The organism is Georgenia sp. TF02-10 (genome assembly GCF_022759505.1).
Lineage (GTDB): Bacteria > Actinomycetota > Actinomycetes > Actinomycetales > Actinomycetaceae > TF02-10.
Window position 1 is genome coordinate 684468 of record NZ_CP094289.1, and the last position, 57671, is coordinate 742138.

49 protein-coding genes and 1 tRNA gene (2 of these 50 cut by a window edge) are annotated in these 57671 nt (G+C 75.9%); 26 read left to right on the forward strand and 24 right to left on the reverse strand.

What is annotated here, in order from left to right:
- Positions 1-57 carry the 5' portion of a hypothetical protein gene (locus MF406_RS03080; RefSeq protein WP_242896546.1) on the reverse strand. Its footprint begins 126 nt before the window's first position, so 57 of the gene's 183 nt are visible here — the first part of the coding sequence; its start codon is at positions 55-57; its stop codon lies beyond the left edge, outside the window.
- A gap of 10 nt (positions 58-67) precedes the next feature.
- Between MF406_RS03080 and MF406_RS03085 the strand changes: the two genes are divergently transcribed.
- Together MF406_RS03085 and ispF are read left to right on the forward strand one after the other, a co-directional pair.
- Positions 68-1705: a DEAD/DEAH box helicase gene (locus MF406_RS03085; RefSeq protein ID WP_242896547.1), complete on the forward strand. Its 1638-nt coding sequence runs from the start codon at positions 68-70 to the stop codon at positions 1703-1705.
- Between the two features lie 155 nt (positions 1706-1860).
- Positions 1861-2373, forward strand: a complete 513-nt coding sequence (ispF, locus tag MF406_RS03090) for a 2-C-methyl-D-erythritol 2,4-cyclodiphosphate synthase (protein ID WP_242896548.1) — start codon at positions 1861-1863, stop codon at positions 2371-2373.
- A 520-nt stretch (positions 2374-2893) separates the two neighbouring features.
- Here ispF and MF406_RS03095 read toward each other — a convergent pair.
- Both MF406_RS03095 and MF406_RS03100 read right to left on the reverse strand, forming a co-directional pair.
- Positions 2894-3571, reverse strand: coding sequence for an STAS domain-containing protein (locus tag MF406_RS03095; RefSeq protein ID WP_242896549.1), 678 nt, complete (start codon positions 3569-3571; stop codon positions 2894-2896).
- Between the two features lie 365 nt (positions 3572-3936).
- Positions 3937-5298, reverse strand: a complete 1362-nt coding sequence (locus tag MF406_RS03100) for an MFS transporter (protein ID WP_242897669.1) — start codon at positions 5296-5298, stop codon at positions 3937-3939.
- 268 nt (positions 5299-5566) lie between these two features.
- Between MF406_RS03100 and cysS the strand changes: the two genes are divergently transcribed.
- Genes cysS through MF406_RS03115 form a run of 3 tightly spaced genes read left to right on the forward strand, consistent with a single transcriptional unit; the run spans position 5567 to position 9568 of the window.
- A complete protein-coding gene (gene cysS / locus MF406_RS03105; RefSeq protein WP_242896550.1) occupies positions 5567-7003 on the forward strand; it encodes a cysteine--tRNA ligase in 1437 nt (478 codons plus the stop codon).
- Positions 7003-8109 carry a 23S rRNA (guanosine(2251)-2'-O)-methyltransferase RlmB gene (rlmB, locus tag MF406_RS03110; RefSeq protein ID WP_242896551.1) on the forward strand — a complete coding sequence of 369 codons (1107 nt, stop codon included), beginning with the start codon at positions 7003-7005 and terminating at the stop codon, positions 8107-8109. Before cysS ends, rlmB begins: the two co-directional genes overlap by 1 nt.
- 16 nt (positions 8110-8125) lie before the next feature.
- A complete protein-coding gene (locus MF406_RS03115; RefSeq protein ID WP_242896552.1) occupies positions 8126-9568 on the forward strand; it encodes a hypothetical protein in 1443 nt (480 codons plus the stop codon).
- Positions 9569-9662: 94 nt separating this feature from the next.
- Here MF406_RS03115 and MF406_RS03120 read toward each other — a convergent pair whose 3' ends face one another.
- The 5 genes from MF406_RS03120 to MF406_RS03145 form a co-directional block, all read right to left on the reverse strand.
- Positions 9663-10904 carry a DUF4032 domain-containing protein gene (locus MF406_RS03120; RefSeq protein ID WP_242896553.1) on the reverse strand — a complete coding sequence of 414 codons (1242 nt, stop codon included), beginning with the start codon at positions 10902-10904 and terminating at the stop codon, positions 9663-9665.
- A gap of 250 nt (positions 10905-11154) precedes the next feature.
- The gene (locus tag MF406_RS03125; protein ID WP_242896554.1) at positions 11155-12279 is read right to left on the reverse strand and encodes an ABC transporter ATP-binding protein; all 1125 of its coding nucleotides are present in this window, start codon (positions 12277-12279) and stop codon (positions 11155-11157) included.
- 254 nt (positions 12280-12533) lie between these two features.
- Complete coding sequence (locus MF406_RS18660; RefSeq protein WP_256463929.1) at positions 12534-15350, reverse strand: HNH endonuclease signature motif containing protein; 2817 nt, start codon at positions 15348-15350, stop codon at positions 12534-12536.
- Positions 15351-15923: 573 nt separating this feature from the next.
- A complete protein-coding gene (gene otsB / locus MF406_RS03140) occupies positions 15924-16916 on the reverse strand; it encodes a trehalose-phosphatase (RefSeq protein WP_242896555.1) in 993 nt (330 codons plus the stop codon).
- Positions 16916-18346, reverse strand: coding sequence for a trehalose-6-phosphate synthase (locus MF406_RS03145; RefSeq protein ID WP_242896556.1), 1431 nt, complete (start codon positions 18344-18346; stop codon positions 16916-16918). The genes otsB and MF406_RS03145 overlap by 1 nt, the downstream gene beginning before the upstream one ends.
- A gap of 257 nt (positions 18347-18603) precedes the next feature.
- Here MF406_RS03145 and MF406_RS03150 point away from each other — a divergent pair, with 257 nt between their 5' ends.
- The 4 genes from MF406_RS03150 (at position 18604) to MF406_RS03165 (ending at position 22735) form a co-directional block, all read left to right on the forward strand.
- Entirely contained in the window at positions 18604-20847 is a 2244-nt protein-coding gene (locus MF406_RS03150) for a serine/threonine-protein kinase (RefSeq protein ID WP_242896557.1), read from the forward strand.
- Positions 20848-20940: 93 nt separating this feature from the next.
- Complete coding sequence (locus tag MF406_RS03155) at positions 20941-21423, forward strand: hypothetical protein (protein WP_242896558.1); 483 nt, start codon at positions 20941-20943, stop codon at positions 21421-21423.
- A gap of 92 nt (positions 21424-21515) precedes the next feature.
- A complete protein-coding gene (locus tag MF406_RS03160) occupies positions 21516-22292 on the forward strand; it encodes a thioredoxin domain-containing protein (RefSeq protein WP_242896559.1) in 777 nt (258 codons plus the stop codon).
- Between the two features lie 370 nt (positions 22293-22662).
- Positions 22663-22735 (forward strand) — tRNA-Thr (locus tag MF406_RS03165).
- 57 nt (positions 22736-22792) lie between these two features.
- On the opposite strand, the gene MF406_RS03170 is transcribed toward MF406_RS03165, so the two are convergent.
- Together MF406_RS03170 and MF406_RS03175 are read right to left on the reverse strand one after the other, a co-directional pair.
- Positions 22793-23038 carry a hypothetical protein gene (locus MF406_RS03170; RefSeq protein WP_242896560.1) on the reverse strand — a complete coding sequence of 82 codons (246 nt, stop codon included), beginning with the start codon at positions 23036-23038 and terminating at the stop codon, positions 22793-22795.
- Between the two features lie 232 nt (positions 23039-23270).
- Positions 23271-23948, reverse strand: a complete 678-nt coding sequence (locus MF406_RS03175; protein ID WP_242896561.1) for a uracil-DNA glycosylase — start codon at positions 23946-23948, stop codon at positions 23271-23273.
- A 290-nt stretch (positions 23949-24238) separates the two neighbouring features.
- Between MF406_RS03175 and MF406_RS03180 the strand changes: the two genes are divergently transcribed.
- From MF406_RS03180 to MF406_RS03200, 5 genes are all read left to right on the forward strand, one after another.
- The gene (locus MF406_RS03180; protein ID WP_242896562.1) at positions 24239-24529 is read left to right on the forward strand and encodes a DUF3263 domain-containing protein; all 291 of its coding nucleotides are present in this window, start codon (positions 24239-24241) and stop codon (positions 24527-24529) included.
- 165 nt (positions 24530-24694) lie between these two features.
- Entirely contained in the window at positions 24695-25315 is a 621-nt protein-coding gene (locus tag MF406_RS03185) for a LytR C-terminal domain-containing protein (RefSeq protein ID WP_242896563.1), read from the forward strand.
- A 3-nt stretch (positions 25316-25318) separates the two neighbouring features.
- Complete coding sequence (locus MF406_RS03190; protein WP_242896564.1) at positions 25319-26800, forward strand: NAD(P)/FAD-dependent oxidoreductase; 1482 nt, start codon at positions 25319-25321, stop codon at positions 26798-26800.
- Positions 26801-26970: 170 nt separating this feature from the next.
- A complete protein-coding gene (locus MF406_RS03195) occupies positions 26971-27156 on the forward strand; it encodes a transcriptional regulator (RefSeq protein ID WP_256463931.1) in 186 nt (61 codons plus the stop codon).
- 38 nt (positions 27157-27194) lie between these two features.
- Positions 27195-27485: a hypothetical protein gene (locus MF406_RS03200; protein ID WP_242896566.1), complete on the forward strand. Its 291-nt coding sequence runs from the start codon at positions 27195-27197 to the stop codon at positions 27483-27485.
- Positions 27486-27771: 286 nt separating this feature from the next.
- On the opposite strand, the gene MF406_RS03205 is transcribed toward MF406_RS03200, so the two are convergent.
- Positions 27772-30045: an LPXTG cell wall anchor domain-containing protein gene (locus MF406_RS03205; protein WP_242896567.1), complete on the reverse strand. Its 2274-nt coding sequence runs from the start codon at positions 30043-30045 to the stop codon at positions 27772-27774.
- Positions 30046-30124: 79 nt separating this feature from the next.
- Positions 30125-30472, reverse strand: a complete 348-nt coding sequence (locus MF406_RS03210; protein WP_242896568.1) for a hypothetical protein — start codon at positions 30470-30472, stop codon at positions 30125-30127.
- Here MF406_RS03210 and MF406_RS03215 point away from each other — a divergent pair.
- A complete protein-coding gene (locus MF406_RS03215) occupies positions 30467-31402 on the forward strand; it encodes a hypothetical protein (RefSeq protein WP_242896569.1) in 936 nt (311 codons plus the stop codon). The two genes, MF406_RS03210 and MF406_RS03215, sit on opposite strands and share 6 nt — an antisense overlap.
- Positions 31403-31607: 205 nt before the next feature.
- Here MF406_RS03215 and MF406_RS03220 read toward each other — a convergent pair whose 3' ends face one another.
- Together MF406_RS03220 and MF406_RS03225 are read right to left on the reverse strand one after the other, a co-directional pair.
- Positions 31608-32429, reverse strand: coding sequence for an SGNH/GDSL hydrolase family protein (locus MF406_RS03220; protein ID WP_242896570.1), 822 nt, complete (start codon positions 32427-32429; stop codon positions 31608-31610).
- A gap of 162 nt (positions 32430-32591) precedes the next feature.
- The gene (locus MF406_RS03225; RefSeq protein WP_242896571.1) at positions 32592-34076 is read right to left on the reverse strand and encodes a glycoside hydrolase family 15 protein; all 1485 of its coding nucleotides are present in this window, start codon (positions 34074-34076) and stop codon (positions 32592-32594) included.
- Positions 34077-34341: 265 nt separating this feature from the next.
- On the opposite strand from MF406_RS03225, the gene groL reads away from it, so the two are divergent.
- From groL to MF406_RS03260, 7 genes are all read left to right on the forward strand, one after another.
- Complete coding sequence (gene groL, locus MF406_RS03230; RefSeq protein WP_242896572.1) at positions 34342-35973, forward strand: chaperonin GroEL; 1632 nt, start codon at positions 34342-34344, stop codon at positions 35971-35973.
- Between the two features lie 355 nt (positions 35974-36328).
- Positions 36329-37327, forward strand: coding sequence for a glutamate ABC transporter substrate-binding protein (locus tag MF406_RS03235; protein WP_242896573.1), 999 nt, complete (start codon positions 36329-36331; stop codon positions 37325-37327).
- A 34-nt stretch (positions 37328-37361) separates the two neighbouring features.
- A complete protein-coding gene (locus tag MF406_RS03240; RefSeq protein ID WP_242896574.1) occupies positions 37362-38009 on the forward strand; it encodes an amino acid ABC transporter permease in 648 nt (215 codons plus the stop codon).
- The gene (locus MF406_RS03245) at positions 38006-38914 is read left to right on the forward strand and encodes an amino acid ABC transporter permease (RefSeq protein WP_242896575.1); all 909 of its coding nucleotides are present in this window, start codon (positions 38006-38008) and stop codon (positions 38912-38914) included. The genes MF406_RS03240 and MF406_RS03245 overlap by 4 nt, the downstream gene beginning before the upstream one ends.
- Positions 38915-39141: 227 nt before the next feature.
- The gene (locus MF406_RS03250; protein ID WP_242896576.1) at positions 39142-39315 is read left to right on the forward strand and encodes a hypothetical protein; all 174 of its coding nucleotides are present in this window, start codon (positions 39142-39144) and stop codon (positions 39313-39315) included.
- 280 nt (positions 39316-39595) lie between these two features.
- Positions 39596-40045: a hypothetical protein gene (locus MF406_RS03255; protein WP_242896577.1), complete on the forward strand. Its 450-nt coding sequence runs from the start codon at positions 39596-39598 to the stop codon at positions 40043-40045.
- An 81-nt stretch (positions 40046-40126) separates the two neighbouring features.
- Entirely contained in the window at positions 40127-40813 is a 687-nt protein-coding gene (locus MF406_RS03260; protein WP_242896578.1) for a DUF6766 family protein, read from the forward strand.
- A gap of 96 nt (positions 40814-40909) precedes the next feature.
- Here MF406_RS03260 and MF406_RS03265 read toward each other — a convergent pair whose 3' ends face one another.
- The 4 genes from MF406_RS03265 to MF406_RS18995 all read right to left on the reverse strand — a co-directional run bounded on the left by MF406_RS03265 (position 40910) and on the right by MF406_RS18995 (position 45608).
- Complete coding sequence (locus MF406_RS03265) at positions 40910-42388, reverse strand: gluconokinase (RefSeq protein ID WP_242896579.1); 1479 nt, start codon at positions 42386-42388, stop codon at positions 40910-40912.
- 208 nt (positions 42389-42596) lie between these two features.
- On the reverse strand, positions 42597-43529 hold the full coding sequence (locus MF406_RS03270; protein ID WP_242896580.1) for a DUF4031 domain-containing protein: 933 nt from the start codon (positions 43527-43529) through the stop codon (positions 42597-42599).
- A gap of 233 nt (positions 43530-43762) precedes the next feature.
- A complete protein-coding gene (locus tag MF406_RS03275) occupies positions 43763-44053 on the reverse strand; it encodes a WXG100 family type VII secretion target (protein WP_242896581.1) in 291 nt (96 codons plus the stop codon).
- A gap of 115 nt (positions 44054-44168) precedes the next feature.
- A complete protein-coding gene (locus tag MF406_RS18995) occupies positions 44169-45608 on the reverse strand; it encodes a hypothetical protein (protein WP_371744584.1) in 1440 nt (479 codons plus the stop codon).
- A 331-nt stretch (positions 45609-45939) separates the two neighbouring features.
- Between MF406_RS18995 and MF406_RS03285 the strand changes: the two genes are divergently transcribed.
- The 4 genes from MF406_RS03285 to MF406_RS03300 are packed head-to-tail and all read left to right on the forward strand — an operon-like array spanning position 45940 to position 51489.
- Positions 45940-48210 (forward strand): HAD-IB family hydrolase, encoded by a 2271-nt coding sequence (locus MF406_RS03285; protein ID WP_242896582.1) that lies wholly within the window; start codon positions 45940-45942, stop codon positions 48208-48210.
- Positions 48207-49031 carry an SDR family oxidoreductase gene (locus MF406_RS03290; protein WP_242896583.1) on the forward strand — a complete coding sequence of 275 codons (825 nt, stop codon included), beginning with the start codon at positions 48207-48209 and terminating at the stop codon, positions 49029-49031. Before MF406_RS03285 ends, MF406_RS03290 begins: the two co-directional genes overlap by 4 nt.
- Positions 49028-49810 (forward strand): 1-acyl-sn-glycerol-3-phosphate acyltransferase, encoded by a 783-nt coding sequence (locus tag MF406_RS03295; RefSeq protein ID WP_242896584.1) that lies wholly within the window; start codon positions 49028-49030, stop codon positions 49808-49810. The genes MF406_RS03290 and MF406_RS03295 overlap by 4 nt, the downstream gene beginning before the upstream one ends.
- Positions 49807-51489 carry an FAD-binding oxidoreductase gene (locus MF406_RS03300; protein WP_242896585.1) on the forward strand — a complete coding sequence of 561 codons (1683 nt, stop codon included), beginning with the start codon at positions 49807-49809 and terminating at the stop codon, positions 51487-51489. Before MF406_RS03295 ends, MF406_RS03300 begins: the two co-directional genes overlap by 4 nt.
- 566 nt (positions 51490-52055) lie before the next feature.
- On the opposite strand, the gene MF406_RS03305 is transcribed toward MF406_RS03300, so the two are convergent.
- From MF406_RS03305 to pstS, 6 genes are all read right to left on the reverse strand, one after another.
- A complete protein-coding gene (locus MF406_RS03305; protein ID WP_242896586.1) occupies positions 52056-53120 on the reverse strand; it encodes an aquaporin in 1065 nt (354 codons plus the stop codon).
- A gap of 155 nt (positions 53121-53275) precedes the next feature.
- Positions 53276-55129 carry an ATP-binding protein gene (locus MF406_RS03310; RefSeq protein ID WP_242896587.1) on the reverse strand — a complete coding sequence of 618 codons (1854 nt, stop codon included), beginning with the start codon at positions 55127-55129 and terminating at the stop codon, positions 53276-53278.
- Complete coding sequence (locus tag MF406_RS03315) at positions 55129-55890, reverse strand: response regulator transcription factor (protein ID WP_242896588.1); 762 nt, start codon at positions 55888-55890, stop codon at positions 55129-55131. The genes MF406_RS03310 and MF406_RS03315 overlap by 1 nt, the downstream gene beginning before the upstream one ends.
- 117 nt (positions 55891-56007) lie before the next feature.
- Positions 56008-56388: a type II toxin-antitoxin system VapC family toxin gene (locus MF406_RS03320; protein WP_242896589.1), complete on the reverse strand. Its 381-nt coding sequence runs from the start codon at positions 56386-56388 to the stop codon at positions 56008-56010.
- Positions 56385-56648, reverse strand: a complete 264-nt coding sequence (locus MF406_RS03325; RefSeq protein WP_242896590.1) for an AbrB/MazE/SpoVT family DNA-binding domain-containing protein — start codon at positions 56646-56648, stop codon at positions 56385-56387. The genes MF406_RS03320 and MF406_RS03325 overlap by 4 nt, the downstream gene beginning before the upstream one ends.
- A gap of 143 nt (positions 56649-56791) precedes the next feature.
- Positions 56792-57671 carry the 3' portion of a phosphate ABC transporter substrate-binding protein PstS gene (gene pstS, locus MF406_RS03330; protein WP_242896591.1) on the reverse strand. Its footprint extends 269 nt past the window's final position, so only the last 880 of its 1149 coding nucleotides appear in the window; the start codon falls outside the window, past its right edge; the stop codon is at positions 56792-56794.

Sequence of the window (57671 nt, forward strand, 5' to 3'; positions counted from 1 at the left end):
GGCGGAGATGCCTGCGGTGACCTCCAGCCGAGAGAAGTAGACCTTGCCCACCACCATGCCTTCCACCATGCCCACCGCGCCCGCGGCCGCGACCCCCGGCGACTCGTTCGTCGCGCTCGGCGTGCCCGGGCTCCTCGCCCGCACGCTGACCGCGCGCGGCATCACCGCGCCGTTCCCGATCCAGACGGCGACCCTGCCCGACACCCTCGCCAGCCGGGACGTCCTCGGCCGCGGCCGGACCGGCTCGGGCAAGACCCTCGCCTTCGCGCTGCCCCTGGTCGCCCGCCTCGCCGCCCTCGTGCCGTCCGGAGAGACGCTCCCCGGCCGCACCGTCCCGGGCCACCCCCGCGGCCTCGTGCTCGCGCCGACCCGCGAGCTGGCCAACCAGATCGCGGAGACGATCCTCCCCCTCGCCGGCGCCGCCGGCCTGCGGGTGACCACCATCTTCGGCGGCGTCAAGCAGACCCGGCAGGTCCAGGAGATCCAGCGCGGCGCCGACATCGTCGTCGCCTGCCCCGGCCGCCTCGAGGACCTGATGCAGCAGCGGCTCGTGCACCTCGACGCCGTCGCGGTCACCGTCCTGGACGAGGCCGACCACATGGCCGACCTGGGCTTCCTGCCCGGGGTGACCCGGATCCTGCGGGCCACCCCGGCCGGGACGCAGCGGCTGCTGTTCTCCGCCACGCTGGACAACGGCGTCGACAAGCTCGTCAAGCAGTTCCTGCGCGCGCCGCTGCACCACAGCGTCGACCCGGCCGCCGCGCCCGTCGCCGCGATGACCCACCACGTCTTCGAGGCCGCGGGTACCCCCGAGAAGACCGAGCTGGTCCGCACCCTCGCCTCCGGCAGCGGCCGCCGGATGCTGTTCACCCGCACCAAGCACCAGGCCAAGAAGCTCGCCCGCCAGCTCACCGCCGGCGGCATCCCCGCCGTGGAGCTGCACGGCAACCTCTCCCAGAACGCCCGCGAGCGCAGCCTGGACGCCTTCTCCACCGGCGAAGTGTCGGTCATGGTCGCCACCGACATCGCCGCCCGCGGCATCCACGTCGACGACGTCGACCTGGTCGTCCACGTCGACCCGCCCGCCGAGCACAAGGCCTACCTGCACCGCTCCGGCCGCACCGCCCGGGCCGGGCACGGCGGCGACGTGGTGACCATCGTGCTGCCCGAGCAGCGCGCGGACTTCCGCAGCCTCGCCCGGGCCGCGAAGATCCACGCCACCCCGGTGACCGTCGCGCCGACCGACCCGCAGGTGCGCGCGCTGGTCGGCGAGGTCGCCCCGGCCGTCGCGCCGGACCGTGCCCCGGTGGCCGCCTCCCGCAAGGCCGCGCCGCAGCCGCAGGCTGCTGCCGGGCGGCGCCGCGGCACGCCGTCCGGTGCTGGTGCTGCCCGCGGCGCCGGCCGGACCGGCGGAGACGGTGCCCGGACCGCCGCTGGCGGGACCCGTGGTGCTGGCCGGGGCACCGGCCAGCACCGCGGCGAGGCCGGGGCCGGCGCACCGGCCGGGCGTTCCCGACGTCGGCGGGGCGGCGCGGGTGCTCCGCGTGCGACCGACGGGTCCCGCTCGGGCGGCTCGCGGTCCTCGGGCGGCTCGCGCCCGGTCTACACTTCGGCCACCGGCGCGCCGGCGTTCGCCGGCACGATGCAGGACTTCGGGGAGCAGCGCGGGCGCCGGCGGGCGACCGCCAGCGGTCGCGCCTCCTGAGGCCCGCCTCGCCCACATCGGTGGCCCGGCGGTGGCAGCTGCCGCTGCCAGGCCACCGATCGCTCTTCCCACGGCCGCCGGCCACGGGCAGTGCTCGCCACCACGGGCGGTGCTGGGCACCAGGGGCGGTGCTGGCCACGCCGTACGGTGACGTCATGCTCTTGCCCCGGACCGGGATCGGGACCGACGTCCATGCCTTCGCCGACCCAGCTACCGACCGCCCCATGCGGCTGGCCTGCCTGGACTGGCCAGGGGAGACCGGTCTGGTGGGGCACTCCGACGCCGACGTCGCGGCCCACGCCGCCTGCGACGCGCTGCTGTCCGCCGCCGGGCTTGGCGACCTGGGGACGAACTTCGGCACTGCCGAGCCGCGCTGGGCGGGCGCCGGCGGCGCAGAGCTGCTGGTCGAGACGGTCCGCCGGGTGCGCGCGGCCGGCTTCGACGTAGGCAACGTCGCGGTCCAGGTCATCGGGGTGCGGCCGCGGATCGGGGCGCGCCGGGCCGAGGCCGAGGCCGCGATGACGGCCGCCGTGGGGGCCCCGGTCAGCCTCTCCGCCACCACCACCGACGGCCTCGGCTTTACCGGCCGGGCCGAGGGCGTCGCCGCCGTGGCGACTGCGCTCCTCGCTCCGGCGCCCGGTGGACGAACCGCGCCGGCACGAGCTTGAGCATCACCTGAGCTTCCGCCTCGCGCACGAGGTGCGCTTCGCCCGATCGTCCATGCGGCGCGAGGAGCCGTTGCCACGGCGGGCGGCCGGTACCGCAGCACGTGTACCTGGACGACCACAAAGTCCCTTCCAGACAGAGCCAGCCCGGATCGTCTTCCGCGGAATCCCGCCACTCCTGCCCAGCCGCTCGGGGTGCTGCAGGGGCCTTTGTGGTCGTTCGCGAACAGCTCCGCCGGTCTCTCGTTCGACGGAACCCGTCGTGCAGGCGGTCAGACCGAGCGCAACCCGGCTCAGACCGAGCACAACCAGGTTCGGCGACCGGGGCCGTCGACCCGGCGCCTGCGCGGCCGCGGGGTTGCCGGAACGACCGTAAAGTGCTCTCCGGACAGAGCCGGGCCAGGTCGTTTTCAGCGGAGTTCCGCCACTTCGACCCGACCGGTCCCGGGCCTGCGGCGGACTTTACGGTCGCCCGCGAACAGTCTCCGTCGGTCTCGCCCGGCGGAGCGGGGCGCGCAGCGGGTCAGACCGAGCGCAGCCCCGGGTCGACGACCGGGACCGTCGGTCCTGGCTCGGCCGGCGTGGCCGCGGACCCCGACGCGGCCAGGTCAAGGTCCTCGTACCGAACAGGCGGCCCGTCGACCCCGGCGTCGCTGCTGCCCACGGCGCCGTCGACGGGTACCTCGATGACTATCGAGCCGTCGCCATCGGTGCCGCCGATCGCGTCGCCGGGCGCCAGGCTGCCATCCCCGTCCCCAGGAGCCTCGGTCAAGACCCCGTCGCTCGGGGCCACCGTGACGAGTCCCTCGGCGCGGGCCACGGCGACGACCGGGCCGCCGTCGGCACGGGCGACGTCGACCGCCGGCTCGCCGTCGAGCCCGGGATCGACCTCGACGACCTCCACCACGTCACCGATCTTGGTGACGTCGAGCAGGAAGGTCACCACGTCCGGGGGCTGGATGAGACGCGGCGGCGTCCCCATGCGGTAGGCCAGGCGGGCGATCAGGGCGACCGCCGAGGAGTCCATGAAGGTGACGTGCCGGACGTCGAGGTCGACCGGCACGGAACGCCGGATGACCTCGTCGCAGGCCTCGCCCAGCTCGCCCTGGATGGCGACGTCGACCTCACCCGCGAGGACGATGCGGCTGCGGGTGGGGGCGAGCAGGACGGAGACCGAGCCGAGCGGCTCTGCAGTGTCCATGGAGCGTCCGTTCGGCCGGAGTAGCGCGGGAAGCGCCCGCGGGCCCGCGAGCAGCGACAGATTACACCGTAAGGCACTGCGTCTTACACCGTAAGTTCGCGGCGTCCCGGGCGGCGGTCTCACCCGCCTCGGCGACCGCCGGAAGGGCCCGGCAAAGCCGGTCAAAACGGACGGGGCGGGGAGCGTCAGCCGCTCCTCAGCCCCGTCAGCCGACGCCCGCGCGCCCCCACCCGGATCCGTCTGCATGCTCCACCGCCGCGCTCGGCGCTGACGGATCTCGGCCCGGACCGGTCGGTGCGCCGCCGCGGTGACGGCGTGCCGAGCCCCTCGGTGCGTGGACGTGGCGAGCCTGCGGGGCCGCGCGGTCAGTGCGCCGCCGCGGTGACGACTGCCGAGTCTCGCCGCAGCCCGGACCGCACCGGCAGGAGCAGCAGCAGCCCGACCAGCAGGACCGCGACGATGCCGAGGATCCCCCAGTACTGGACCTCCTCGAGCCCAGCGGCACCGGTCACCGCCAGGCCCAGCGTCATCGCCAGGGAGAAGGACGCCGGCGCCAGGAAGCTGACCGCCCGGCCGGTGGTGGCGTACAGCCCGAACACCTCGCCCTCCTGCCCCTCCGGGATGAGCCGGGCGAGGAACGTGCGCGAGGCGGACTGGGCCGGCCCGACGAAGATGCACAGCGCCAGGCCCACCGACCAGAACACCGCGCGGCCGCCGTCGTGCAGGACGAAGACCAGGGTGCCGGCGAGGACCATCGCCGCGAGGGAGCCGACGATGAGCCGCTTCGGGCCGAGACGGTCGTCCAGCGTCCCGAACGCGATGGTGGCCACGCCGGCGACGAGGTTGGCGGCCACCCCGAAGACGATGACGTCGCCGGGGGAGAACCCGAAGGTGCCGGCGGCGATGACCCCGCCGAAGGTGAACACCCCGGCCAGGCCGTCCCGGAAGACGGCGGAGGAGAGCAGGAAGTAGACGATGTGGTGGTCGCGGCGCCAGAGCGCCCGGATCGAGCCGAGGAGCAGGCGGTAGGACGCCAGCAGGCCCACCCGCGGGCGTCGGCCGGCCGCCGGCGCGTCCCGGGCCGTGAGGAGGACCGGCAGGGAGAACACCAGCGTCCACACCGCGCAGACGAGCATCGTCACGCGCACGTCCAGCCCGTCCTCGTCGGTGATGCCGAAGACGCCGACGTCGGGGGCGATCAGGCCCAGGTAGACCAGCAGGAGCAGCACGATCCCGCCGATGTACCCCAGCCCCCAGCCGAGGCCGGAGACCCGGCCGACCGTCGCCGGGGTGGAGACCTCCCCGAGCATCGCGTTGTAGTTCACCGACGCCAGCTCGAAGAAGACGTTGCCGGCGGCCAGCAGCACCAGGCCCAGCCACAGGTGGCCCGGGTCGGGGGTGACGAAGAACATCGCGGCGGAGACGACGACGACGGCGCCCGTGTTGATCGCCAGCCACCGGCTCCGGCGCCCGGACCTGTCGGCCCGCTGCCCGGACACCGGCGCCAGCAGCGCGATGACCACCCCGGCCGCGGCCAGCGCCCAGCCCAGGGTGGCGTCGGCGCCGGGGCCGAAGGCGTCGGAGGTCAGGTAGACCGTGAAGACGAAGGTGGTGATGACCGCGTTGAACGCGGCGCCGCCCCAGTCCCACAGGCCCCAGGCCAGGACCGGCCACGCGCCGGGGCGGTGCGGGGCCTTGCCGACGGCGGCCGCCTCGGTGGCGTCCACGACGTCGGCCGGCGGGGTGCCCTCGTTGGCGCCGGCCGCGGTGCCGGCCGGCGCGGTGCCCTCGGTGGCCGGCGCAGTGCCCTCGGTGGCGCCGGCTCGCCCGGCGGCTGCTGCGCCCTCGGCGGTCCCGCCCCCGGCGGTTCCCCCGGCCGGTGGCGCGGTGTCGTCTGTCACGCTCGCACCGTAGCGGCAGGGACCCCGGTGCGGGCGGTCGGCGGGGGAGCGCCGGCCCACGCGGGCGTCGGCCCGCGCCGGTAGCCTGAGCCGGGTGAGCCTGCGACTGTACGACTCCGCCGCCAGGTCGGTGCGCCCCTTCCAGCCCCGCACCCCGGGCCAGGTGGGCATCTACCTCTGCGGCGCCACCGTGCAGGGCGCCCCGCACGTGGGGCACATGCGCTCCGCGATCGCCTTCGACGTCCTGGTCCGCTGGCTGCGCCGCACCGGGCACGAGGTGACCCTCATCCGCAACGTCACCGACATCGACGACAAGATCCTCGCCCGCTCGGCCGAGGCCGGCGTGCCGTGGTGGGCCTGGGCGTACCGCTTCGAGCAGGAGTTCACCACCGCCTACGACGCGCTCGGCGTCGCCCGCCCCACCTACGAGCCGCGCGCCACCGGCCACGTGCCGGACATGGTCGAGCTCATGGTGGACCTGGTCGAGCGCGGGCACGCCTACCGCGGCCAGCCCGGCAACGTCTACTTCGACGTCCGCTCCCAGCCGGACTACGGCTCGCTGACCCGGCAGGCGCTGGAGAACCTGTCGGTGGCCGAGGACGACGACGGCGAGCCGGACAAGCGCGACCCACGGGACTTCGCGCTGTGGAAGGCCCCGCGGCCGGGGGAGCCGCCGACGGCGTCCTGGGACACCCCCTTCGGCCGCGGCCGGCCGGGGTGGCACCTGGAGTGCTCGGCGATGGCCCGGCGCTACCTCGGCGCGACCTTCGACATCCACGGCGGCGGCATCGACCTGCGCTTCCCCCACCACGAGAACGAGCAGGCGCAGTCCCACGCGGCCGGGGACGGCTTCGCCCGGTACTGGGTGCACAACGCCTGGGTCACCGTGGACGGGGAGAAGATGAGCAAGTCCCTGGGCAACTCCCTGCTGGTCGCCAACGTCCTCGCCAGCACCCCGGCACCGGTGCTGCGCCTCGCCCTGGGCACCGTGCACTACCGCTCCACCGTGGAGTTCTCCGACGCCACCCTCGCCGAGGCGACCGGCTCCTGGGAGCGGTTCACCGGGTTCGTCACCCGCGCCGTGGAGGTCGTCGGGGAGGTGCCGACGGCGGAGGTCGCCGCCCAGGACGGCACCCGCCTCCCGGCGGCGTTCGTGGCCGCCATGGACGACGACCTCAACCTCTCCGCCGCGCTCGCCGTCGTCCACGAGTACCTGCGGGCCGGGAACACCGCGCTCGCCGAGCGCGACGACGTCACCGTCCGCCAGGCCCAGCTGCAGGTGCGGGCCATGCTCGACGTTCTCGGCCTGGACCCGCTCGCCCCGCCGTGGCGGGGCGCCGGGGGGACCGGGACCGCCGAGCACGAGGCCCTCGACGCCCTCGTCTCGGCGGTGCTCGCCGAGCGGGTGCAGGCGCGGGGGGCGAAGGACTGGGCCCGGGCGGACGCCCTGCGCGAGCAGCTGGCGGGCGCCGGCGTCGTCGTGGAGGACTCCGCCGACGGGGCCCGCTGGCAGCTGAGGGGCAGGGGCTGATGGCCGGGAACTCCCGCCGCCGCGGCGCGGTGCGCAAGGCCGGGTCCAAGAAGGGCGCGGTGGTCGGCTCCGGCGGGCAGGGCCGCCGGGCCCTGGAGGGCAAGGGCCCCACCCCCAAGGCCACCGACCGGCCCTACCACCCGGCCGCCAAGCGCAAGGCGGCGGCCGAGCGCCGCGCGGCGGCCGCGCCCCGCGCCGGGGAGCGGCGCACCGGCGGCGAGCGGTCGGCCGCCCGGGAACGGCCCGTAGCCGGACGGCCGGGGCCGGAGGGCCCCCGGACGGCCGGCGAGGCCCGCGGGCCGCGCGCCGCGGGCCGGGCCGCGGCCGCCGTCGCCCGCACCCGGGCGGCGCTCGGCGTGGGCGCCGACCACGAGCTCATCGCGGGGCGCAACCCGGTCACCGAGGCGGTCCGCGCCGGCATCCCCCTGGAGCGGGTCTTCCTCGCCGGCGGCATGGCCGCCGACGACCGGCTCGCCGAGGTGGTCCGCACGGCCACCGCGCTGGGCGCCCCGCTGGTGGAGGTCTCCCGCAGCGACCTGGACCGGCTCACCGACGGCGCCGCGCATCAGGGCGTCGTCATCGAGGTCCCGCCGTACGCCTACCGCGACGTCGCCGACCTCCTCGCCCGGGCCGAGCGCGCCGGCCACCCGCCGCTCGTCGTCGCCCTGGACGGGGTGACCGACCCGCACAACCTCGGCGCGGTGCTGCGCAGCGCCGGGGCGTTCGGCGCCGACGGCGTCCTCGTCCCCGAGCGGCGCGCGGCCGGGGTCACCGCGGCCGCCTGGAAGGTCTCGGCCGGCGCCGCCGCGCGGGTCCCGGTGGCCCGCGCGACCAACCTGGTCCGGGCGCTGGGCGAGCTGAAGGCGGCGGGCTGCTTCGTCGTCGGCCTGGACGGGGACGGGCCGACGGCGGTCGCCGACCTGGAGCTGGCCACCGAGCCCCTCGTGCTGGTCACCGGCGCCGAGGGCCGGGGGCTGAGCCGGCTCGTCCGGGAGACCTGCGACATGGTCGCCGCGATCCCCATCGCGTCGTCGGTGGAGTCCCTCAACGCCGCCGTCGCCACCGGGATCGCGCTGTACGAGGTGTCCCGCCGCCGGGCGGGCTGACCGGGGAAGGAGAACCATGCCCGAGGTGCAGTGGGTGGTCGAGAGCGGCGGCCTGTACGGCGACGACCTCGACGCCGGCGTGCTGGAGGCGGCCGTGCGGGAGACCGGCGTCGTCGCCCTCGTCCGGCCCGGCGCCGCGGACCACCTCCCGCTCGTCCTCGCCGTCCAGGGCCGGGGCCGCGCGGTCGGCGTGGTGCGCGACGGCGAGGTCGTGCCCGGGCCCACGCTGCGCCGCTTCGTGGAGGACCTGGCCGCCGCCACCGGCACCGAGGTCGCGATCGGCGGGCACTGGTCCGGCGGCCAGGTGCTGGTGACCGACGACGGCGACAACGGGGAGATCGCCGCCGTGCCGGGGCCGACCGGGCCGACCGGGGTGGTGCCGGCCCCGGCCGAGGTGGCGCCGGGGCCGACCAGGCCGACCGGGGTGGTGCCGGCCCCGGCCGAGGTGGCGCCGGGGCCGACCGGGCCGACCCCGGTGCCCGGAGAGGGCGGCCTCGCGGCGGACCCGGCGGCTGGCCCCGCGGCGGACCCGGCGGCGGAACCCGCCGAGGACGTCCGCCGGTGGCCCGCGCCGCCGGGCGCCGAGGCCGAGGAGCTCCGGCTCGCCGCGGTCACGCCGCTGCCGCTGCTGGACGCACCCTTCCGCGCCCAGGACCTCGGCATCGCCCTGGCTGCGCTCGACCTCGGCGAGCGCCGGGTGCTGCTCGCCGACCGCCGCGGCCTGGGGGTGGGCGGCTGGAGCCGGGCGGCGCTGCCGGCGGTCGTGCTCAGCGTCGTCGACGGCGAGCCCCGCGTCGAGGTGGACCTCCCCGGTGCCATCACCCGGTCCTGGGCCTGGGAGAGCGGGTGGCGCCCGGTGGGCGTTGCCGCCACCGCCGGGCCGGGTGACGCCGAGGCCGCTGCCGCGTTCGCCGAGGAGGTCCTCGGCCGGCTCGGCATGGCCGCCGCGATCACCGCAGCGGTGCCCGGCGCCGAGGCTGACGCCGTGGTCGCCGCGCTGGACGACGTCGACGGCCGGGCCGGGCTGGCTCGCCTGGTCGCGGCCCTGGGCCTGCCGCCCGCCGTCGCCGACGTCCTCGCCGGCACGACGCCGGTCCGCGAGGTCCCCGGGGCCCGGGTGTACGAGCCCGGCGGGATCGGCCGGGCGCTCGGCGAGGCGGCCGCGCTGGAGACCCGTGGGTACGGCGCGATCCCGCAGTACTGGGACCGCTACCGCTCGGTGGCGGTGGACCGGCCGCGCGCGCACCGCGTGGCCGTCTCCGCCGAGGCCGCCCTCGGGGCGGCGCTGGTCGCCCGGCGGCTGCTCGTGGCCCGGCGGGGCCGGGCCTCCGCCGGCGCGGCGCTGGTCGGGGTCGGCCTGCTGGTGGACTCCGTCGCCGAGCTCGTCGTCGCCAGCTGGGTGGCCCGCCGCACCACGGCAGAGGGCAGGTTCGTCCCGGGTCGGCAGCGGCAGGAGTGAGCCGACGGCGGCCGCGGGGTCCGGAGCCGGTTGTCGCCGCCCCGGGTGGGCATCAGCGCCGACGGACGGCCCGACACGCGGGCCGGCCCCCGGCTCAGGCCGTCGCGGCGTCCCCGACGCCGCTGTGGCTGAGGACGGCCTGCTCGTCCGGCCGGTGCCGCAGCACGGTGTCGACGTAGGAGCGCACCGCCTCGGCGGTCGGCACGTCGCGCTGCTGCTCCTGGGACATGAACCACCGGTGCTCGAGCACCTCGTGGAAGATCTCCGCCGGCTCGAGCTTGCGGCGCAGCTCGCGCGGCACCGCCCGCACGGTCGGCTCGAAGACCTCGGCCAGCCAGTCGTGCGCGACCAGGGTGAGGTCCTCGTTCTGCCGGTCGGTCACCGCCCGGTAGGAGTCCAGGTCGTTGAGCATCCGGCGGCCCTGGTTCTCCTGCACGTCCAGCCCGGTCAGCCGCATCACCTGGCGGTGGTAGTGGCCGGCGTCCACCACCTTCGGCTGGATCGAGACCCGGGTGCCGTCCACGTCCGTGGTCATCGCCAGCTCCCCGACGTCGAAGCCGAGGTCGTTGAGCCGGTTGATCCGCTCCATCACCCGCCACCGCTCGGCGGACTCGAAGGTCTCCTGGTGGGTGAGCTCGCCCCACAGCGACTCGTACCGCTCGACGATCCGGTTGCCCATCGCGAGGGTGTCCACGTCCTCGTCCAGCAGCTCCCCGGCCTGGAGGTCCATGAGCTCGCCGATGATGTTCGTGCGGGCCAGGTCCAGGTCGTAGCCGCGCTGGCCGTCGGTGAGGCTGGGGTGCAGCTCGCCGGTCTCGGCGTCGACGAGGTAGGCGGCGAAGGCCCCGGCATCGCGGCGGAAGAGGGTGTTGGAGAGGGAGACGTCGCCCCAGTAGAACCCGAGCAGGTGCAGGCGGACCAGCAGCACGGACAGGGCGTCGACGAGCCGGTCGGCAGTCTCCCGGCGCATGTACTGGCTGAACAGGGCCCGGTAGGGCAGGGAGTAGGGGAGGTGGTCGGTGACGAGCACCGAGTTCAGCTCCTCGCGGGCGGGCGAGCGCCGGCCGGTGATGACCGCCAGCGGGGTCACCGCCGGGGCGCCGAGCCGGCCCAGGGACCGCAGGAGCTCGTACTCGTGATAGGCGATCCGCTCGCCGATCTCCTTCACCGCGATGACCCGCCCGGCGAGCCGGACGAACCGCACGACGTGCCGGGACAGGCCGCGGGGCAGGGCTGCCAGGACCTCCTGCGGCCAGTCCTCCAGCGGCACGTCCCAGGGCAGGTCCAGCAGCGCTGGCTCCACGGTGGCGGCAGTGATCTGGAGCTGGTCGGCCATGGGGCCATTCTTCCCGTTGGTGCTGGGTGCCGGGTGACCGGGGGCCGACGTCGGTCGCCAGCAGGCGGTCCGACGGCGGCTCTTGCCCCGCGGGCGGTCCGACGGCGGGTCCCCGGCGGGCGGTCCGACGGCGGGTCCCCGGCAGGCGGTCCGACGGCGGGTCCCCGGCAGGCGGTCCGACGGCGGTTCACCGGCGGGCGAGCGGCCGCCGGTCGGCCCCTTGCGGTAGCCGGCCGGCGGCGCGCAGCGGCTACTGCGGCAGCCGCTCCCCGGTGCTGGCGGCGAAGACGTGCTGCTCCCCGGGGCGGATGCGGACGTGGATGGTGTCGCCCTTCATCGGCACGTCGCGCGGGTCGATGCGCACGATGATCTGGTCGGAGTCCTCACCCGAGCCCAGGCGCTCCTTGAGCTCCCGGGAGCCGGCGAGCTCGCCGTAGACGTACGCGTCCGAGCCGAGCTCCTCGACGAGGTTGACCTTGACCGGGATGCCGCCGTCGGTGCTGTTGGTCCGGTCCAGCGACTCCGGCCGGAAGCCCAGGACGATCCGGCCGTTGTCGGCCGCGGGCAGGGCGTCCAGGGTGGCCCGGGTGAGCGGGACCCGCGCCTCGCCGAGGACGGCCTGGCCGGCGTCGATGTTGAACTCGCCCAGGTTCATCGCGGGGGAGCCGATGAAGCCGGCCACGAAGACGTTGGCCGGGTGGTCGTACATGTCCCGCGGGGTACCGACCTGCTGGAGCAAGCCGTCCTTGAGGACCGCTATCCGGTCGCCCATCGTCAGCGCCTCGGTCTGGTCGTGGGTGACGTAGACCGTGGTGACGCCGAGGCGCCGCTGGAGGGAGGCGATCTGCGTGCGGGTCTGCACCCGGAGCTTGGCGTCGAGGTTGGACAGCGGCTCGTCCATGAGGAACACCCGGGGCTGGCGCACGATTGCGCGGCCCATGGCCACCCGCTGGCGCTGGCCGCCGGAGAGTGCCTTCGGCTTGCGCTGGAGGAACTCAGTCAGGTCCAGGATCTTCGCGGCCTCCTTGACCCGCTGCTCGATCTCGGCCTTCGGGGTGCCGGCGATCTTCAGCGCGAAGCCCATGTTGTCGGCCACCGACATGTGCGGGTAGAGCGCGTAGTTCTGGAACACCATCGCGATGTCCCGGTCCTTGGGCTGGACGTCGGTGACGTCGCGGTCACCGATGAAGATCCGGCCCGAGTTGACGTCCTCCAGGCCGGCGAGCATCCGGAGCGAGGTGGACTTTCCGCAGCCGGACGGGCCGACGAGGACGAGGAACTCGCCGTCGGCGATCTGGAGGTCGAGGGAGTCAACAGCGGGGCGCTCGGACCCCGGGTAGACGCGGGTGGCGTTGTCGAAGGTGACAGAAGCCATGGTGATACATCCCTTCACCGGCAGGTACGTGCCGGACGATCCGTCGTGAAAGGTGCCAGGTCGTGTCCGCTCTGACACAGCGGTTCCGCTCCGCCCGGAGAAGAAGCGCCGAGCTCATGATGGCACAGGTATGGGGCGGGGCGTGACCGGTGCCACCACCAGCAGCTGCCGGGGCGGCACTTGAACCCGCCCCGGCGCGGCCAGAATCGGCAACTACGTGGAAGACCATCCACTTGGCAGGGGGCGGTTCGATCTCAGAAGGGCGGGTCGCCGTAGCCGTCGTCGCCGTGGTTGCCGGCGGTGCCGGTGAGGCTCGGGCGTCCGCGTCCTCGCCAGGTGTTCAGGGGGGTGGTGGTGCCGTCGAGGTTGCGGCGGTAGGCGTGGCCGGTGGGGGTGAGCCACTCGAACACCCCGGGGGTGGGCTGGGTGGTCTTGAACGTCCCGGCGGACTTCAGGGCGTGGTCGGTGGTGCACTGGGCGCCGAGGCTGGCGGCGGCGGTCTTCCCGCCCTGCGAAAACGGGCGCGTGTGGTCGATCTGGCAGCGCTCGGCGGGGGTGGTGCAGCCGGGGCGGACGCAGGTGCGGTCGCGGGTGCGGACGTGCTCGGCGAGGTCGGCGGGGGGCCGGTAGCGGGTGCGGCCGACGTCCAGGACGGTGCCGGAGAGGGGGTCGGTGACCAGGCGGCGCCAGGTGCCGCCGGCGGCCAGGGCGCGGGCGACGTCCGGGCTGAGCGGGCCGTACCCGGCCAGCTCGGCCACCTCCCCCGGCTCGGGGTCCAAAACCAGATCCCGCCCAACCACAGTCGCATCGGCGGGCACACCACTACCGGTGCCGGTGCCGGTGCCGGTGCCGGTGCCGGTCACGGCCGTGACGACCCGGTCGCCGCCACCGCTGGCGGCGTTGCCGTCCCCGCCGGCGGTGGCGCCGTCTCCGCTCGTGCCGCTCGTAGCGGGGGTCTCGTCGGCTGGGGGGAGGGCGACGGACAGGGGGATGGTCACGCGGATCTGGGTGCGGTTGGTGCCGGGGTCGCCCAGCGGCATGCCGGAGCGCCAGGACAGCAGCAGGTGCAGGTCGGGGATCTCCCCGGTGCCGGGGCACTCCACCCACCCGTCCGTCCCGGGGCCCTCGGGAGACTGCCGTCCGCGCGTGGGCGCATGATCGGGCGGCGAGCCCGGCAGTGCTGCCGGATCCTCGGTGTCCGGAGGCGGGTCAGGGCGTGACAGGGCAGGGTCAGGCGGTGAGCCAGGCGGACCAGGATCAGGCGTTGTGCCCGGCGGACCAGGATCGGTCGGCGCGTCCGCGGTGGGCGTGCTGTCGTCCTTGGCCCTCGTGCTGTTCACGTCACGGCTGTCGGGCGGGCCCGTGTCGGCGCCGTCGTCGCCGCTGGTCGCGGCGGCCGCATCTTCGCCTGCGTCGTGGTCGCCGCCGGTGCCAGCATCGCCGCCTGCGGGGCTCTCGCCTGCGGAGTCGTCGCCGCCGGGGTGGTCGAGGTGCGGGGGTTGGGTGCCGGGTGGGGGTCCGGCCCAGCCGGTGATCAGGGCGCCGTGGGCGAGGACGGCGAGGGCGTCGGCGCGGAGCTGGTCGCGGGTGCGGTCGTCGCCGTGGGCCTTCGCGGTGGTGGTCATGGCTTCCAGGGCGAGGTCGACCCGGACGGCGTCCTCGGCGGGCAGCACCGCGTACAGCGAGGCCATCCCGTCCGGCAACGGCGCCGGATGCGTCACTTTCCGGCCGGCGCGGGCCCGGTGGTGGCGCTCGGTGGCCGCGGCGGGGTCGACCTTGACCAGGGCCGCGGCCAGGTCCTTGACGAGCTGGGCGTGGGTGCGGGTGGGGGCGGCGGGCAGCACCTCGGCCTCGGCCAGCACCGCCACGGGCAGGGCGTGCTCGGCCAGGGTGGTGATGATGGTGGCGGCCTTGCGGTAGTCGATCGCCCCGGACCGCAGCGCCTGGGCGGTGTCGGTGAACGCCCCCCGCATGCCCCGCCCGGTGCGGATCAGCCGGTTCGCCTCCGTCACCGAGATGCCCAGGCGCATGGCGATCTCCTGGGCGGAGCCGTCCAGCACCGTCCCGCCCGGGCCCTTCACGGTGCGGGCGTCGTAGATGTCTCGGCACCGGGTGGCCACCACGTCGGCGAGCTCGGCGGACCTCGCGGCGGCCCAGCTCTCCACCCGGCGTATCGCGGCCAGGGCCTCCACCGCGGCGAACCCGTCCAGCTCGGCAAGGTTCACCCCGGACAGCAGGGCGGCGAGCTCGGGCCCTGCCGGGCACCGGGCCAGGGAGTCCGTGTCCACCCCGATGGTGGTGAGCAGGCAGCCGTCCCCGGCCGACCCGGCCGCCTCCCACCGGGAGTACGGCACCTCGGTCACCGGCGCCGGGCCGGGGTCGTCGGGGATGACGACGTCGGTCTCGCCGCGGGCCACCGCCAGGAACAGCTCGACCCCCGCCGCCACCTGCTCCGCCGACAGGACGACCGTGCGGTCGGCGTCGGCCAGCGGCTCGCGGGGGGCCATCGCCGCCGCCACCTGGAAGAACTCCTGGAGGTCAGGAGTGATCTCCTGCCCGCGGGCGAGGGTCGCCGCCTCCGCGGCCCAGGCCAGCCGGGCGGCGGTCTCCTCCACCTCACCCGGGCCGACCGCGACGTCGCCGGTGATCTCCGAGGTGCTGGCCACCCCGGCCGCCACCGCGGCGTCGGCGAGCACGCTGTAGGCCACCAGCCACACCCGCACCCGCACCCGGGCGTCAGCGTCGTCCTCGGCCTGGTCCTCGTCGAGGCCGTCGAGGGCGTCCTCGTCCCACAGCTCCCCCGCGGCCGCCGCCCGCACCCTGGCCACCCGGTCCCGGGCGGCCATCACCGCCGCGAAGTGGCGCATGTGCCGGCACGGATCGTTCGACTCCGCGTCCTGCGCGCAGCAGAACCCCTGGGCCTGGGCCGCCTCGTCCGCCGGAGACCACACCAACCACCCCTCCGGACCCGGCCCGTCCCACCCCCACCCACCAGCAGACGGCCCCGAGGCGCCGGGACGACCAGCAGCAGCGCCGGCCGCCGGCCGCTTCTCCCGCTCACCTTCGAACATGCGTCCATTGTGGGACGGGCCACCGACATCGGGCCCCGGCCCGTCCTCGCCCTTGGGGAGCCGGGCAGAAGGACGGCCGGAGGGGCCGGCAGCAGCACCGGCTGCCGGCTCGCCAAGCTCGTCATCGAACATGTGTCCAGAGTAGGTGAGCGGACTGACATCGGGCTCTTGGCCGTACCAACCCTGTGGAAAAGGCCGCCAGTGCCGGCACGGTTCGGTGGCGATCCAACGAGCCATCGATCAGACCACCGGCAAGGCGCGCGGGGTGGCCCCATGACTGGCAACCCCGCTGGTCCCATGAACCTGGCAGAAGACCGCTCAGAGCGGTCCCATGCTCATGGCAGGCGACATCGCGGACCGACGAATCCTGGCATGCCAGCAGGTATGTGCTGCCGCTTCACCGACGAGGTCGCGACGGCTCCGGGCAGCCGGATCTCCTCGTCGGTGGACAGGTGATCTCCCCGCCGGCGGGCAGCTCATCTCCCCGCGTGGGGACAGCCCGTATCCATGTTCGCGGTCGGCTGATCCCCCGGGGGGGGCCTTCCGCGGTCTCCTCAGCCGCCCGCGGCCTCGTCAGCGGCTCGCGGCGTCCTCTGCCGGGTTCCCTCCCCGGCCGCGCGGCCCCTCCTCCGCCCGCAGCTCCACCAGGCGCAGGAGCAGGAGGGACACCTCGTCCGGGTCGGTGACCCGGTAGCCGGCCGCGGTGTCGCCGTCGCCGACCTTCACCCCCACGTCATCGGGCCCGAGGACGGCGAAGGCGTCCTCGTCGGTGGTGTCGTCGCCCGCGTAGAGGACGGCGCCGGCGCGGGCGGCGTCGCGGAGCTGGACCAGCGCGTCGCCCTTGGTCACGTCCAGCACGGCCATCTCCACCACCTCCTTGCCGACGATGGTGCGTACCTCGGGGCGGGCAGCCGGGCCGGCGAGGACCGCCTCTGTCAGCCGGGCGCCGTCGTCGGGGGCCGCGGGCCGGGTGTGCAGGACGACGGCGGTCGGCTTGGCCTGGACCCAGGCGCCCGGGACCTGCGCGGCGAGGGCCTCGGTCTCGCGCAGCAGCTGCGCGCGCAGCTCGGCCTGGGCGGGCGTGAGGCGGACGGGGTCGGCGGCGAGGGTGCGGCCCCCGGTCGGGGCCGTGCTGACCGTGCCGAGCTGCGCGCCGTGGCTGCCCACCACGCGGGTGCCCACCGGCACCTCGGCCAGCGCGACGAGCTCCTCCGCCTCCCGGCCGGAGACGACGGCGAGGCTGACGCCGGGCGCCTCGGCGAGCGCGGCGAGGGCCTGGGCGGAGGCGGGGGTGACCCGGGAGGTGGTGGGGTCGAGGACGATCGGGGCGAGCACGCCGTCGAAGTCCAGGGCGACGAGCACCGCCGGGACCGCGGCGAAGGCGCGCAGGGCGGCGTCCAGGGTCTCCTGCAGGTGGGCGGTGAACAGCGGCGCGTCCACGCCGGGGCCCGGGACGCCGGGGTCGGCGACGGGGGCGGCGTCGTCGGCGCCGAGGGCGGCGGGGTCGTGGGCGGCGGGTGCGGCGGGGTCGTGCGCGGGGCGGGCGGCGTCGTCGGCCGGGGTCATCAGGCCTCCACGGTGGTCGGGACGGACATGGCGAGGTAGCCGAGGAAGTCGTCGGCCCAGCGCTGGACGTCGTGCTCGAGGACCCGGCGGCGCAGCGCGCGCATCCGGCGCCGGCGCTCCCGGGCGTCCATGCCGATGGCGCGCATGATGGTGGCCTTGGTGCCGTCGATGTCGTGCGGGTTGATGAGCAGCGCCTGGCCGAGCTCGTCGGCCGCGCCGGTGAACTCGCTGAGCACCAGGGCGCCGCCCAGGTCCGAGCGGGCCGCCACGTACTCCTTGGCGACCAGGTTCATCCCGTCCCGCAGGGAGGTGACGAGCATGACGTCGGCCGCCCGGTACAGCGCGGCCATCTCCTCGGGCGGGTAGGAGTGGTGCATGTAGTGGACCGCGGCGCGGCCGAGGGTGCCGAACTCGCCGTTGATGCGGCCCACGGTGACCTCGACCTCCTCACGGAGCTGGCGGTACTGCTCCACCCGCTCCCGGGAGGGGCTGGCCACCTGGACCATGCAGGCCTCCGGCACCCGCAGCTGGCCGTCCTCGAGGAGCTCGCCGAAGGTCTTCAGCCGGTGCCGGATGCCCTTGGTGTAGTCCAGCCGGTCCACCCCGAGGAGAAGGACGTCCGGGCTGCCGAGCTCGCGGCGGACCTCCTTGGCGCGGGCGAGCACCGCCGGGGTGCGGGCGAGGGCGTCGAACTGGGCGGAGTCGATGGAGATGGGGAACGCCTGGGCGCGGATGGTGCGGTCGGGCCGGGACCACCGGCCGGGCATCGTCACCTGGGGGCCGCGGACCTGCAGGTCGGTCAGGCGGCGGACGGCGCGCAGGAAGTTGGCGGCGTCGCCCGGCCGCTGGAACCCGACGAGGTCCGCGCCCAGCAGGCCGTCGACGACCTGCCGGCGCCAGGGCAGCTGGGCGAAGATCTCCACCGGCGGGAAGGGGATGTGGTTGAAGAACCCGATCCGCACGTCCGGGCGCAGCAGCCGGAGCACGGCCGGGACGAGCTGGAGCTGGTAGTCGTGCACCCACACGGTCCCGCCCGGGGCGACCGCCTCCGCCGCCGCGGCGGCGAAGCGGCGGTTGACCGAGACGTAGGTGTTCCACCAGGCCCGGTGGTACGTCGGCGGGACGATGACGTCGTGGTACAGCGGCCACAGGGTGGCGTTGGAGAAGCCCTCGTAGTAGTCGGCGACCTCCCGCTCGCTCAGCGGCACCGGCCACAGCCGCATGCCCTCGGCGTCGAAGGGCTCGTGGGCGAAGTCGGGCTTGCCGGACCAGCCGATCCAGGCGCCGTCGTCGTTCTGCATGATCGGGGCGAGCGCGCTCACCAGCCCGCCGGGGGAGCGCTCCCAGTCCAGCGACCCGTCCGGGTTCACGGTGATGTCGACGGGCAGGCGGTTGGCGACGACGACGACCTCGTGGTCTCCGGCGGGCATGCGGCGCTCAGCTCCTTGGTTCGCGGTCTGCCGCCACCGTAACGGCAGGGCGTGCGCGGTGCGCGGTCAGTCGGGGGCGGCGGCGCTGGACTGCGGTCAGCGGTCCGGTCAGGTGGTGGGCGGCGGTGCGGGCCGTCGGGTGACGGCATGAGGATCGGGCAGCCAGGTGTCGGCCGCGGCGCGGGTCCGGTGGCGGCCTGGGGATTCCTGGTCCGCGGCGGCCTCGTGGTGCGGCGGCACCTGGGTACGTTGTCTGCATGGACGACGCCGAGCGGCAGGTGGGCGGCTACCGGCTGCTGCGCCGCATCGGCGCCGGCGGCATGGGCACCGTGCACGAGGCCGTCGACCTCGACGGCCGCCGCGTGGCGCTGAAGCTCCTCCACCCGCAGATCGCCGCCGACCCCCAGGCCCGGCGCCGCCTGGCCCGCGAGGTGTCCCTGCTGCACCGGGTCCGGGAGGCCGGCGTCGCACGGGTGCTGGACGCCGAGGTCGACGACGACGAGGCCTTCGTCGTCACCGAGCTCATCGACGGGCTCACCCTGGAGGAGGACGTCGCCGACGGCGGGCCGTTCAGCCCCGACGAGCTCGCCGCGCTCGGCCGGGACCTCGCTGACGCGCTGCGGGCCATCCACGCGGTCGGCGTCGTCCACCGGGACCTGAAGCCGGGCAACGTGATGATGAGCAGCAACGGGCCGGTGGTCATCGACTTCGGCATCGCCCAGGTCGCCGACGACGCCCGGCTGACCCAGACCGGGCTGGTCACCGGCACCCCGGGCTACCTGGGCCCCGAGGTGCTCGCCGGCGCCGAGCCGAGCCCCGCCGGGGACTGGTGGTCCTGGGCCGCCGTCCTCGTCTTCGCCGCCACCGGGCGACCGCCGTTCGGGCGCGGCCCGACCCAGGCGGTCCTCGGCCGGGTGGCCACCGGGCAGGTGGACACCGACGGGCTGCCGGGCCCGACCGCGCAGGCGCTGCGGGCGGCGCTCGCCCCGTCACCCGTCGGCCGGCTGAACGCCGACGGCGTGCTGGCCGTCCTGGAGGGGCGGTGGAGCCAGGAGCAGCTCACCCAGGTGCTCGACGGGCGTGGTGGTGGGGCGACGGCGGTGCTCCCCGGTGCGGCGACGGCGGCCTCGGCCGGCGCGGCGACGGCGGCACTCCCCGGGGCCGGCGGTTCGGTGACGGCGGCGGTGCCGACCGGCGGTTCGACGGCGGCGCTGCCGTACTCCGGCGGTGCCGTCGGGACCGGCGCGACCGAGGTGCACCGCGAAGGGACGACCGTGCTCCCCGCCGGTCGGGGAGCAGCCCCCCTCGACGGCGGGACCGGCACTAAGGCGCTCCCGGCGCCCGGTACGACGGCGCGCCTCGGTGCGTCGCCGGCCGGCACCGAGCCGGCGGTGAGGGGCACGGCGGGTGACGCCGAGCCGGGTGATGTCGGGCCGGGTGATGTCGGGCCGGGCGGTGCCGGGCCGGGCATCGAACTGCTCGAGCCGTCCGCCGGCACCAGCCCCAGCACCCGCATCCTTCCGTCGGACCGGCCGGCGGCGGCGACGGGTGCAACCTCGGCCGGACTGTTCTCACGGCCCACTCCGGGCACGAGCGACGGCCTCGACCACACCCGGGTCATGCCTGCCGTGACCGAACCGGACCCGGCCGTGACCGCCGTCGTGCTGCCTCCCTCGATCCCGCCGCGGTCGTGGCGCGGCGACGCCTACGCCGAGGGCCGAGCCCCGGCCGGCCGGTCCGCCGACCCGACCTGGCAGGACCCGACCCGCACGCCGTGGGCTGACGGGACCGGCGGCCAGGCGTGGGGCGGCGAGAGACCCCTGGGGCAGCCCACCTACCCCGACCCCAGCACCTACCCCAACCAGTACGCCTACCCGGGCGCCGAGGCCGTGCCGCCCTGGGCCGTGCCGCCCCGGCGACGCACCGGCGTCGTCGCCGTGGCGGGCCTGGGCCTGAGCGCGCTCGCGGCCCTCCGGCCCGGGACCTTCCTGCTCGTCGCCGCGGCGGTCCTCGTCCTGGCCGCCGCCACCGGCTGGGCCGGCCGGTCCCGGCGGGCCCGCCGGCTGCGCCGCGGACCACGCAGCGGAGACGACACCCGGATGGTGCTGGGCCTGCCGTGGCACCTGGTGCGGGCCGTCCTCACCGTGGTGCCCGGCGCGCTGGTCGGCGCCGGCGTGGCAGCCGTCGCCTGGTGGGCGGGCGCCGGCCTGGCCGACCCGCGACTGACCGAGCCCCTGGTGCTGTGGGCGTCGGGGCTGCTGGGCCTCGCCGCCGCCTGGCTGACGCCGACCTCGGCCGCCGCCCGGGAGGGCGCCCGGGCATGGATCGACGTGCTCACCCCGGGCCGGGGCTACCGGGCGCTGCTGGTGGTCGTGGTCCTGCTGGTCACGCTCGTGGTCGCCGCGCGCGTGCTCTCCGCCCCGCCGGCACCGGTGTGGGCGCCGCTGCCCGACCCCACCGCACTCCTCGCCGGGCTGCCCGCGCCGCCGGGCGCTGCCTAGGCACGGGCGGCTCGAGGCGGCGCTGCCCGCCCCCGGGCGTCGCGGCCGGCGAACCCTGCGCCGCCTGCCGGAGGTGCCACGTACGCTGGTGGGGTGCGCACGCCGGGCTGGCACCGGTGGCCGGGCCTGACCCTGGCCGCCCTCCTCGGCGTCCCCGTCGTCCTCGCCGCCGCGGGCGGCCTCCTCTCGCTCCACCGCTGCCTCCCGGCCGACGGCGCCTGGGCCACCGTCGCCGTCCGGCTCGCCCTGCTCCGTCCCGACGGCGTCTGCCCGCCCGGCACCCTCGCCGTCGGCGCCGGACCGGACCAGGCCCTCGCCGTCGTCGTCGCGGTCACCGTGCCGACCCTGGTGCTGCACCTGCTCATGGCCACCGGCGTCGCCGGGCTCGCCGGCACCGCCCGGGCGGCCCTGGCCGTGCTGGCCCGGCGCCTCGTGCCGAGGCCGCCGGCGGAGCCGGTCACGGACCTGCCCACGCCCGCGCCGACCCTCGCGCCGCCCCGGGCGGTGCTGCCTAGGACGCGTCCGCTGCTGCGCCAGCCCCACCGGCGCGGGCCCCCGGTGGCGGCCACCGGCTGACCCGGCGGCGCCGTCGCCGTCGTCTCGCCCCGCCGCCCCTGGGCCCGGCCCTGCGCCCCCGGCCCGCCCCGACCAGCAGCAGAAGGACTCCCATGCCCAACCCCCACCCCACCAAGGCCGACCGCCGCGACGCCGCCCGGGAGCGTGCGCGCGAGCTGCGCGAGGCCCAGGCCCGCCGCGAGAAGCGCAACCGCCTCCTCATCGTCGTCGGCCTCATCGTCCTGATCGTCCTCGTCGCCGTGGCCGTCTGGGCCATCGTCGGCCAGGGCAACAGGTCGGCGATCGAGCAGGTCGAGAACGTCCCGGCGAACACCTCCGTCGAGGACGGCGGCGTCTCCTTCGGCTCCGACCTCGCCGCCGGCTCCACCAACGAGGGCGCCCCGGTGCTCGACGTCTACCTCGATTACACCTGCCCGCACTGCGCCGACTTCGAGGAGATCAACAGCGCCGACCTGCGCGACGTCGCCGGCTCCGGCGACGCCACCGTCGTGTTCCACCCGGTCGCGATCCTGGACAACACCGGGGACTACTCCGGGTTCTCCGGCCGCGCCGTCCAGGCCTCCGCCGTCGTCGCGGACCAGGCACCCGAGGCCTACCTCGACTTCCAGCAGGCGATGTTCGCCCTGGTCGCCGACGCCACGACCGAGCCGACCGAGGAGCAGATCGTCACGGCCGCCGTCGAGGCCGGCGTCCCGCAGGACGTCGCGGACCAGATCCCGGCGGGGACGTTCGACGAGTGGGTGGAGGCCACCACCACCCAGTTCGGCCGGGACGGCTACACCGGCACGCCCACGGTCCTGATCGACGGCGAGGCGTTCGACGGGTGGACCGAGCCGGGCGCGCTGGCCGAGGCGCTGCGGGAGAAGTGACGCGGCGGCTGCGGCGTCTGACCGGGCGGACCCACGCCAACGCCCGCCTCCTCGCCCCCGGCCCGGCCGCGAGTTCGCTACTTCCGGCCCGGCCGCGAGTTCGCTAGTCCGCGCCGAGTTCGAGGTTTTGCGCCGAGTTCGCTAGCGGTGACTGGCGAACTCGGCTCGGACCGGCGAACTCGGTACTGTCCGGCGGCGCCAGTCCGCTAGTTCGTGCTGAGGTCGCTGATTTGAGCAGGTGCCCGGGCGGCGGTTGCCGACGGCGGCCGGACCGGTGATATCGACGGCAGCCTGGCCGGGTGTGCCGACGGCGGCCGGGTCAGCAGGCCCGGCCGCCGGGCCGGCCGACCGTGGCAGACTCGTCCCCGCTGCCGCCTTAGCTCAGCTGGTAGAGCACCCGCCTTGTAAGCGGACGGTCGTCGGTTCGATTCCGACAGGCGGCTCTCGCACGTTCCCAGAAGACCGACCGAGCAGCCGGCGAAGGGATGGCGTCACCCTGCTCAGCGGAACGTGCCGTCGTCCTGCCCCGAGTCGCCGTGGACGTAGTCGTCCTCGTCGTCCGGGCCGGCGCCGACCAGCTCGGCGTCCGGGCCGGAGCGTTCGGCGTCGGTGCGCGGGGCGCCGGCGGCTCGCCCGCCGCCGCGCAGGTCCCGGACCGGTGGGTCCAGGGTCGCGTCCGGGCTGACGAGGCCGCGGTGGACGAGGGCGTCGTTGACCAGCTCCGGCCGCTGTGGCTTGTTCCCCATCGCACGCTCCTCCCGGTGGCGCCCGGTCGCGCCGTCGGGGTGAATCATGCCGCGGAAGCCCACCGGCGAGCGACCCGGCACCCCGGCCCGGTCGTGCCGGCCGCGTCACGCCAAGGACCCACCCAGTCTGTCGCGCCGAGGACCTGGCCCACCCCGTCACGCCGGGGACCGGGATCACCCCGTCATGCCGAGGATCGTGCCCCACCCCGTCACGCCGAGAGACGTGACCCCGTCACATCAACGCCCAGTCCACCGGCGCCGCCCCCTGCTCGACGAGCAGGGCGTTGGCGCGCGAGAAGGGCCGGGACCCGAAGAACCCTCGGCTGGCCGACAGCGGGCTCGGGTGCGCCGACATGATCACCGGCGTCGCGCCGAGCAGGGGGCGCAGCGTGGCCGCCTGCGCACCCCACAGGATCGCCACGAGGGGCGCGTCCCGGGCCACCAGTGCCCGGATCGCGTGCTCGGTAACGACCTCCCAACCCTTGTCGCGGTGCGAGGCGGGCTGCCCCGGCCGCACCGTGAGGACCCGGTTGAGCAGCATGACGCCCTGCCGGCACCACGGCGTCAGGTCACCGCTGTCCGGGACCGCCACGCCGACGTCGTCGCGCAGCTCGCGGTAGATGTTCTGCAGCGAGCGCGGCAGCGGCCGCACGCCGGGCTGGACGGAGAACGACAGCCCCATCGGGTGGCCGGGCGTCGGGTACGGGTCCTGGCCGACGATCAGCACCCGGACGTCCTCCAGCGGGTAGCAGAAGGCCCGCAGGACGTCGCTGCCGGCGGGCAGGTAGCCGTGCCCGGCCGCCACCTCCTCCCGCAGGAAGTCGCCCAGGGCATGGATCCGTGGCTCGACCGGGGCCAGCGCCCGCGCCCAGCCCGGGTCGAGCAGGTCGGCCAGCGGTGCGGGGGTCACGCCGGGGAGGGTACCCGTGCCGGGCGACGGCGGCCGGTGCGGGGGCTGCTGGGGGTCGCCGTCGCGGCCGGACGACGGCGGCCGGCGCGCGGGCCGCCGCGGGTTGCCTTCCACAACAGACCGGGCCGCGGGGAATCACCGTTGCACCCGGCGGCGCCGCTTCGGGTGACCGCCATCGCCGCCCGGCGCTGCCTGCTGACGCCCCCGCGCGCCGAATGACACCGGTGTGCTTCGCCCCTACGATGGGCAGGTCCGCCAGCGGGCGGACGCACCGCACGGAGGGGACCACCATGGCAGCAGCGCACGCCGAGGCCGCGGCCTCCGGCCCGCACGCCCTGACCGACACCGAGCGGGAGATCCTCGCCTTCGAGCGGCAGTGGTGGAAGTACGCGGGGGCCAAGGAGACCGCGATCCGCGAGCTGTTCGACATGAGTGCCACCCGCTACTACCAGGTGCTCAACCAGCTGCTCGACTCCGAGGCCGCGCTCGCCGCCGACCCCATGCTCGTCAAGCGCCTGCGCCGGATGCGCTCGGCCCGCCAGCGTGAGCGCTCCAGCCGCCGGCTGAGCGGCGACCGGTAGCGACGGCAGCAACCGGCCGCCGGTCGAGCACTTGACGGCCGACGGCAGCAACCGGCCGCCCGCCGAGCGCTTTACGGCTGACGGCCGCCTCCAGCCTCCGATTGAGCGTTGACCGGGGGCGACGACGCCCCCGCCCGGCGCGCCGGAGCGGATAACCTGCAGACCGTGACCACCCAGCCGCCCCAGGACTACCCCGAGGACGAGTTCGACGTCGCCGGCCGGGACCGGGTGCCGCAAGGTGTGCACCGGGCGCCACGGCCGCTGCGGCGGACGCTGCTGCCGGTCCTCGCCGTCGTCGTGCTCGCCCCGCTGCTGGCCTGGGGTGCGGTCTCGCTGCTGGGCGGTGGCGGCAGTCCCGGGACCAGCGCATCACCGACCGCCCAGGCCACCGACGACGCAGCGACCGAGGTCCCAACCGAGGAGCCGCCGGCGGGGGAGGAGACCCCGGAGCCCGGGGAGTCCCCAACAGGCGAGGAGACCACGCCCGCCGAGGAGACGCCGTCGGACGTGGCCTACGACACCGCGATCGCGGTGCTCAACGGCTCCGGCGTCACCGGCCTGGCCGGCGACGCGGTCGGCCAGCTCGCCGCGGCCGGCTTCACCGGCGGCATCGCCGACGACTACGCCGGCGGCGCCCCCACCACGACCACCCTCTACTACAACAACGCCGACCTGGCCCCAACCGCGCAGGAGGTGGCCAGCGTGCTCGGCATCGACACGGTGGTCGAGAGCGCCGACGCCACCAGCGCCATCGCCATCGTGCTGCGCGCGGACTACGCGGGCTGAGCCGTGCCCCGCGAGGTGCGCGACGCCGTCGTCGTCGGGGCCGGCCCGAACGGCCTGGCCGCCGCGGTCACCCTCGCCCGCGCCGGGCTGGACGTCCTCCTCCTGGAGGCCCAGCCCACCCCCGGCGGCGGGTCCCGCACCGTGGACCTCGGCCTGGCCGACGGCGTCCGGCACGACCTCTGCTCGGCGGTCCACCCCCTCGCCCTCGCCAGCCCCTTCTTCGCCGCCTTCGACCTGGCCGCCCGGGGCGTCCGGCTGGTGGTGCCCGAGGTGTCCTACGTCCAGCCGCTGGCCGGCCGGCCGGCCGCGGTGGCGCTGCGCGGCCTGGACGCAACGGCCGAGCGGCTGGGCCCGGACGGGCGCGCCTTTCGGGCGCTGCTCGGGCCGCTCGTCGCCGCCCCGGCGGCCACCGTCGCGCTCGGGCTGGGCGACCACCGCTCCGTCCCCGCCGAGGTGCTGAGCGCGGCGGGGCTGCGCGCCGCGCTGACCTTCGGCGCCGGGCTGCTGGAGCAGGGCACCCGCGCCGGGTACGCCCGCTTCGTCGACGACGCCGCGCCCGCCCTGCTCACCGGCGTCGCCGCGCACACCATCGCCCCGCTGCCCTCGCTCGCGGCCGCCGGCACCGCCCTGCTGCTCGGGGCCCTCGCGCACGCCCCGGGCTGGCCCGTCCCGGTGGGCGGGAGCCAGGCCATCAGCGACGCCCTGCTCGCGGACCTGCGCGCGCACGGCGGGGAGCTGCGGCTGGGGCAGGAGGTGACCACCTGGCGCCAGCTGCCGCGGGCCCGCGCCTACCTCTTCGACACCACCCCCGGGGCGCTCGCCCGGATCTGGGGGGAGCGGATGCGGCCGGCCGTGCGGCGGGCCTTCACCAGGTTCCGCCACGGCAACGCGGCCGCCAAGGTCGACTACGTCCTGTCCGGCCCCGTGCCGTGGGCCGACCCCGCCGTCGGGGCCGCCGGCACGGTGCACGTCGGCGGGACCCGCGCCGAGATGACGGCCGCCGAGCAGGTGGTGGGCCGCGGCCAGCACGCCGAGCGGCCGGTGGTGCTGCTCTCCGACCCGGCCGTGACCGTCCCCTCCCGGGAGGTCGCCGGGCGGCGGCCGCTGTGGACCTACGCGCACGTGCCCGCCGGGTCCCCGCGCGACGTGACCGAGACGGTGACCGCGCAGATCGAGCGGTTCGCGCCGGGCTTCCGCGACGTCGTCGTGGCGTCCCGCTGCGTGCCCGCCGCGCGGATGGCCGAGCACAACCCCAGCTACGTGGGCGGGGACATCGCCGGCGGTGCCGTCACCTTCCCCCGGCTCGTGCTGGGCCCGCGGGCGGCGGACCCCTACGACGGCGGGGTGCCCGGCGTGTACCTGTGCTCGCAGTCCACGGTGCCCGGGCCCGGCGTGCACGGCATGGGCGGGTGGCACGCGGCGCGCCGGGCGCTGCGCCACCGGTTCGGGGTGGCCGCCGCGCCCGACCTGTCGCCGGGGGCGTGAGGTCTGGCGGTCCGCAGCCCGAGGCAGCGCGGTCGGTCGGGACGTCGGCTGCCGGCGGCGGCCGGCAGGGCGCCAAGGGCTGGCGCACCCCGAGCTGCGCATCCAGATCTGCGCGTTCCTGCTGCCCAACGAAGAGGTCGCGTTCTCGGTCCTCCTAAACGCGCTCGGGGATGAGCGAGTCGTCGTTGAGCCGACAGCTCAAGACGTTCGTCGATGCGAAGTACGTCGTGCTGACCAAGGAGCGCGGTGTGCCACGGCCCAAGACGTGGGTCGCGCTCACAGACCTCGGCCGTAGCGCGGTCCGCGGCCACCTGCAGGCGCTGCGCGACCTCGCCGACAGCGCGATCGCCGGCTGAGCGGACATGCCCCAGCGTGCGCACGGGAGGATGGCGCGGTGCCGTCCTACCGCGTGCGTCTCACCGTTGGTCTCTTGCGCCCCGGCGTCCCTCCTGAGCGCTTGCTGCCGGCCGCTGCGGACGCCGCCGCCGAGACCACGACGGTCGAGGCCAAGGATGTCGGGATCCGCAGCGGCCAGCCGCACCTCACCGTCCGCTTCACCGCCGCTGACGACGGCGAGGCACACGAGGTGGCCCGTCGGGTGCACGATGCGGCACGCCGACTGGCAGAGGTCGGACTGCCGCTGATCGCCCAGCGCGTCGGCGGCCGGTGGCTCGACCTGCCCTGATGGCCGAAGCGCTGTAGGTCTTCACTCGGCGGGTAGGCGGCACGCCGGTCCCCACCCCCCGCGGGGACCGACGTGTCACGGTTAGGGGTCAGGCGATCCGGCGCAGAGCGGGCCCGAGAGGGTCCGGGTCCGCCCCGCGGCCAGCGCACCGGCCCCCGCCCCCCGTCTGTGGCAGCCGGCCGGTGGCGCGAGCTGCCGGGATGGCCGAGCGCGGTTGGTCTGCGCCCGGCGGATGGGCGGCACGCCGGTCCCCACCCCCCGCGGGGACCGACGTGTCACGGTTGGGTCAGGCGGTCCGGCGACGCCGGAGAAGCAGGCCCGCGAGGGTCAGCCCCGCGGCAAGTGCGGCCAGCGAACCGGTCTCCGCCCCCGTCTGGGGCAGCCGGCCGATGGCTGCGGCACTCGTCTCGGCTGCGCCGAGAGCAGCGCCTCCCGCCGCGATCCGGACGACCTGGTGGGCGGGCACCACGACCGCCCGCGAACCAGTTGCCGACGGCGCCGCCGAACCGACCAACGAGGTTGGCTCAACGACCGCGCCGGGGAAGCTGGACGAGCCTGGGTGAACCGGCCCGGCGGGGTTCGTCGGGTCGCTCGGCCCGGTGGGCCCGGTCGGCCCGGTGGGCCCAGTCGGCTCGGTCGGGTTCGTGGGATCCGTCGGCTCGGTCGGGTCGGTCGGGTCCGTCGGGTTCGTGGGATCCGTCGGCTCGGTCGGGTCCGTGGGATCCGTCGGCTCGGTCGGGTCCGTGGGATCCGTCGGCTCGGTCGGGTCCGTGGGATCCGTCGGGTCGGTCGGGTCCGTCGGGTTCCCGGGAACGTCGGCCCCACACCTGGCGACGGCGTCGCCGAGAACTGCAACCGGCAGGCAGCCGACCGACACAGGGACTGTCACCGGCAGGCGCAAGTCGACGTCAGTGAGGACGTCGCCGATCAGCCCGCCCCCCTGACCGTCGTCGCCGGACCCGGTACCCGGCGTCCGCACGTCCGGTCCCGGCACGGACCCACCGGCGCAGGTCGCATCCGCGGACCCGAGCACGGCCACCGGAATGCAACCCACCCGAACGGGTGCCGTGATGGGGGCGACGACCGTGAGGTCGGTCAGGATGTCACCAACCAGTCCGCCACTGCTGTCCGGGCGGCCGTCCTGGTTGACCTCGACGGTGGCCGGCTCGGTTCCGGGCGCCGTGGTCGTGGTGGTGGCGTCTCCGAGGACGCTGACGGCCACGCCCTCGACCGTGACCGGTGCGGTGACCGGGACGACGGCGGTGATGTCCGTGAGTACATCACCCACGAGCGAGGAACCGCTGGGCTCCTCGCTGCTGGTCTCGTTGTGGGTGACGTCCGGTGCCGGTGCCGGTGCCGGAGCCGAGGCGCACTCGGCGTTGGCGTCACCGAGCACGGCGACGGACGCGCAACCGACGTTCACCGGTGCGGTGACCGGGGCGACGGCGGTGATGTCGGAGGCGACGTCCCCGGTGGTGCCGCCCTGGTTGGTTCCGGTGGTGTCGTTGGCCTCCGCCTCGGCCGGCTCAGCGGCTGGCGCGGGTGCGGTGTCGGTGGTGGCGTCGCCGAGGACGCTGACGGCCACGCCTTCGACGTTCACCGGTGCGGTGACTGGGGTGACAGCGGTGATGTCCGTGAGTACATCACCCACGAGCGAGGAACCGCTGGGCTCCTCGCTGCTGGTCTCGGTGAGGGTGACGTCTGGTGCCGGTGCCGGAGCCGAGGCGCACTCGGCGTTGGCGTCACCGAGCACGGCGACGGACGCGCAACCGACGCTCACCGGTGCGGTGACCGGGGCGACGGCGGTGATGTCGGAGGCGACGTCTCCGACGGTGCCGCCTTGGTCGGGCGCGGCCGGGGTCTCGGTGACCTCGACCGCCGCCGGCTCAGGAGCCGGAGCGGGCGCAGGGGCCGTGGTGGCGTCACCGAGGACGCTGACAGCCACGCCTTCGACCGTCACGGGTGCGGTGACTGGGGCGACGGCGGTGATGTCGGATGCGACGTCTCCGACGGTGCCGCCCTGGTCGGGCTCGGCGGTCGCCTCCGTGACCTCGACCGTGGCCGGCTCGGAGGCCGGAGCGGGGGCCGGCGCAGGAGCCGGCTCCGGGGCGGTTCCGGTGGTGGCGTCGCCGAGGACGCTGACGGCCACGCCTTCGACCGTCACGGGTGCGGTGACTGGGGCGACGGCGGTGACGTCGGATGCGACGTCTCCGACGGTGCCGCCCTGGTCGGGCTCGGCGGTCGCCTCCGTGACCTCCACCGTGGCCGGCTCAGGGGCCGGAGCGGGGGCCGGCGCGGGGGCCGGCTCAGGGGCAGGGTCAGTTGTGGCGTCGCCGAGGACGCTGACGGCCACGCCCTCGACGGTCACCGGTGCGGTGACCGGGGCGACAGCGGTGACGCCAGAGACGACGTCCCCGACCAGCCCCTGGACGGACTCCACGACGTCGTCGGGACCGGCGACGGCGGGGTCTTCGGCAGCCTGAGCTGCTGCAGCTCCAGCGACCATCAGGCCGCCGGTGACGAGCGCTGTTCTCAGCGCACGCCGGATATGGGTGTGCATGGTTCTCTCCTGACGGGTGTGATGACTTCGCGCCACGCAGGCGCAGGACGGGGAACCGGCGTGCGCCGGTTCGCCTCAGTCATCCAGGAGAGACAGCAACCTTCAGAAGGACGTCGAGCAACGCCGACGGCCCCGCGCTCGGGGGGACGAGGGCGAGGTCGTTGCGCGGAATGACGAAACGCTCGGGCAGGCCCGCGCTGAGCGCGCCGCCGGACCCGTTGCCGCCCATGGCGGACGACGACGACGCGGCCGTACCAGGTCCGAACGGGTCCCCGAAGCGGGGCTGGGCAGGGGTGTCCCCTGCGGCGACCGGCCGGGCCTCGCCGGGGTCGCCCGCCGGGCCACTACCGACGTCGGCAGTGGTCGGCAGGGCGCACGGAGGTCCGGCCGCTGCGGTCGTCGTGGTCAGCATCTTGGCGATGTGCACGACGGCGCCCGGCGAGGGTGCCGCGAGGGCGGGTCGGTCATCCCCTCCCTGGGCGGCGTCGGTCTCACCAGGGGGAGGAATGACGACGGCGGGCGGTGCGGCCGCGCTCGCCGGCAGGCTGACGGCGGCGGTCTCGACCGCGGGAACGACCGGGCGGGCATCGCCGACGGTCGGAACGGCTCCGCCGCTGGTTGCGGGTGCGGCAGCCCCGCCGCCGCCGGCCGGGGCGTCGGCGCCACCGGCGACCGGCGCGACGGCTTCCTCGAGCCCGGGAGGCACGACGGCGTCCACGACCGGCTCGAGCACCTCGCCCACCGCCGGCTCCAGCGGCGCGACGACGGGCTCCACGACCCCGTCGATGACCGGATCGACGACTGGGGCGACGACTCCGTCGACGACGGGAGCCACGACCTCGTCGACGACCGGGGTGACGACCGGGGTGACGACTTCGTCGACCACGGGGGTGACGACCGGGGTGACGACTTCGTCGACCGCCGGGGTGACGACCGGCTCGACGACGGGAGCGACGACCTCGTCGACGACGGGGGCCACAACCTCGTCGATGACCGGGGCCACGACCTCGTCAACGACCGGGGTAACGACCTCGTCGACGACGGGGGTGACGACCTGCTCGACCACCGGAGCGGTGGGAGCGGCAACCTCCTCGACCACCGGGACGAGGACCTGCTCGGTGACGGGCGCGAGGACGTCGGTAGCGGTGGCGGTGACACCGGCGACGGCGCCGCCGAGGAGGGAATCGCCGTCGGCCTCGTCGGCTCCGGCGGAGGCCGCGAGGCCGACGGACACGAAGACGACCGTCCCGGCACCACCCAGGACCATGAGGCCGCGCCTGACCCAGCGGACGAGGTGGGAAGTCCCATCCTCGCGGTGCTGCTCAGGCTCGGGCGCCATGTCCCCTCCTTAAGGTGACGAAGGTAACACTCCTGCCAGATCGCGCCACCGGAGAGGACCGGGGAATTTCGCCGCGGCTGGCGCACGGCCCGCTGGTGCAGGCCGACGCCCACCGGCGCCCCGCGCCGCCGACCCCCACCGGCGCCCCGCGCCGCCGACCCCCACCGGCGCCCCGCGCCGCCGCCCTACCCGCCGCCGCCGCCCTTCCCGGCCGGGGCCGCCCCTACCGGGCGCCGTCGTGGACCCTCAGCACCGTCGGCTCCGGCCGCTTCGGCACCCGGGCGTCCCCCGAGGAGCGCCGGCGCAGCCGCCGCCCGACCCACGGGTAGGCGTACTGGCGCGCCCAGGTGAGGTCCTGCCGCAGCCGCCGCGCCCGGGCCACCGGCGGCAGGGGCGTGAGCGGGTCGTCCCAGGCGGGGTCGTCGGGACCGAGCCCGAGCGCGACGAGCGCGCCCTGGGCCACCCGCTCGTGGCCCGCGGTGCTCAGGTGGATGCGGTCCTCGGCCCACATCCGCCAGTCCCGCAGCGAGCGCATCCCCCACACGTCCAGGACGCGGGCGCCGTGCCGGCGGGCGATGGACCAGATGTGGGCGTTGTACACCGCCACCTTCGGGCGCATGGCGGCGAGGACCGGGGAGCTCCGGGTGTCCATGCCGGTGGCGAGCAGGACGTCCGCGCCCGCCGCGCGGAGCCGGACGACTGCGCGCTCGAGCAGCCCGGCGAGGGCGTCGGGGTCGGCGCCCGGGCGCAGCAGGTCGTTGCCGCCGCCGACCAGGCTGACCAGGTCCGGTCGGGCGGCCACCGCCCGGGGCACCTGGTCCCGGATGATCTCCGCGAGCAGGCGGCCGCGGACGGCCAGGTTCGCGTACTCCACCGGGCCGGCCCCGCCCGCGGCGCGCCGCTCGGCGAGGCGCTGGGCGAGCACGTCGGCCCACCCCCGGACCCGCTCGGGCTCGGCCGGGTCGGGCACGTCCCACAGGCCCTCGGTCATCGAGTCGCCGAGGGCGACGTAGCGGCCGAAGGCGGGCACGGGCTCGGCGGTCACCTGCGCGATGATGCCCCCGGCCGCGCCGCGGAGTACAGCCTGTATAGCGTCCGGTGGGCTCGCGACGGCGGCCGGCCGGCCAGGGCGGCCGCGCCGCGGAGTACAGCCTGTATAGCGTCCGGTGGGCTCGCGACGGCGGCCGGCCGGCCAGGGCGGCCGCGCTCACCGCCCGCCGGCGTTCCCCGGGGCGCCGGCGTCCTCCAGCGCGGCGACGGCGAGGACCACGTTCGCGCTGGACCAGGTCAGCGGGGCGACGGCGGCCGGGGCGCCGCCGGCGAGCACCTTCTCCGGGATCGCGCCGGAGGCCGTGCGGTGCGCAGCCACCCAGTCCAGCCAGGCGCGGGCCTGGTCGTGGTGGCCGGTCGACGCGGCGGTGAGGGCGTACAGGGTCGTCTCCGGCGTCCAGGAGACCCCGTCCCGCTTCCAGCCCGCACCCGGCGCGAGCCCGCCCGCCGGCCGGGCCATCTCCGCCGCCGACGCCAGCCACGCCTCCTCCGCCCCGGGCAGGCCATCAGTGAACGGCGGCAGCAGCATGGCGGTGGCCGCGTCCCGGCCGTCCGCGCCGAGCAGCGCCGTCATCGGCCCGCCGTCGCCGGCGTAGCGGGTGTACCCGTCGGCCCCGAAGGTCTCCACGACGGCGGCCCGGACCTGCTCGGCCCGGGCGGCGGCGTCGCGGGCCCGGTCGGGCAGCCCGGCGTCGTCGTAGATCCGGGCGGCGTGCTCCAGCCCGGCGAGCATCGGGGCGACGGTGCCCAGGGTGAGCTCGTCCTCGCGGACCTCCCAGTAGTCCGCCGACGGCGGCGGCAGGTGCGGCGCGTCGGCGGTGAGGGCGAGGACCTGGTCGGTGGCGCGGTCCACCAGCGGGCGGAGCTCGGCGAGCACCGCCGGGCGCTGGTCCGCCGGCACCTCGGCCAGCACCGTGCCGGCCGACCACAGCACCCACCCGGTGCCGTCGAGCTGGACGCCGCGCCCGTCCGGGACGCCGGAGGCGTCGGGCAGGTAGCGCGCCTGGAAGCCGCCCGCCTCGCTCTGCGCCCGGCCGACGAAGGCGAGCACGTCCACCGCGTCGGCCGCGTGGCCGGTCCGGGCCAGGGCCGCGGCGACGAAGGAGGCGTCCCGCGGCCACACGTAGCGCCACCGGTCGGTCCAGCCGGCCACCACGGCGCCGGGGGCGGCCCGCTGCGCCGTCCCGCCGTCGTCGAAGGTGGCCCCGGTCAGGGTGCGGATGTCGAGCAGGGCCCCGGTGACGAGGTCCTCGTAGGGCCCGCCGGCGCCGGGGACGGTGCCCGCGGCCAGCCAGTCCCGCTGCTCCTCGGCGCGGGCGACGGCGGCCGGGTCGTCGCCGTCGGCGGCCAGCACCCGGGAGCCGGGCAGGTACTCGACCGGCTGCCGGGCCGGCACGTCGGCGACCGTGCCGTCGGCCTGCAGGTGCACGCCGTCGAGGTAGAGGTCGATGAACTCGGTGGTGGACTCGGTGGCCTTGAGGTAGACGGACCAGGCCGCCGTCGCCAGGTACAGGACGACGGCGAGCCCGACGGCGAGCCACCGCCGGGACCGCCGGCGGGCGCGCCGACCGGTCCCGGGACCGGCCGACGACGCCTGCGCGCGTGCCGGCCCCGGCGGGCGCGGGGGAGCGTCCGTGGTCATCCCCGCAGGGTACGTGCCGCCCCTGGCAGCGGTGGGTGGGCCCTCAGCGGATCCACCCGCGGCGCCTCGCGCTCGCGTCCACGGCGCCTTGCACTCGCGTGCATCGAGTGCCAGACTTTCGTTAGCACTCTCCACCGGAGAGTGACAAAGCAACCGGCTGGCCGGTGAGGCCCGGGCCGACGCGGGACGTGACCGCGGCGGGCCTGGTCGTCCGTCGCGGGCACCTGTCAGCTGCGTCCCAACCGCCACCAGGAGGAATGAGCGCATGGCCAAGACCATCGCCTTCGACGAGGAGGCCCGTCGCGGCATGGAGCGGGGCCTGAACAGCCTCGCCGACACCGTGAAGGTCACCCTCGGCCCCAAGGGCCGCAACGTCGTGCTGGAGAAGAAGTGGGGCGCCCCCACGATCACCAACGACGGCGTGTCCATCGCCAAGGAGATCGAGCTCGACGACCCGTACGAGAAGATCGGCGCCGAGCTGGTCAAGGAGGTCGCCAAGAAGACCGACGACGTCGCCGGTGACGGCACCACCACCGCCACCGTGCTCGCCCAGGCCCTCGTCCGCGAGGGGCTGCGCAACGTCGCCGCCGGCGCCAACCCGATCGCCCTGAAGCGGGGCATCGAGAAGGCCGTCGAGGCGGTCACCGAGAAGCTCTTCGCCCAGGCGGTGGAGATCGAGACCAAGGACCAGATCGCCGCCACCGCAGCGATCTCCGCGGCCGACCCGGCCATCGGCGAGCTCATCGCCGAGGCCCTGGACAAGGTCGGCAAGGAGGGCGTCGTCACGGTCGAGGAGTCCAACACCTTCGGGCTCGAGCTCGAGCTCACCGAGGGTATGCGCTTCGACAAGGGCTACCTCTCCCCGTACTTCGTCACCGACGCCGAGCGGCAGGAGGCCGTCCTGGAGGACGCCTACGTGCTGCTCGTGGAGTCCAAGATCTCCAACGTCAAGGACCTGCTGCCGCTGCTGGAGAAGGTCATCCAGTCCGGCAAGCCGCTGGCGATCGTCGCCGAGGACGTCGAGGGCGAGGCCCTGGCGACCCTCGTCGTGAACAAGATCCGCGGCACCTTCAAGTCCGCCGCCGTCAAGGCCCCCGGCTTCGGGGACCGCCGCAAGGCGATGCTGCAGGACATGGCCATCCTCACCGGTGGCCAGGTCATCTCCGAGACCGTCGGCCTGAAGCTGGAGAACGCCGACCTCGACCTCCTCGGCCGTGCCCGCAAGATCGTCATGACCAAGGACGAGACCACCATCGTCGAGGGCGCCGGCGACGCGGAGCAGATCGAGGGCCGGGTGGCCCAGATCCGCGCCGAGATCGAGAACTCCGACAGCGACTACGACCGTGAGAAGCTGCAGGAGCGCCTGGCGAAGCTGGCCGGCGGCGTGGCCGTCATCAAGGCCGGTGCCGCCACCGAGGTCGAGCTCAAGGAGCGCAAGCACCGCATCGAGGACGCGGTGCGCAACGCCAAGGCCGCCGTCGAGGAGGGCATCGTCGCCGGTGGTGGCGTGGCCCTCATCCAGGCCGCCAAGGACGCCTTCGCCGGCCTGTCCCTCGACGGGGACGAGGCGACCGGCGCCGGCATCGTCCGGGTGGCCGTGGAGGCCCCGCTCAAGCAGATCGCCGTCAACGCCGGCCTCGAGGGTGGCGTCGTGGTGGAGAAGGTCCGCAACCTCCCGCTCAACAACGGCCTCAACGCCGCCACGGGCGAGTACGAGGACCTGCTCGCCGCGGGCGTGAACGACCCGGTGAAGGTCACCCGGTCCGCGCTGCAGAACGCGGCGTCGATCGCCGGGCTGTTCCTCACCACCGAGGCCGTTGTGGCCGACAAGCCGGAGAAGGCCCCCGCGGCCGCCCCGGCCGGCGGCGGCGACGACATGGGCGGCATGGGCTTCTGACCCGGCCGCGCTGACCGGCCCGCGCGGCCGGACCAGCAACCAGGAGGGCGGCACCCCGCACGGGGTGCCGCCCTTCGGCATGTCCGGGGCGGCCGACGGCGACCGGTGCGGGTTGCTCCGCCGGGCGACGGCTGATCGGTGGCCGACGGCGGGCGGCGCCGTGGCCGGCCGACGGCGACCGGCGGGGTGGGACGTCCGGAAATCCCTACCGGTGCGGCGCGCCGATGACCGCCGTCCGTTCCCGCGATCCGAGACCGCTGCGGCGGCCGCGGCGCGCCCTGCCGGCGCCCTCCCGTACAGTGGCGCACCACGCGACCACCGCGCAGCGGGTACCCGCCGGACCGAGGGGGACACGATGACCGCACGACCGACGACCGCCCGCCGCCACGGCGCACGCCCGTTCGCGGCCCTGGCCGCGCTCGGTGCCGCCCTGGCCCTCGCCGCCTGCAGCCCCGAGGCGGAGGAGCAGGGGGGCAACGGCGGCGGCGACGGCGGGGGTACCGACGCGCCGGCCGGGTCCAGCGAGCTGGACGTCGAGGCCTACGAGGCGCTCATCGACGCCGCGCCGGTGGCCGAGGACGCCGCCGTCGAGGGCAACGCGTGGGCGGCGCAGGTCCGCGAGGCGGGCGTGCTGCACCGCGGCGGGACCGAGACCTCCGAGCTGTTCTCCCTGCTCGACCCGACCACCGGCACCGCGCGGGGCTTCGACGCCGGCCTGGCCGACATGCTCGCCAAGTACATCCTCGGCGAGCCCAACGTCGAGCTCAGCCAGGTCACCGTCGACACCCGCGAGGACCTGCTCGTCAACGGCTCCGTCGACACCGTCATCGCCACCTACTCCATCACCCCGGAGCGGGCCGAGCGGGTGGACTTCGCGGGCCCGTACTACACCTCCCAGACCGGCATCCTGGTCGCCGCGGACAACGAGGACATCCAGGGCGTGGACGACCTGGACGGCGCGACCGTCTCCACCCAGGCCGCCTCCACCGGGGTCACCGCGCTGGAGGAGTTCGCCCCCGGCGCGGAGATCCTCGCCCTGCCCGACCACGCCCAGGCGCTCTCCGCGGTCCAGCAGGGCCGCGCCGACGCCTACGTGATCGACCAGGCGCTGCTGCTCAACGCCGTCGTCGCCAACGACGACGTCAAGGTGGTCGGCGAGCCGTTCGGGCCGGGCGACAGCTACGGCATCGGCCTGCCGCCGGACTCCGGCGCCAAGGAGTTCGTCAACGACTGGCTCCAGCAGATCGTCGAGGACGACACCTGGACCGAGCTGTGGCAGGTCACCATCGGCGACCGCACCGGCGTGGAGGACGTGCCCGAGCCGCCGGAGATCGGCTCGGTCGAGGGCTCCTGACCGAGGGCGCGGCGCGGCAGGCGGGGAGGCGTAGGTGGAGATCCTCCTGCGGGACTACCTGGGCAACTTCGGCGCGGGCCTGGCCATCACTGGCCGGCTGACCGCGGTCTCGTTCGTGGCCGCCGTCGTGCTGGGCACGCTGCTGGCGCTGTGCCGGATCAGCCCGGTCCGGCCGCTGCGGGCCTTCGGCCTGGCCTACGTCGAGGTCTTCCGCAACGTGCCGCTGTTCAGCCTGCTCATCCTGGTCGTATACGGCCTGCCCGAGCTCGAGGTGGACATCGGCTACATCCCCTCGGTCATCCTGGCGATGACCGCCGTGGGCGCCGCGTTCGCCTGCGAGGTGGTCCGCACCGGGATCAACTCCATCGGCGCCGACCAGGTCCAGGCGGCCCGGTCGATCGGGCTGACCTTCGCCGGGATCGCCCGGCACGTGGTGGTCCCGCAGGCGATCCGCAACACCGTCCAGCCCATCGTCTCGCTGTTCATCTCCATCCTGCTCAGCTCCTCCCTCGCCGGCGTCGTCGGGGTGATGGACCTGACCGCGCAGGTCTCCTACATCAACAACCGCGAGGCGCTCGGCCTAGTCACCTTCCTGGTCGCGGCGGCCCTCTACGCGGGGATCGCGCTCGGCGCCGGCGCGCTCGGCGCGGCGGTCGAGGACCGGGTCCGGGTGAAGCGATGACCGAGACCGAGGCGGCCCTCTTCGACGCCGTCGGGCCCCGGGCGCAGCGGCGGATCCGGGTCTTCACCGTGCTCAGCGTGCTCGTCCTGCTCGGGCTCCTCGCGCTGGCCTACTGGCAGTTCTACCGCAGCGGCCAGCTCGCGCCGTCGAGGTGGGCGACGCTGTACCAGCCCAGCACCATCGGCTACTTCGTCCGCGCGCTCGGGCACACCGGCTGGGCGGCGCTCGCCGCGGGCGCCCTGGCCCTGCCGCTGGGGCTGCTCCTCGCCGTCGGACGGCTCTCGCGGCGCTGGCTGCTGCGCTGGCCGGCCACCGCGGTCATCGAGGTCTTCCGGGCGGTGCCGGTGCTGCTCATCATCTACATCTTCACCTCCGCCCTGCCGCAGTACGGGATCAACCCGGAGGTGTTCTGGAAGCTCGTCATCCCGATCGGGCTGTGCGCCGCGGCGGTCATCGCCGAGGTGATCCGGGCCGGGGTGCTCGCCCTGCCCCGCGGGCAGTCCGACGCGGCCGCCGCGATCGGCCTCACCGGCGGGCAGGCGTTCCGGATCGTCGTGCTGCCGCAGGCGATCCGGATGATCGTCCCCTCGCTCGTCGCCCAGGCGGTGATCGTCGTCAAGGACACGACCTTCGGCTACGTCGTCAGCTACAACGAGCTCATGCAGTCCGGCCGGGTGCTGGTGGCCACCACCGGCGACCTGGTCCAGACCTACCTCGTCATCACCGTCGTCTACATCCTCGTCAACATCGCGATCTCCCGGGCCGCGCAGCGGCTGGACGCCGTCCTCGCGGCCCGCCGCACCGGCACCCGCCGGCGGTTCCTGCCGATCTTCCCGGCCCGCGCCGCCGCCGGTGCCGGGGTGGGGGCGCCCGGGGCGTCGGCGACGGCGCCGCCCCGGCCCTGAGGGGTCGTCGAACCTGCTGCTTCCGGAGCAGCCGTAGGCCAGCGGCCTTGATCGCGGACCGTAGAACAGGCCCCTCGATCGCGGACCGCAGAACAGGCCCTCTCGCAGGAGGAGTACGTCCTGGCAGAGGCATGTGGTCGCGCACGTGGCGAGCGCGGCCTCCGGGCGAGATCGCTAGACGCTCTCGCTTACGCTGGCGGGCGACCGAGCCAGAAAGGGGGGTCCCGGTGGGCTCACTGACCGGACTGATCCTGTCGGCCCTGGCCCTGTTCGTCTGGGCTTACGTGACCTACTTCGTCGTGCGGCGAGCAGTGCGAGACGGCATGGAAGACCATGTGCTCCTGCAGCGAGAGCGCACACCGGAAGCGGATCGAGATGATGCTCGTGGGACGGATCACTGAGCGGGTTTGCCTCGTCCGCGGTGTGTGACCGAGGTGGCGGCTTCGTGCCGCCGCCGGGCACTGCGCCATGGCTGGAACTGCAGCACGGGGGCGGGGTAGGCCTCGCTGGACCTGGGCCCCTGACGTGGCAGGACGCGCCGCGGCCGCTGAACGTCGCGCCGAGGTGAGGTCACCCTCGCGCGATTTCTGGATCGGAGGCATGGCACCCAGCTTGGTACCCGGGCCGGAGCCGGGTCCGCCCGGGTGCGCCCGACAGCGGGGTACCGCTATGGTCCGCAGGGTGATCGGCTGGCGGCGGGGACTCGCGCGTGCCGCCGCGGTGCTGGCGGTCGGCGGCGCCGTCGTCGGCTGCGCCGCCGCTCCCGACGGGGGTGCGGCGAGCGAGGTGGTCACGGACTTCTTCGCCGCCGTCGACGGCGGGGACGGCGCGGCCGCCTGCGGGATGCTGGCCCCGGTCACCCTCGAAGAGCTCGAGGACGACGAGGGCCAGTCGTGCGCGTCGGCCGTTCTCGGCGGCGACGTCGGGCCGACGCTGCAGGCCGAGGCGGCGCAGGTGCTCCCGGCAGGCGCCGGCGCCGACGCGGTGCAGGCCTACGGGCGCCAGGCCCAGGCCGTCGTCGGGGAGGTCACCGTCTTCCTCACCCGCTCCGGCGAGCGGTGGGTGATCAGCGCGGCCGGGTGCGAGCCCGTGCCGGAGCGGCCGTACCGATGCGCGCTGGAAGGGGCCTGACATGCGTGCGCTGTTCTTCCTCTGCCTGGGCGGGATCCTGCTCGGGCTCGCCTACTTCATGGCCATCGGGCTGCTGCAGCGGTGAGCGGACGGACGCGCCCGGCGCTGCGGGACAACGGCCTGACCCTGGTCGTCGGCGGGATCTTCCTGCTGACCCTCGCCGGGCAGGCGGCCGTCGGCGTCGCCATGTTCAACGAGGAGCAGGTGGCCGCGGGCCTGGAGCCCATCACCCTGCTGCAGTACGTGACCACGTCGGTGTTCGCCGCCGACGTCACCGAGAACTGGCAGTCGGAGTTCCTCCAGTTCACCCTCTACATCACCGCCACCGTCTGGTTCGTCCAGCGCGGCTCCCCCGAGTCCAAGGAGCTGGACAAGGTCGGCCGCGAGAGCGACGAGGACCAGCTTCTCGGGGAGCACGTGCGGCCGGACTCACCCGCCTGGGCGCGTCGCGGCGGGTGGCGCCTCGCGCTGTACTCCCGCTCGCTGTCCCTGGTCATGGGTCTGATCTTCCTGCTGAGCTGGCTGGCCCAGTCCGTCACCGGCGCCGTCGCCTACAACGAGGAGCAGCTGCGGAACCGGCAGGACCCCGTCTCCTGGCCCGAGTACCTCGTCCTGCCCGACTTCTGGTCCCGGACCCTGCAGAACTGGCAGTCGGAGTTCCTGGCCGTGGCCTCGATGGTGATCCTCGCGGTGTACCTGCGCGAGCGCGGGTCGCCCGAGTCCAAGCCGGTGGGCGCGCCGCACACCGCCACCGGGATGGAGGGGTAGGCCGGGCGGTCAGCGGGCCGGGCGGCAGAGCCGGGGTGTCCCGGCGCGGCCGGTCAGAGGCGGAGCGGTTCCCGTCCGCACCAGGGTCGGGCGCGGTCAGCGGACGACGGCGTCGTACAGCGCGGTGAACTCGGCCTGCCGTTCGGCGTAGTAGGCGGCCCTGTCGGCGAGCGGCTCGTAGGTGCTGCCGGTGACCTCGGTGCGGGGGACGTCCGGCGCCAGGGTGTCCAGCGCGAGGAGGACGGTCCCGCGCAGGGTGATGCGCTTGGCCGCGACGTGGCTGACCGGCCGGCCGAGGGTGTCGGCAAGGATCTGCAGCCACTCGGGCAGGTCGTTGGTCACCCGGCCCGACGCCATGATCCGGGCCGCGTCCGGCGCGGCGTCGGCCAGCTCGGCGGCGACCCGGGCGTAGGTCACCGCGACCCCCTCCATCCCGGCGCGCAGCAGGTCGGCGGCGGTGGTGGCGGCCGTGACGCCGGCCAGGTGCGCGCGGGCCTGCGCCGCCCAGCCCGGGGCCCGCTCGCCGGAGAGGTAGGGCAGGACGAGCGGCCCGCCCGGCCGTGGCGGGGCGGCCAGCACCGGCCCGGGCTCGCCGTCGAGGCGGAGGGTCTCGGCCAGCCAGGTCGCCGCCCGGCCGACGTCGTTCAGCGCGCCGCCGAGCAGCCAGCGGTCGGCGGTTACCCGGTAGCACCACAGCCCGCTGGGCACGTGCTCCGGCGGGGCGGCGAGCAGGACCCGCAGCGCCCCGGAGGTGGCGGCCGAGGCGGCGACGGTGGCGGGGTCGGTGGCGCCGACGCCGACGTTGGAGGCGAACCCGTCGGCGACGACGGGGAACCACACGGCGTCGGCGAGGGCCGGCCACCGGTCGGCCACGGCGGGCGCGGGCGGCAGCGGGCGGTCCGGGTCGCGGACCGGGGCGAGCCGGTCGGCGTCGGTGCCGACGGCGGCCAGCAGCTCGGCGTCCCACTCGCCGGTGCGCCGGTCCAGCAGCCCGGTCCAGGCCGCGGCGGAGGTGCCGACCGCCGTCGTGCCGAGCAGACGGAGGTAGAGGTACTCGCCGATGGAGAGCCAGCGGGCGGTGCGGGCGACGACGTCCGGCGCGGTCGCGGCCAGCCAGCGCAGCCGGGGGGCGTGGTAGCTGGTGTGGATCCGGGTGCCGGTGCGCTGCTGCACGGCGGGCTCGTCGAGCTCGGCCCGCAGCTCGGCGACCTGTGGCGCGGACCGGGCGTCGGCGTAGGTGTAGCAGGGCGTCAGCGCCTCGCCGTCGGCGTCGACGGCGAGGAGGGAGGCGGCGAAGGTGTCGATCGCCACCCCGGCGACCGGGCGGCGGCCGGCGGCGGCGAGCACGGCGTCGATGATCTCGGTGACCTCCGCGAGCACCTGGTCCGGGTCGATCTCGGAGGTGCCGTCGACGGCGGTGGTGAACTGGTGCGGCACCTTGTGCTTCGCGCCGGCGACCTGCCGGCCGGTCGCGTCGTACAGGCCGCCGCGGCTGGCGGTGGAGCCCACGTCGAGGCCGAGCACCAGCGGGTCCACCGCCGCCGCGAGGGTGACCTGCTGCCGCTCGTCGCTCATCTGCCGTCTCCTGCCTGCCGGGTGCGTCCGATCGTAGGGCGACCCGAGGATTGCCGCCGGGCGGGGGAGGCGGGGGCTCCCGCCCGGCGGGGGCGGCGGCCGGGGGTGGGCCGGCGGGCCGGCGTCGACCGGGCCCCGCTCCGGCCGGAGCGGTGGCGGGGGGTGCGGGCCCGGCCGTGCCCGGCGAGGCCCCGGGCGGGCAGGCCGGTCAGGCCGGGTCCGGCGGCGGGGCCGCCGCGAGGTCCGCCAGCTCGGCGGCGAGGTTCGCCCGGGCCTGCTGCTCCCAGCGGCCGTGCCCGGCCGCCGTCGTGAAGATGGCCTCCCGTTCGAGCAGGCCCGCGAGCACCTGGGACCGGCCGCAGCGGAAGTCCGGGTCGGGCACCTGGGCGTACTCGGCGCGCACGTCGGCGGCGTAGCGGGCGTACCGGGCGGGAGGCGCGGCCAGGATGGCGAGGTCGGCGTCGCAGAGCGCGGCTCCGGCCCGGTCGTCGGGGGCGGGGGCGTGTGTGGCGGTCAGCCGGACCAGCCGCACCACCTCGGCGGCGGCGGTGGCCGAGACGACCCCGGTGAGCCAGGCGCCGGCGAGCGCGGCGGAGCGCTCCTCGTCCTGGCCCGCGACGCCGTCGTGGACGGCGTCGTGGAACCAGGCCGCCAGCACGACGGTGGCCGGCACGTCTTCGCCGGCGGCGGCGAGGGTGTCCAGGTTCGCCAGGACGTCGTGGAGGTGCCCGGGTCCGTGGTAGCTGCGGTGCGGCTCGCGCCACCGGTCGAGGAGCTGCCCGCCCACCTCGGCCCACCGCTCGGGGAGGACCGGGCCGGGGCGGGCGGCGGCCCACCGCTCGGCCAGCTCGGCGTCCCGGGCGTGGGTGCGGGCGGCCGGCCGGTCCGCGGCGCGCACCCGCAGCCCGGCGGCCCGGAGCCGGGCGAGCAGCTCCCGGCCGGGCACCGGCCGGGCGCCGGCGGCGACGAGGTGGGGGACCCGTTCGGCCGGGACGTCGTAGTGGTCCAGGTCGAAGCTGCGGGCCGGCAGCCCGGTCCGGCGGGCGAAGGCGTGCAGCTCCTCTAGGGACTCGTCCGAGACGAGGTGTGCCCAGGTGGTGCCGTGCGCCGGCCAGCGCGGCGGGTCGACGAGGATGGCCACCGGACGATGGTAGGGACCCCGGAGGCCGCGGCCCCAGAGGGGCCGCCCGCTCGGCGGCGGCCGCCAGCGGCGGCCTCGGCCGGCGGTGGCGGTCGCCTCGCCCGGCGGCCGCCTCGCCCGGCGGCTGCGGCCAGCCCGGCAGCGGCAGCCCCGGGGACCGGCAACGGGAGCCCCGGGCCCCCGCAGCACGGGGCCCCAGCCGAGGAACCCGCCGGCTCCGCGCCTCGGCGAGGTCAGCGGGCGAACAGTCCCTGCGCGGACGCCTCGGCGTCGGCGTAGGTCTGCGAGGCGGCGTCGAGCGCGACGGTGATCTGCTCCAGCGACGCCTCCACCTGGGTCTGGGTGGCCCGCCACTGCTCGGTGCAGCCGGCGAAGGCGGTGGCGGCGGCACCGGTCCAGCTGCCCTGGAGCTGGACGAGGTGCGCCATCATCGCGGCCACCTCGGCACGGATGGTGGCGGTGGAGGCGCGGGTGCGCGCGGCCGCCTGCGCGACCTCGATGCTGTCGACCTGGTACCTGGACATGGGCCCTCCGCTCGGCTGGGCCGCCCGGACGGACGGCGTCAGCAGCACGGTAGGAGCGCGTCCGGCCGGCGCGGCCGTCCCCGGGTGGTCCTGGGGACGGGGCGGCCGGGGGGCTTCAGCGGTGGGTGCGGCGGCGCCGGGCCGTCGCCGGTGGACGGTCGAACGTGTCCGGGTCGCGCTCGATGCCGCTGCGCGGCGGGACGACGCCGGGCCGGTCCTCCCGGCCGTCGCCGTCGGTCGGATCGCGCCGCTCGGGCGAGCCGTCCCGCTCCACGCCGTCTCGGCCCGCGCCGGCGGCGCCGGCCCGGCCGCGGGCGGCGTCCCGCTCGGCCCGGGCCCGCGCCAGGCGCTCGCGCTCGGCCTGGGCCCGGGCGCGGGCTTCGCGCACGGCCGCCGCCGCGCGGCCGCGCACGCCGGGGACGACGTCGGCCCGGTCCGGCGGGCCGTCCGGCCGGGGCTGCTCGCCGGGCGTCGGCTGCAGGTCCGGCGGCAGCGCCTCCAGCGAGGAGGGGCGGGCGCCGGCCGCGGTCGCCCCGCCGGGTCGGCTCGCCCCGACCGGTGCGTCCCCGCCGGGGGTGGACGCGGGTTCCCGGCCGCCGGCTGCAGGAGCCGGTTCGGTCCGTGGGGCTCCCGGCGACGCCGGGCGGGCGCCGTCGGCCGACGCCGACGGCTGCCCCGCGTCGGCCCGCGCGGCGGCCGGCGGGGCAGGCGCGTCGGCCCCGGCCCGGACCGGGCCGGCCGCCGGTGCGGCGGTGAACACGTGGCAGGGCCGCTCCGGCGCCGGTGCGGCCGCGGCAGCGGCGTCGTCGAAGACCTGGCCGCGGGCCGCCTCGGCCGCCGTCACCGACTCCTCCGGCGCGCACTCGCCGAGGGCGGCGAGCTCGGCGGTGAGCCGGTCGAGCTCGGCGGTGAGGTTCTCCCGCGCGGCGTCCTCCCACTGGCCGCCGAGCGGGCTGACGAACAGGTGGCGACGGGCGAGGAGCTTGCGCACGATGGCCAGGCGCGCCTCCAGGTAGTGCCGCGGGGGGATGTCGCTGTACTCCGCCCGGACCGCCTTGCGGTAGGCCTGGTACTTCTGCGGCTCCGCGGCGAGCATCGCCAGGCAGGCGTCCCGCAGGGCCAGGGCGTCGATGTCCCCGGGGGCGGTCTGCGGCCGCCGCAGCGCGGTGATCAGCTCGGCGACCCGGTCCAGCGCCGGCTGCGGCACCCCCAGCGCCCCGAGCTCGGCCCGGGCCAGCTCGGCCGAGGCGACCTCGTCCTCGCCACCGCTGCGGGAGTACGCGCGGGCCGCCGTGGCGTCGAAGATGGCGCCGTGGTACCACGCCGCCAGCCGGACCAGGTCCGGGTGGTGGGTCTCCTCGGCCAGCTCGTCGACCCGGGCGAGGACGTCGATCAGGTGCTTGAGGTTGTGGAAGTGCCGGTCCGGTTCGCGCCACCGGTCCAGCAGGCGGTGGCACGTGGCCGCCACCTGCTCGCTCGGGGCCGTGGCCCCGGCGGCGCGGGCGCTCCGGACGAACGCGGACGGCAACCATTGGGGTACGTCGGGGACGCCCATGGCTCCTGCTTCATCGAGGTCTGGGGCTACTGCAACCTCCGATGGTAGGCCCCGTCGGGCCGCCCGCGCGGGCCGTTTGGGGTGACGCCGGGCACGTCCACCGGAGCCGGTCCCGGCGGGCACCGGCCGGCCCACGGTGGACCGGCCGGCATGCCCACACCCGCGGCTGCCCGCGCAGCTCTGTGTGCCCGGCCCGCGGCTCCCCGCGCAGCTCCGCGTGCCGGCCCGCGGCCGCCCACGCCTCGGGCCGCGGCTGCCCGCGCCTGGGCCCGCCCGCCCCGGCCCGCGCCAGCGCGCGGCCACCACCCCGGACCCGGGTATCCTCGGCCAAATGTCCTCACCGCTCGACGGCGCCCACGTCCTGCTGACCGGCGCCACCGGGTTCGTCGGCCAGGCGGTGCTGGAGAAGCTGCTCTCCGCCCATGCCGGCACCAGGATCACCGTGCTGGTGCGGCCGCGGGGGGACCTGAGCGCCCAGGCGCGGGTGGACAAGCTCCTCCGCAAGCCCGTCTTCCGGTCCTGGCGGGACCGGGTCGGGGACGACGCCGCCGCCCAGGCCTTCGCCGACCGGGTCACCGTGCTCGAAGGCGACCTGGGCGACCTCCCCGACCTGCCGGGCGACCTCGACGTCGTCCTGCACTCGGCCTCCACCGTCTCCTTCGACCTGCCCATCGACGAGGCCTTTAGCGCCAACGTCGCCGGCCCGGTCGCCCTCTACGAGGCCCTCGGCCGGGCGGGCGGGGACCCGCACGTCGTCCACGTCTCCACCTCCTACGTCGCCGGGCTGCGCCGCGGCGTGGCCGAGGAGCGCTCCCTCGAGCACGACGTCGACCGCGCAGAGGAGCTGCGCTCCGCGCTCGCCGCCCGGGTCGCCACCGAGAACGCCTCCCGCCGCCCCGAGGTGCTCGGCACCCTCCTGGAGCAGGCCGCCGCCCGGCACCGGCGCGCCGGGGCCGTCGCCGTCGCCGCCGCCGCCGAGGAGGCCCGGCAGGACTGGGTGCGCCGCGAGCTCGTCGAGGCCGGCCGCACCCGGGCCCGGACCCTGGGCTGGCCGGACGTGTACACCTTCACCAAGGCGCTCGGCGAGCGCGTCGCGGAGGACCTGTGGGCCGGTGCCGGGCACCGCCTGTCGGTGGTGCGCCCCACCATCATCGAGTCGGCGCTGCACCACCCCTACCCCGGCTGGATCGACGGGTTCAAGGTGGCCGACCCGCTCATCGCCGCCTACGGCCGGGGCATGCTGCCGGAGTTCCCCGCGCTCGCCGACACCGTCCTGGACGTCATCCCGGTGGACTTCGTGGTCAACGCCATGCTGGCCGCCGCGGCCGCGCCGCCCGCCCCCGGCACCGCCCAGTACTTCCAGGTCAGTTCCGGCACCACGAACCCGCTGCCGTTCGGCCGGCTGTACCGCCTGGTGCGCGAGTACTTCGAGGCCCACCCGCTCACCGACAAGCAGGGCAGCCGGGTCCAGGTGCCGTCCTGGTCCTTCCCGGACCGCGGCGCCGTCGAGCGTGCCCTGGGCCGCCGGGAGGCGGTGGTGGACCTGGCGGACAAGGCGGTGGACCGCCTGCCCGCCTCCCCCCGCACCCGGCGGTGGGCCTCCGGGCTGTACCGGGCGCACCGCGACCTGGGCACGCTGCGCAAGTTCACCGAGCTCTACCAGCCCTACACCGAGACCGAGATCGTCTTCGACGACGCCCGCACCCGCGCCCTGCACGCCGCCCTGCCGGCCGAGCGCCAGGGCACCGACGGGTTCGACGTCACCGAGATCGACTGGCGGCACTACCTGCAGGACATCCACATCCCGAACGTGCCGGGCCTGACCCGGGACCGGCGCGCTGCCGGCACCGCCCCGGCCGGCGACCGGCCGCTGCCCCGGCGCACCGACGTGCTGGCCGTCTTCGACCTCCAGCGCACCCTGGCCGCCGCCACCCTGGTCGAGCACTACCTGTGGGTGGAGCTGGCCGCCCGGCCGGTCAGCTCCTGGCCGGCGCACCTGGCCAACCTCCTCGCCGCCGGCCCCCGGTACCTGCGCGCCGAGCGGCGCGACCGCGGGGACTTCATCCGCACCTTCATGCGCCGCTACGCCGGGGTGGAGGAGGCCGCCCTGCGCCGCGTCGTCGCCGAGCACGTCGCCCCCTCGCTGCGCCGGGACCTGATCGGGGAGGCGGTCGCCCGGGTGCGGGACCACCGCGCGGCCGGGCACCGCACCGTCCTGGTCACCGGCACCATCGACGTCTTCGTCGAGCCGCTGGCCGACCTCTTCGACGAGATCGTCGCCGGCCGGATGGAGACCGACGGCGCCGGCCGGTGGACCGGGCACCTCGCCACCTCCCCACTGGTGGGGGAGGCCCGCGCCGCCTGGCTGCGCCGCTACGCCCGCGAGCACGGCCTGGACCTGGCCGGGTCCTACGCCTACGGCGACAGCTACGCGGACCGGTCCTGGCTGGAGGTGGTCGGGCACCCGCACGCGGTCAACCCCGACGCCGAGCTGTACCGCTACGCCCGGTCCCGCCGCTGGCCGGTGGACACCTGGACCGCCACCCGCGAGGGGCGGCTGGCCCCGGTGCTGCGCAGCATGAGGGGGGCGCGCACGGCATGACCGCGAGCACCGGGCAGCCGGCGGCCCCCGGGCCGCGGGAGCACCTCCTCACCGGCCGGGCGCTGATCACCGGCGGCACCTCCGGGATCGGCCTGTCCTTCGCCCACGCCCTGGCCGCCCGCGGCTGCGACCTGGTGCTGGTCGCCCGGGACGCCGCCCGGCTGACCCGGACCGCCGACCAGCTCCGCTGGCGCTACGGCGTCGCCGTCGAGGCGCTGCCCGCGGACCTGTCCCGGCGGGACGGCACCGACGCCGTCGCCGCCCGCCTGACCGACCCGGGCGCCGCCGTCGACATCCTGGTCAACAACGCCGGCCGCGGGCTGCACACCTCCCTGCTCGCCCCGGACGTGCGCGACCACGACGAGGCCATCGACCTGATGGTCCGCGCCGTGCTCGTCCTCGGCGGCGCCGCCGCCCGGGCCATGCGCGCGCGCGGGCACGGCCTGGTCATCAACGTCGCCTCCGTCCAGGCGCTGGTGACCATGGGCGCCTACTCCGCCCTGAAGTCCTGGACCCTGGCCTACTCCGAGGCGCTCGCCCTCGAGCTCGCCGGCACCGACGTGCAGGTGACCACGCTGCTGCCGGGCTGGGTGCGCACCGGGTTCCAGGAGCGCGCCGGCGCCGACGCCGGCCGGCTGCCCGGCCCGCTCTGGCTCGAGCCGGACCGGGTGGTCGCCGAGTGCCTGGCCGACGTCGCCCGCGGCAAGGACCGGTCCATCCCCTCCCGCCGGTACAAGGTGCTGGCCTTCCTCGCCGTGCACGCCCCCCGCCCGGTCGTGCGCGCCGTCGTCACGCGTATCGTCAGGGCGAGGAAGGGGTGAGCACCGTGCCGGACCTGTCACGGTTCCACGCCGGCTGGCACCGGTGGCTGCGGTTCGCCGCCCAGCGGCTCGTCCTGCGCGGCGTGGTCGGCGCCGTCGTCGACACCGAGGTCGAGGGCCTGGACAACCTGGACGGGCTCACCGAGCCGTTCGTGCTGGTGGCCAACCACTCCAGCCACCTCGACGCCACGGTGCTGGTCACCGCCCTGCCCTACCGGCACACCCGGCACCTGGCGGTGGGCGCGGCGGCGGACTACTTCTTCAACTCCTGGTGGCGCCGGGCGGCCACCTCCCTGTTCTTCAACTCCTACCCGGTGCACCGCTCCGGCCAGGGCGGCAAGGGCCGGGGGATGTCCCAGCAGCTGCTGGCCGACGGCGTCCCGGTCCTGATCTTCCCCGAGGGCACCCGGTCCCGGGACGGGGTGATGCGGGCGTTCAAGCCGGGTGCGGCGGCGCTGTGCTGCAAGCTCGGCGTGCCCTGCGTGCCGGTGGCGCTGCTCGGCGCGCACGACGCCATGCCGGTGGGCCGGAGCTGGCCGGTGCCGGGCCGCCCGCCGGTGCGGGTGCTCGTCGGCCGGCCGATGCGGCCCGGCCCCGGGGAGAAGGCCAAGGAGTTCAACGACCGGGTGGCCGCCCGGGTGGCCACGATGCTCACCATGCAGACGCCCTACGTCGTCGGGGACCAGCCGACGGCGGGCGAGGCCGGCGGCCACCCGGGCGCCGGGACCGACGGACGAGACGCGCGCGGCGGCGCAGGCGCGCAGGAGGAGGCTTCGTGACGGGTGTGACGCACCAGAAGTGGTGGGGCTGGGGGGTGGAGGGCATCGCCTTCCACCACCAGGACAAGCCGAAGATGGCGCCGTTCGTGATGGACAAGATCGGCATCGACCTGTCCGCCCCGGGTACCCCGCCGCCGGACTTCGCCGACATCGACGTCCCCGCCCCCCGCCTGGAGCCCGCGCTCGGCGAGGCCCTGCGGGCCGCCGTCGGCCCCGAGCACGTGGTCCTGGACGACCTGGACCGGGTGGTGCACACCTACGGCAAGGGCCTGCCGGACCTGGTCCGGGTCCGTCGCGGGGACCTGCCGCGGGTGCCGGACGCCGTCGTCTACCCGGCCGACGAGGAGCAGGTCCGGGCGGTGGTCGACGCCGTCGTCGCCGCCGACGCGGTGCTCATCCCGTTCGGCGGGGGCTCGAACATCTCCGGCTCGCTCACCCCGCCGCCGGGGGAGGAGCGGCCGGTGGTCTCGGTGGACCTGGGCCTGATGAACAAGGTGCTGGAGATCGACGCCGACGCCGGCCTGGCCCGGATCCAGGCCGGGGCGCTGGGGCCGGACATCGAGGACCAGCTCACCGCCCGCGGCTGGACCATGGGGCACCAGCCGGACAGCTTCCGGCACTCCACCCTCGGCGGGTGGGTGGCCACCCGGTCCTCCGGGATGCAGTCGGACAAGTACGGCGACATCGCGGACATCACCCGGGGGCTGCGGCTGGTCCAGCCGGGGAAGGTCGTGGTGCTCCGGCCGCTGCCGTCGACGTCGACCGGGCCGTCGGTGCGGGAGATGGTGCTCGGGTCCGAGGGTCGGCTCGGGGTCATCACCGAGGTGTGGGTCAACGTGCACCGGCTGCCGGCGAACCGGGAGATCATCGCCTACCTCTACCCCAGCTGGGGCGCCGCGCTGGAGGCCATGCAGGAGATCTCCACCGCCGACGCCCACCCGTCCGTCACCCGGGTCTCCGACCCGAACGAGACGGCGTTCTCCCTCGCCACCCAGAAGGCCAGCAAGGGCCTGGGCGGGAAGCTCCAGGCGGGCCTGTTCGAGGTGCTGCGCCGGCGCGGCTGGGACCTGGACAAGGCGTGCCTGTCCTACATCGGCTACGAGGGCGACGCCGCCCACGTGCGGGCCGAGAAGGCCGCCGTCGGGAAGATCGTCCGGGCCCACGGCGGGCTGAAGCTGGGCACCGGGCCGGGCGCGCTGTACGACCAGAAGAAGTTCGACACCCCCTACATCCGGGACTTCCTGCTCGACATCGGCGCCCACGGCGACGTCTCGGAGACCGCCGCCCCGTGGTCGCGGCTGCGGGAGGTCTACCAGGGCACCGTCCGCGCCGCGCAGGCGGCGTTCGCCGAGCTCGGGGTGCAGGGCTTCATCATGTGCCACCTCTCGCACAGCTACCACTCCGGGGCGTGCCTGTACTTCACCTTCGCCTACCCGCCGCGGGAGGGGGTCGACGAGCTGGACCAGTACTGGACGGTCAAGCGGGCGATCCAGCAGTCCTTCCTCGACACCGGCGCCACCCTGTCCCACCACCACGGGGTCGGCACCGACCACGCGCCGTGGCTGGAGGCGGACATCTCGCCGGCCGGGACGGACGTCATGGTCGGGCTGCTGCGCTCGGTGGACCCCGGTCGCAACCTCAACCCCGGGACGCTGCTGCCGGCGCACCGGGAGTGGTGAGGCGGGGCTTGGGCTGACGTGGGCCCTGCTCTCGGTCCGGGGCTCGCTCCGGCCAGCGCGTTGACCGGCCCCGGCACCGGCCGCGCCTGGCGCCGACCCCGGCACCGCCCTTGGCTTGCGCCGGCCTCGCCCTCTCCATGTCTGTACTCGTTATGGCGGCTTGCCGTCGTCGGGAAGCAGCCATAGCGAGTACAGACATGCGCGCCAGGGGCTTCGGGGGCCGGGGTCGCTACCGGCGCGCCGGCGCTCGCGCCGAGCTCTGCCCCGGCTCGCGCCGAGCCGGGTTCCGCGCGCGTCTTGGCTGGGGATGCCGGCACCGGTATCCGTGACCCGCCGTCGGCCGCCGTCCTTGTGGTACTTGTGTCGGGTTCACGGCGCCGGATACCCGCCACAAGTACCACAAGGACGCGCGCTGCAGCCGGGCTGAGCCGCCCGGCGAGTCCATGAGGTCGTGCAGCACCTCCAGGAGGTGGTGCTTCGCGTCGTCTGCCGCACCGACGGGAGCTGGGACCCGGGTCGCAGTCACCCGGGCCCCGGCGCCACTCCTCGCCGGGCGGCGCCACCGCTCACCGGGCGACGACTGGCTCCTCCTGGACCACCGGCGTGGCCTCGGCCCGGTCGTCCTGGCGGCCGCCGGTGACCAGCCGGTACACAAGGCCGGCCACGAGGGCGCCGACCAGCGCGGCCACCCAGAACAGCCAGAGCTGGGACAGGGCGCCGTCGGCGAAGAGCGCGGCGGCGGTGGCGCGCGCCGGGTTGAGCGAGCCGCCGGTCATCGGGGCGGTGACCAGCAGGAGCGCGGCGTAGGCCGCGCCGACCGCGAGCGGCGCGCTCACGCGGCTGCCGCGCCGGTAGACCGCGCCGAGCACGACGGCGGCCAGCAGCGCGGTGGCGATCGCCTCCACGACGAACGCGCCACGGGCGTCGAAGGCGGTGGTCTGCCCGCTCGCCGCCCACAGCTGGGACTGCTCGCCCCAGCTGTTGGCGACGGTGGAGAAGAACGTGCGGCTGTCGCCGATCTGCAGCGCCGCGGGCAGGCTCGCCGGGATCGTCAGGAACACCGCCCCGGCCGCGGCCACCCCGCCCAGGATCTGGGCCAGCCAGTACGGGAGGACGTCGGCCCCGCGGGTCCGCCCGCCGACGGCGGCCGCCAGGGTCACGGCCGGGTTGAAGTGGCCGTCGGAGACGTGTCCGAGGGCCGCCGTCGCGCCGGCCAGGGCCAGGCCGGCGGCGAGCGCCATCCCGAGCGTGCCGACCCCGCTGACCGAGCTGTACAGCAGCACCCCGAGCGTGGCGAAGACCAGCACGAACGTGCCCAGGGCCTCTGCACCGACGCGGACGGCCAGGCTCGGCCGGGCGGGCGCGCGGCCGGGCACCGTGGCCATGGGCGGGTTCTCCACCACCGGCCCGTCCACCGGGCGGGGGTCGTCCGTGCCCAGCTGGCCGACGGCGGGGCTGCTCGTCGCGTCGGTCGCAGCGGTCGGGCTGGTCGAGCCTGCCGGTCCGGCCGTCGTGGTCGGGCTGGTCGAGCCCGCTGGGGCGCCCGAGGCCGGGGAGCCCGGAGTCGAGCCCGGGCCGGCCTGACCGGGCTCGCGGGGCTGCTCGTCGGGTGTGCGGTCGTCGATCGACATAGTGTCCCTTCGTCGTCACGCGCCGGTCGGCGCACTGCAGGGTGTCACGCTTGGCTGGACGGTCGCTGGACGGATGCTGGTCGTGGTGGGCTGCGCGCGGCTGGGCGCTGGTCCTGGTCAGCAGCAGCCGACCGGCCGTGCGGACGGCGATCGCCCTACCGCTCGTCGGGCACGGGGCCGGGGCCCGGCGAACCATCGGAGGCCCGCCCGTCGCCGTCGGGCCGCCGCCCAGCGGATCCGCCTGGGTAGGCCTCATGCCCGCTGCCCGAGCTGGGCCGCTCGGCAGGTCCGCCGGCTGCGGGATCGGCTCCGCCGTGCTCGTCGGATCCGTGCCCGCTGCCCCTGTCTGGCCGCGCGCCACGTGCGACGGCACCGGGCCGTCCGCCGGGTACCGGCGTACCGGCCGCCTCGGCGCCGGATCGCCCGCCGGGTGCCACCGTATCGGCCGCCCCGGCAGCACCAGCACCGGCCTGCCCGCCCGGCGCCTCCGCGCCCGTCGGCAGGGCCACCTGGACCGTCGTCCCGCCGCCCGGGGTGGGCAGCACCCGGACCGCCCCGCCGTGCGCGCCGACGACCGCGGCGACGATCGCCAGCCCGAGCCCGGAGCCGCCGGAGCTGCGGGTGCGTGAGGGGTCCACGCGGTAGAACCGCTCGAACACCCGGGCGGCCTCCGCCGGCGGGATGCCGGGGCCGTGGTCGCGGACCTCGAGCAGGGCCCACCCCGGCTCGGGCATCCCGACAGCGACCTCGACCGGTGTGCCGGCCGGGGTGTGCTGCAGCACGTTGCCCACCAGGTTGGCGACGACCTGCCGCACCCGGTCCGGGTCCGCCGTCACCGGCACCGGCGCGAGCAGCCCGCCGGTCCCCGGCGCCCCGCCGGCCGGCGACGCCCCGCCAGGTGCCTCATCGTTCGGCAGCGCCCCGCCCGCCGTCGCCCCGCCCGTCAGCGGCACGACGGCGGCCGGCCGGTCCGGGGCGAGCGCGGCCAGGTCGGCGACGGCGTCGGCCGCCACCGCCGCCAGGTCGACCGGGCGCAGGTCCAGCGGGCGGCCCTCGTCCAGCCGGGCCAGCTGGAGCAGGTCCTCGACGAGGTTGCCCATCCGCTTGGCCTCGGTCTCGATGCGGTTCATCGCCTGGTCGACGTCGGCCACCCCGCCCATCCGGTACAGCTCGCCGTACCCCCGGACCGTGGCGAGCGGGGTGCGCAGCTCGTGGGAGGCGTCGGAGACGAACTGGCGCATGCGCTGCTCGGAGGCGGCGCGGGCGGCGAAGGAGGACTCGATCTGGGCGAGCATGACGTTGAGGGACCGGGCCAGGGACCCGACCTCCGTCGTCGGCGGCGGCGTGGGTACCCGGCGGGAGAGGTCGCCCGCGGCGATCGCCCCGGCGGTGGCCTCGATCTCGCGCAGCGGCCGCAGCGAGCGGCGCACCGCCAGCCGCGCCGCCAGGGCACCGACGGCGGCGATGAGCAGCCCGGCGAGGGTGAGCAGCCGCGCGGTCTGGGCCAGCGTGGCCTGCGCCGGGGCCAGCGGTCGGGCGACCGTGACCGCGCCGACGGCCGGCCCGTCCGCCCCGCCGCTGACCGTCAGGGTGATGGCGCGCCAGGAGGTGCCGGCGTGCTCCCCGGCCACGGTGAACGGCTCGCGGCCGGCGGCCGCCGCGGCGAGGTCGACGTCGGCCAGCTCCGGGCTGCCGTACTGCTCCGCGGTGCGCGGGTTGACGACCGGGACGGGCGCGCTGCCCTCGACGGCGATGAGCACGTAGTAGTCAGAGGGCAGCAGGTTCTGCCCGCTGCGGCCGCCCTGGAGCTGGTCCAGGGTCCGCTGGCCCAGGTCCTGGGCGGAGGTGGTGAGGTCCTCGTCGACCTGGCCGAGCAGGGTCACCCGGAGCACCGCCAGGGTGGCCCCGGAGATGGTGGCCAGGCCCACCAGCAGCAGGGCGGCGATGATGGCGACGAGGCGGGCGCTGAGCGGCACCGCCCGCCACCGCTCGTGCAGCCGGGTAACCATCAGGGCCGCGGCGCCTGCCGCAGGACGTACCCCACCCCGCGGCGGGTGTGGATGAGCGGGGGCAGGTCGGCGCCGTCGGGCAGCCCCAGGGCCGCGGGGGAGTCGATCTTGCGGCGCAGGTAGGAGATGTAGGACTCCACGATCGCGGCGTCGCCGGTGAAGTCGTAGTCCCAGACGTGGTCGAGGATCTGCGCCTTGGACACCACCCGCTCGGCGTTGAGCAGCAGGTAGCGCAGCAGCTTGAACTCGGTGGGGGAGAGGTCCACCGGCCGGCCGGCGCGGCGGACCTCGTGCGCGTCCTCGTCCAGCTCGAGGTCGGCGTAGCGCAGCACCGCCTCCTCCGCCGGGGCGGGCTGGGTGCGGCGCAGCACCGCCCGGATCCGGGCGACCACCTCCTCCAGGCTGAACGGCTTGGTGACGTAGTCGTCCCCGCCGACGGTCAGGCCCTGGACCTTGTCGCTCATGTCGTCCCGGGCGGTGAGGAACAGGACGGGCACGTCCGGCAGCCGGCTGCGGAGCCGGCGCAGCACGGTGAAGCCGTCCATGTCCGGCAGCATGACGTCCAGGACCACCAGGTCGACGTCGTCCTCCGCCGCCCGCAGCGCCGCGTTGCCGTCCGCCGCGGTGACGACGTCGAAGCCGGCGAAGCGCAACGAGGCGGAGAGCAGCTCGCGGATGGCCGGCTCGTCGTCGACGACCAGGAGCCGGGCCTCGGCGGTGCGCTCACCAGCCCGGCGGTCGGTGGCGGAAGGGGCGTCCATGCGGCCAAGCCTCTCGCACCTGGCTGGACGGTTCCTGGGAGCCTGCTGGGACCGGGGTGGGCGCGCGGGCGGTCGGGCCGGCCGACGGCGGGACCGGGCTGGGTGCGCGCGACCCGGCTACGGCCGCAGCAGGCGGATCTCTAGATCGAGGTCCCGGTCCGCCCACGCCCGATCGGCGGTGAGGGTCGGTGCCTCGAGGCGCCGAGCCAAGGCCAGGCACGCGCGGTCGCCCAGAGAGAGGCCGTGAGGTTGCGCGAGGGGATACAGGGCGGCAACCACCAGGGCGTCTTCGGCGGTCAAGGGCTCCACGTCGACCTTGTTCTGCACGGCGTCGAGGATGCGCGGATCGAGGCCATTGCGAACGAGTACTGTCCCGGCCTCCGCGAGGTTGACGGTGCCGACAGCCGCACCGGATGCGACCGCGTCGGCCACCTGTGCCGCGCCCGGCTCGTTGAAGATCAGCGTCAGCAGTGCCGACGCATCGAGCACGACCGTCATCGCTGTTGGCGTGCGACCGAGTCCTCGTCGGCCGCTTCCCGCGCGCGTAGCTGGCGGAGCTCGTCTACCGCTGAATGGTCCAGCTTGCCTGCAATACCGATGAGAGCCCTGGCAGCAACCGGCGTGCTGACGAGCCGCGCACCATCCGGCTCCTCGATGACCACGACCTCGTCGCCGGGGCTGAGCCCCAGTCGGTGGCGCACCGCTGCGGGGAGCTGCAGGCGCCCACGCTCGTCCAGGCGCACCCTGAGCGACTTCATGTGGGCAAGACTAGCGTCTGCCCACGCCTGCGCCCGAGTGGGCACGACCAGGATGCACCTCGCCCCACCAGCCCTTCTGACTCGCTCCCGCCTGGCACCGCACGAGACCGACCAGGTGGCGGCGTCCCGGCGGCGGCACACGGTCACGCCGGGCGGATCTGCCCGATCGCCGCCTCCACCTTCTCCCGCAGCCCGGCGCCGATGGGCGCCGCGCCGGCGACGTCGGGCCGGGCCACCCGTTCCTGCCCCTCCGGCGAGGCCATGTACTCCAGGAGCGTGCGGACGTTCGTCGCGTCCTGCTCGCTGCCGTAGCGCTCGCAGGCCAGGGTGTAGGAGACGAGGACCAGCGGGTAGGTGCCCGGGGTGTCGGTGTCCCGGGCCAGCTCGACGGTCAGCCGCAGGTCGGTGGCGTCCTCCGCCCGCGGGGAGGCATCGACGACGGCGGCCGCGGCCTCCGCGGAGAACGGCACGAAGTCCTCGCCCACGCCGAGTGCGACGGTGCTCAGGTCCTGGGTCACCTGGGCCGCGTCGATGTAGCCGACGGTGCCCTCGGCGGCGGTGATGGTCTGCACGACGCCGGACGTCCCGGTCCCCGACTGGGTGCCGCTGATCGGCCAGGTCTCGCTCGGCTCGTGCGGCCAGGCCTCGCCCCCGGCGGCGGCCAGGTACTCGGTGAAGCTCTCCGTGGTGCCGGAGTCGTCGGACCGGTTCACCGGCACGACGGCCTGGTCCGGCAGGGCCACCCCCGGGTTGGCCGCGGCGATGGCCGGGTCGTTCCACCGGGTGATCTCGCCGGCGAAGATCGCCGCGAGCGTCTCGGGGGCCAGGTTGAGGTGCTCGGCGCCAAGGCCGGGCAGGTTGTATGCCACCGCGATCGGGGAGATGTACAGCGGGAGCTCGACCACCTCCCCGCCGAAGCACCGGTCCCGCCCGCGGGCGAGCTCCTCCTCGTCCATCGGGACGTCGGAACCGGCGAACAGGACCGCCCCGTTGAGGAACATCTCCCGCCCGGTGCCCGACCCC

Coding starts and splice junctions, on each gene's coding strand:
- MF406_RS03085 (WP_242896547.1), top strand. CDS start 68: ATGCCCACCGCGCCCGCGGCCGCGACCCCCGGCGACTCGTTCGTCGCG.
- ispF (WP_242896548.1), top strand. CDS start 1,861: ATGCTCTTGCCCCGGACCGGGATCGGGACCGACGTCCATGCCTTCGCC.
- MF406_RS03095 (WP_242896549.1), bottom strand. CDS start 3,571: ATGGACACTGCAGAGCCGCTCGGCTCGGTCTCCGTCCTGCTCGCCCCC.
- rlmB (WP_242896551.1), top strand. CDS start 7,003: ATGGCCGGGAACTCCCGCCGCCGCGGCGCGGTGCGCAAGGCCGGGTCC.
- MF406_RS03115 (WP_242896552.1), top strand. CDS start 8,126: ATGCCCGAGGTGCAGTGGGTGGTCGAGAGCGGCGGCCTGTACGGCGAC.
- MF406_RS03120 (WP_242896553.1), bottom strand. CDS start 10,904: ATGGCCGACCAGCTCCAGATCACTGCCGCCACCGTGGAGCCAGCGCTG.
- MF406_RS03125 (WP_242896554.1), bottom strand. CDS start 12,279: ATGGCTTCTGTCACCTTCGACAACGCCACCCGCGTCTACCCGGGGTCC.
- MF406_RS18660 (WP_256463929.1), bottom strand. CDS start 15,350: ATGTTCGAAGGTGAGCGGGAGAAGCGGCCGGCGGCCGGCGCTGCTGCT.
- otsB (WP_242896555.1), bottom strand. CDS start 16,916: ATGACCCCGGCCGACGACGCCGCCCGCCCCGCGCACGACCCCGCCGCA.
- MF406_RS03145 (WP_242896556.1), bottom strand. CDS start 18,346: ATGCCCGCCGGAGACCACGAGGTCGTCGTCGTCGCCAACCGCCTGCCC.
- MF406_RS03150 (WP_242896557.1), top strand. CDS start 18,604: ATGGACGACGCCGAGCGGCAGGTGGGCGGCTACCGGCTGCTGCGCCGC.
- MF406_RS03160 (WP_242896559.1), top strand. CDS start 21,516: ATGCCCAACCCCCACCCCACCAAGGCCGACCGCCGCGACGCCGCCCGG.
- MF406_RS03170 (WP_242896560.1), bottom strand. CDS start 23,038: ATGGGGAACAAGCCACAGCGGCCGGAGCTGGTCAACGACGCCCTCGTC.
- MF406_RS03180 (WP_242896562.1), top strand. CDS start 24,239: ATGGCAGCAGCGCACGCCGAGGCCGCGGCCTCCGGCCCGCACGCCCTG.
- MF406_RS03195 (WP_256463931.1), top strand. CDS start 26,971: ATGAGCGAGTCGTCGTTGAGCCGACAGCTCAAGACGTTCGTCGATGCG.
- MF406_RS03205 (WP_242896567.1), bottom strand. CDS start 30,045: ATGCACACCCATATCCGGCGTGCGCTGAGAACAGCGCTCGTCACCGGC.
- MF406_RS03225 (WP_242896571.1), bottom strand. CDS start 34,076: ATGACCACGGACGCTCCCCCGCGCCCGCCGGGGCCGGCACGCGCGCAG.
- groL (WP_242896572.1), top strand. CDS start 34,342: ATGGCCAAGACCATCGCCTTCGACGAGGAGGCCCGTCGCGGCATGGAG.
- MF406_RS03235 (WP_242896573.1), top strand. CDS start 36,329: ATGACCGCACGACCGACGACCGCCCGCCGCCACGGCGCACGCCCGTTC.
- MF406_RS03245 (WP_242896575.1), top strand. CDS start 38,006: ATGACCGAGACCGAGGCGGCCCTCTTCGACGCCGTCGGGCCCCGGGCG.
- MF406_RS03265 (WP_242896579.1), bottom strand. CDS start 42,388: ATGAGCGACGAGCGGCAGCAGGTCACCCTCGCGGCGGCGGTGGACCCG.
- MF406_RS03275 (WP_242896581.1), bottom strand. CDS start 44,053: ATGTCCAGGTACCAGGTCGACAGCATCGAGGTCGCGCAGGCGGCCGCG.
- MF406_RS18995 (WP_371744584.1), bottom strand. CDS start 45,608: ATGGGCGTCCCCGACGTACCCCAATGGTTGCCGTCCGCGTTCGTCCGG.
- MF406_RS03285 (WP_242896582.1), top strand. CDS start 45,940: ATGTCCTCACCGCTCGACGGCGCCCACGTCCTGCTGACCGGCGCCACC.
- MF406_RS03290 (WP_242896583.1), top strand. CDS start 48,207: ATGACCGCGAGCACCGGGCAGCCGGCGGCCCCCGGGCCGCGGGAGCAC.
- MF406_RS03305 (WP_242896586.1), bottom strand. CDS start 53,120: ATGTCGATCGACGACCGCACACCCGACGAGCAGCCCCGCGAGCCCGGT.
- MF406_RS03310 (WP_242896587.1), bottom strand. CDS start 55,129: ATGGTTACCCGGCTGCACGAGCGGTGGCGGGCGGTGCCGCTCAGCGCC.
- MF406_RS03315 (WP_242896588.1), bottom strand. CDS start 55,890: ATGGACGCCCCTTCCGCCACCGACCGCCGGGCTGGTGAGCGCACCGCC.
- MF406_RS03320 (WP_242896589.1), bottom strand. CDS start 56,388: ATGACGGTCGTGCTCGATGCGTCGGCACTGCTGACGCTGATCTTCAAC.
- MF406_RS03325 (WP_242896590.1), bottom strand. CDS start 56,648: ATGAAGTCGCTCAGGGTGCGCCTGGACGAGCGTGGGCGCCTGCAGCTC.